47 protein-coding genes (1 of these 47 only partly in view) are annotated in these 50,195 nt (G+C 43.7%); 9 read left to right on the forward strand and 38 right to left on the reverse strand.

The features are described from left to right. The 3 genes in view from EDD57_RS03410 to xseA are tightly spaced (at most 3 nt apart) and all read right to left on the reverse strand, a layout consistent with a single transcriptional unit that may run on beyond the window. Positions 1 to 472: the 5' portion of a polyprenyl synthetase family protein gene (locus EDD57_RS03410; protein WP_165873650.1), read on the reverse strand. 425 nt of this gene lie to the left of the window's left edge; 472 of the gene's 897 nt are visible here — the first part of the coding sequence; the start codon lies at positions 470 to 472; the stop codon falls past the left edge of the window. A gap of 3 nt (positions 473 to 475) precedes the next feature. Then, complete coding sequence (xseB, locus tag EDD57_RS03415; RefSeq protein ID WP_131848084.1) at positions 476 to 733, reverse strand: exodeoxyribonuclease VII small subunit; 258 nt, start codon at positions 731 to 733, stop codon at positions 476 to 478. After that, the gene (gene xseA, locus EDD57_RS03420; RefSeq protein WP_131848085.1) at positions 726 to 2,090 is read right to left on the reverse strand and encodes an exodeoxyribonuclease VII large subunit; all 1,365 of its coding nucleotides are present in this window, start codon (positions 2,088 to 2,090) and stop codon (positions 726 to 728) included. The genes xseB and xseA overlap by 8 nt, the downstream gene beginning before the upstream one ends. 103 nt (positions 2,091 to 2,193) lie before the next feature. Here xseA and EDD57_RS03425 point away from each other — a divergent pair, with 103 nt between their 5' ends. Both EDD57_RS03425 and EDD57_RS14305 read left to right on the forward strand, forming a co-directional pair. Then, entirely contained in the window at positions 2,194 to 2,385 is a 192-nt protein-coding gene (locus tag EDD57_RS03425; protein WP_131848086.1) for a hypothetical protein, read from the forward strand. 233 nt (positions 2,386 to 2,618) lie between these two features. Then, a complete protein-coding gene (locus tag EDD57_RS14305; protein WP_165873651.1) occupies positions 2,619 to 2,771 on the forward strand; it encodes a hypothetical protein in 153 nt (50 codons plus the stop codon). Between the two features lie 14 nt (positions 2,772 to 2,785). Here the strand turns inward: EDD57_RS14305 and folD are convergent, their stop codons facing one another. The 5 genes from folD to accB form a co-directional block, all read right to left on the reverse strand. Continuing rightward, entirely contained in the window at positions 2,786 to 3,646 is an 861-nt protein-coding gene (folD, locus tag EDD57_RS03430) for a bifunctional methylenetetrahydrofolate dehydrogenase/methenyltetrahydrofolate cyclohydrolase FolD (protein WP_131848087.1), read from the reverse strand. Between the two features lie 146 nt (positions 3,647 to 3,792). Further along, a complete protein-coding gene (gene nusB / locus EDD57_RS03435) occupies positions 3,793 to 4,212 on the reverse strand; it encodes a transcription antitermination factor NusB (RefSeq protein WP_131848088.1) in 420 nt (139 codons plus the stop codon). Positions 4,213 to 4,284: 72 nt separating this feature from the next. Then, complete coding sequence (locus EDD57_RS03440) at positions 4,285 to 4,683, reverse strand: Asp23/Gls24 family envelope stress response protein (RefSeq protein ID WP_131848089.1); 399 nt, start codon at positions 4,681 to 4,683, stop codon at positions 4,285 to 4,287. Positions 4,684 to 4,689: 6 nt separating this feature from the next. After that, a complete protein-coding gene (gene accC, locus EDD57_RS03445) occupies positions 4,690 to 6,045 on the reverse strand; it encodes an acetyl-CoA carboxylase biotin carboxylase subunit (RefSeq protein ID WP_131848090.1) in 1,356 nt (451 codons plus the stop codon). Positions 6,046 to 6,067: 22 nt separating this feature from the next. Beyond that, positions 6,068 to 6,589, reverse strand: a complete 522-nt coding sequence (accB, locus tag EDD57_RS03450) for an acetyl-CoA carboxylase biotin carboxyl carrier protein (RefSeq protein ID WP_131848091.1) — start codon at positions 6,587 to 6,589, stop codon at positions 6,068 to 6,070. 258 nt (positions 6,590 to 6,847) lie between these two features. On the opposite strand from accB, the gene pepF reads away from it, so the two are divergent. Next, a complete protein-coding gene (gene pepF / locus EDD57_RS03455; protein WP_131848092.1) occupies positions 6,848 to 8,662 on the forward strand; it encodes an oligoendopeptidase F in 1,815 nt (604 codons plus the stop codon). 663 nt (positions 8,663 to 9,325) lie between these two features. Here the strand turns inward: pepF and recG are convergent. The 6 genes from recG to EDD57_RS03485 form a co-directional block, all read right to left on the reverse strand. Further along, positions 9,326 to 11,374, reverse strand: coding sequence for an ATP-dependent DNA helicase RecG (gene recG, locus EDD57_RS03460; protein WP_131848093.1), 2,049 nt, complete (start codon positions 11,372 to 11,374; stop codon positions 9,326 to 9,328). Then, positions 11,371 to 12,258 carry an L-serine ammonia-lyase, iron-sulfur-dependent, subunit alpha gene (gene sdaAA / locus EDD57_RS03465; protein ID WP_131848126.1) on the reverse strand — a complete coding sequence of 296 codons (888 nt, stop codon included), beginning with the start codon at positions 12,256 to 12,258 and terminating at the stop codon, positions 11,371 to 11,373. Before sdaAA ends, recG begins: the two co-directional genes overlap by 4 nt. Positions 12,259 to 12,345: 87 nt before the next feature. Beyond that, positions 12,346 to 13,005 (reverse strand): L-serine ammonia-lyase, iron-sulfur-dependent subunit beta, encoded by a 660-nt coding sequence (gene sdaAB / locus EDD57_RS03470; RefSeq protein ID WP_131848094.1) that lies wholly within the window; start codon positions 13,003 to 13,005, stop codon positions 12,346 to 12,348. Positions 13,006 to 13,125: 120 nt separating this feature from the next. Continuing rightward, complete coding sequence (locus tag EDD57_RS03475) at positions 13,126 to 13,989, reverse strand: DegV family protein (RefSeq protein WP_131848095.1); 864 nt, start codon at positions 13,987 to 13,989, stop codon at positions 13,126 to 13,128. A gap of 11 nt (positions 13,990 to 14,000) precedes the next feature. Continuing rightward, a complete protein-coding gene (locus EDD57_RS03480; RefSeq protein ID WP_131848096.1) occupies positions 14,001 to 15,707 on the reverse strand; it encodes a DAK2 domain-containing protein in 1,707 nt (568 codons plus the stop codon). Between the two features lie 12 nt (positions 15,708 to 15,719). Continuing rightward, entirely contained in the window at positions 15,720 to 16,085 is a 366-nt protein-coding gene (locus tag EDD57_RS03485) for an Asp23/Gls24 family envelope stress response protein (protein WP_131848097.1), read from the reverse strand. 228 nt (positions 16,086 to 16,313) lie between these two features. On the opposite strand from EDD57_RS03485, the gene rpmB reads away from it, so the two are divergent. Next, the gene (gene rpmB / locus EDD57_RS03490; protein ID WP_072334255.1) at positions 16,314 to 16,502 is read left to right on the forward strand and encodes a 50S ribosomal protein L28; all 189 of its coding nucleotides are present in this window, start codon (positions 16,314 to 16,316) and stop codon (positions 16,500 to 16,502) included. Positions 16,503 to 16,602: 100 nt separating this feature from the next. On the opposite strand, the gene spoVM is transcribed toward rpmB, so the two are convergent. The 11 genes from spoVM to EDD57_RS03545 all read right to left on the reverse strand — a co-directional run bounded on the left by spoVM (position 16,603) and on the right by EDD57_RS03545 (position 28,558). Beyond that, on the reverse strand, positions 16,603 to 16,683 hold the full coding sequence (spoVM, locus tag EDD57_RS03495) for a stage V sporulation protein SpoVM (protein ID WP_131848127.1): 81 nt from the start codon (positions 16,681 to 16,683) through the stop codon (positions 16,603 to 16,605). Between the two features lie 130 nt (positions 16,684 to 16,813). Beyond that, on the reverse strand, positions 16,814 to 17,461 hold the full coding sequence (locus EDD57_RS03500) for a thiamine diphosphokinase (RefSeq protein WP_131848098.1): 648 nt from the start codon (positions 17,459 to 17,461) through the stop codon (positions 16,814 to 16,816). Positions 17,462 to 17,472: 11 nt separating this feature from the next. Beyond that, positions 17,473 to 18,135, reverse strand: coding sequence for a ribulose-phosphate 3-epimerase (gene rpe, locus EDD57_RS03505; RefSeq protein ID WP_131848099.1), 663 nt, complete (start codon positions 18,133 to 18,135; stop codon positions 17,473 to 17,475). A 1-nt stretch (position 18,136) separates the two neighbouring features. Then, positions 18,137 to 19,027: a ribosome small subunit-dependent GTPase A gene (gene rsgA, locus EDD57_RS03510; protein WP_131848100.1), complete on the reverse strand. Its 891-nt coding sequence runs from the start codon at positions 19,025 to 19,027 to the stop codon at positions 18,137 to 18,139. A 139-nt stretch (positions 19,028 to 19,166) separates the two neighbouring features. Next, on the reverse strand, positions 19,167 to 20,510 hold the full coding sequence (gene pknB, locus EDD57_RS03515; RefSeq protein WP_424205289.1) for a Stk1 family PASTA domain-containing Ser/Thr kinase: 1,344 nt from the start codon (positions 20,508 to 20,510) through the stop codon (positions 19,167 to 19,169). Positions 20,511 to 20,771: 261 nt separating this feature from the next. Continuing rightward, positions 20,772 to 22,505, reverse strand: coding sequence for a Stk1 family PASTA domain-containing Ser/Thr kinase (gene pknB, locus EDD57_RS03520; protein ID WP_243649429.1), 1,734 nt, complete (start codon positions 22,503 to 22,505; stop codon positions 20,772 to 20,774). 32 nt (positions 22,506 to 22,537) lie between these two features. Beyond that, complete coding sequence (locus EDD57_RS03525) at positions 22,538 to 23,278, reverse strand: Stp1/IreP family PP2C-type Ser/Thr phosphatase (protein WP_131848102.1); 741 nt, start codon at positions 23,276 to 23,278, stop codon at positions 22,538 to 22,540. Between the two features lie 170 nt (positions 23,279 to 23,448). Then, positions 23,449 to 24,489 (reverse strand): dual-specificity RNA methyltransferase RlmN, encoded by a 1,041-nt coding sequence (gene rlmN, locus EDD57_RS03530; RefSeq protein ID WP_131848129.1) that lies wholly within the window; start codon positions 24,487 to 24,489, stop codon positions 23,449 to 23,451. 137 nt (positions 24,490 to 24,626) lie between these two features. Then, positions 24,627 to 25,757, reverse strand: coding sequence for a Ger(x)C family spore germination protein (locus EDD57_RS03535; RefSeq protein ID WP_131848103.1), 1,131 nt, complete (start codon positions 25,755 to 25,757; stop codon positions 24,627 to 24,629). Continuing rightward, complete coding sequence (locus EDD57_RS03540; protein ID WP_165873652.1) at positions 25,741 to 26,961, reverse strand: GerAB/ArcD/ProY family transporter; 1,221 nt, start codon at positions 26,959 to 26,961, stop codon at positions 25,741 to 25,743. The genes EDD57_RS03535 and EDD57_RS03540 overlap by 17 nt, the downstream gene beginning before the upstream one ends. Next, positions 26,948 to 28,558: a spore germination protein gene (locus EDD57_RS03545; protein ID WP_243649426.1), complete on the reverse strand. Its 1,611-nt coding sequence runs from the start codon at positions 28,556 to 28,558 to the stop codon at positions 26,948 to 26,950. The genes EDD57_RS03540 and EDD57_RS03545 overlap by 14 nt, the downstream gene beginning before the upstream one ends. Positions 28,559 to 28,788: 230 nt before the next feature. Here EDD57_RS03545 and EDD57_RS03550 point away from each other — a divergent pair, with 230 nt between their 5' ends. After that, entirely contained in the window at positions 28,789 to 29,991 is a 1,203-nt protein-coding gene (locus EDD57_RS03550) for a S8 family peptidase (RefSeq protein WP_131848105.1), read from the forward strand. A gap of 133 nt (positions 29,992 to 30,124) precedes the next feature. Next, positions 30,125 to 30,961, forward strand: coding sequence for a cobalamin-binding protein (locus EDD57_RS03555; protein WP_131848106.1), 837 nt, complete (start codon positions 30,125 to 30,127; stop codon positions 30,959 to 30,961). A 159-nt stretch (positions 30,962 to 31,120) separates the two neighbouring features. On the opposite strand, the gene alr is transcribed toward EDD57_RS03555, so the two are convergent. From alr to EDD57_RS03620, 13 genes are all read right to left on the reverse strand, one after another. Further along, positions 31,121 to 32,311 carry an alanine racemase gene (alr, locus tag EDD57_RS03560; RefSeq protein ID WP_131848107.1) on the reverse strand — a complete coding sequence of 397 codons (1,191 nt, stop codon included), beginning with the start codon at positions 32,309 to 32,311 and terminating at the stop codon, positions 31,121 to 31,123. Next, positions 32,308 to 33,720: a UDP-N-acetylmuramoyl-tripeptide--D-alanyl-D-alanine ligase gene (locus EDD57_RS03565; protein ID WP_131848108.1), complete on the reverse strand. Its 1,413-nt coding sequence runs from the start codon at positions 33,718 to 33,720 to the stop codon at positions 32,308 to 32,310. Before EDD57_RS03565 ends, alr begins: the two co-directional genes overlap by 4 nt. Before the next feature lie 2 nt (positions 33,721 to 33,722). Then, positions 33,723 to 34,802 carry a D-alanine--D-alanine ligase family protein gene (locus tag EDD57_RS03570; protein WP_131848109.1) on the reverse strand — a complete coding sequence of 360 codons (1,080 nt, stop codon included), beginning with the start codon at positions 34,800 to 34,802 and terminating at the stop codon, positions 33,723 to 33,725. Positions 34,803 to 35,169: 367 nt separating this feature from the next. Further along, entirely contained in the window at positions 35,170 to 35,721 is a 552-nt protein-coding gene (locus EDD57_RS03575) for a DUF4309 domain-containing protein (RefSeq protein WP_131848110.1), read from the reverse strand. Between the two features lie 155 nt (positions 35,722 to 35,876). Then, the gene (rsmB, locus tag EDD57_RS03580; protein ID WP_131848111.1) at positions 35,877 to 37,256 is read right to left on the reverse strand and encodes a 16S rRNA (cytosine(967)-C(5))-methyltransferase RsmB; all 1,380 of its coding nucleotides are present in this window, start codon (positions 37,254 to 37,256) and stop codon (positions 35,877 to 35,879) included. A gap of 3 nt (positions 37,257 to 37,259) precedes the next feature. Beyond that, complete coding sequence (fmt, locus tag EDD57_RS03585; protein ID WP_131848112.1) at positions 37,260 to 38,213, reverse strand: methionyl-tRNA formyltransferase; 954 nt, start codon at positions 38,211 to 38,213, stop codon at positions 37,260 to 37,262. Positions 38,214 to 38,216: 3 nt separating this feature from the next. Beyond that, entirely contained in the window at positions 38,217 to 38,684 is a 468-nt protein-coding gene (def, locus tag EDD57_RS03590; RefSeq protein ID WP_131848113.1) for a peptide deformylase, read from the reverse strand. A gap of 40 nt (positions 38,685 to 38,724) precedes the next feature. Further along, positions 38,725 to 41,175, reverse strand: coding sequence for a primosomal protein N' (gene priA, locus EDD57_RS03595; RefSeq protein WP_243649427.1), 2,451 nt, complete (start codon positions 41,173 to 41,175; stop codon positions 38,725 to 38,727). Then, positions 41,162 to 42,370, reverse strand: a complete 1,209-nt coding sequence (gene coaBC / locus EDD57_RS03600) for a bifunctional phosphopantothenoylcysteine decarboxylase/phosphopantothenate--cysteine ligase CoaBC (RefSeq protein ID WP_131848114.1) — start codon at positions 42,368 to 42,370, stop codon at positions 41,162 to 41,164. The genes priA and coaBC overlap by 14 nt, the downstream gene beginning before the upstream one ends. A 78-nt stretch (positions 42,371 to 42,448) precedes the next feature. Beyond that, positions 42,449 to 42,655 carry a DNA-directed RNA polymerase subunit omega gene (gene rpoZ / locus EDD57_RS03605; protein WP_131848115.1) on the reverse strand — a complete coding sequence of 69 codons (207 nt, stop codon included), beginning with the start codon at positions 42,653 to 42,655 and terminating at the stop codon, positions 42,449 to 42,451. 21 nt (positions 42,656 to 42,676) lie between these two features. Then, positions 42,677 to 43,279: a guanylate kinase gene (gene gmk / locus EDD57_RS03610; protein ID WP_131848116.1), complete on the reverse strand. Its 603-nt coding sequence runs from the start codon at positions 43,277 to 43,279 to the stop codon at positions 42,677 to 42,679. A gap of 16 nt (positions 43,280 to 43,295) precedes the next feature. Beyond that, positions 43,296 to 43,565 (reverse strand): extracellular matrix/biofilm regulator RemA, encoded by a 270-nt coding sequence (remA, locus tag EDD57_RS03615; protein ID WP_072334172.1) that lies wholly within the window; start codon positions 43,563 to 43,565, stop codon positions 43,296 to 43,298. A gap of 141 nt (positions 43,566 to 43,706) precedes the next feature. Continuing rightward, complete coding sequence (locus EDD57_RS03620; RefSeq protein WP_131848117.1) at positions 43,707 to 44,612, reverse strand: YicC/YloC family endoribonuclease; 906 nt, start codon at positions 44,610 to 44,612, stop codon at positions 43,707 to 43,709. 141 nt (positions 44,613 to 44,753) lie between these two features. On the opposite strand from EDD57_RS03620, the gene fabV reads away from it, so the two are divergent. From fabV to EDD57_RS03635, 3 genes are all read left to right on the forward strand, one after another. Continuing rightward, a complete protein-coding gene (gene fabV, locus EDD57_RS03625) occupies positions 44,754 to 45,893 on the forward strand; it encodes an enoyl-ACP reductase FabV (protein WP_131848118.1) in 1,140 nt (379 codons plus the stop codon). Between the two features lie 123 nt (positions 45,894 to 46,016). Next, the gene (locus EDD57_RS03630; protein WP_131848119.1) at positions 46,017 to 47,624 is read left to right on the forward strand and encodes a putative polysaccharide biosynthesis protein; all 1,608 of its coding nucleotides are present in this window, start codon (positions 46,017 to 46,019) and stop codon (positions 47,622 to 47,624) included. 171 nt (positions 47,625 to 47,795) lie between these two features. After that, positions 47,796 to 49,973 carry a S8 family serine peptidase gene (locus EDD57_RS03635; protein WP_165873654.1) on the forward strand — a complete coding sequence of 726 codons (2,178 nt, stop codon included), beginning with the start codon at positions 47,796 to 47,798 and terminating at the stop codon, positions 49,971 to 49,973. The last annotated feature ends 222 nt before the right edge of the window (positions 49,974 to 50,195 follow it).

Raw genomic sequence — 50,195 nt, forward strand, 5'->3', positions numbered from 1 at the left:
CAACCATTCCCCTTGCACCCGCTAAATCGGCTCCTTCTCGCACGATAGTCATCGCCGTATGCACAGGTAAATGAGCCTGAGTAGCTCCATCTGCCAACAAGCCAAACGCTTCCGTAAGCAAAGCATCTCCTGCTAGGATCGCCATCGCTTCACCATAAACCTTATGATTCGTTAATTTGCCACGACGATAATCATCATCATCCATGCTAGGCAGATCATCATGGATCAGTGAATAGGTGTGAATCATCTCCACTGCGCAGGCAAATGGAAGGATTCGCTCTGCCTCCACTCCAAACGCTTCTGCCGTCGCAAGTGCAAGGACGGGCCTGATCCGTTTCCCCCCTGCTAATAGCGAATAGCGCATGGAATCTAACAACGGTTGCGGAATATCAGTAAGATGGCTTGTATATGTATCTAGCTCTTCATGCACGAGCTGTGCTTTTTGCTGTATGTAATCACGAATGGTCGGCACAGTCTATAGTTCCTCCTCATTTTGGAAAGGTTTCTTTTTCCACTCCCCGTTTTCTTGAACTAGCATCTCCACTTGTTGCTCCGCCCAATCTAACTTTCCTCGACAAAAAAAAGCTAATTGGTTTCCTTCAGCAAACAAACAAATCGCTTGATCAAGAGGCACTTCTCCTTGCTCCAATTGTTTCACAACCGCCTCTAAGCGCTCCATCGCCTCTTCAAATGAAGTGGGCTCAGAAGGTTGTACACTTTGATTATTACTCATCGCCCTGTTCCTCCGTTCCAAATACTTGGCATTTTAAAATTCCGTCCTGCATGCGTACTTTTAATAAATCACCTAGTTTGACTTGAGAAGTAGACGCGATTAAATCTGGTTGATGAAAACGATACACTACCGAATAGCCTCGTTTCAATACTTTTAATGGGCTAAGGGCATCTAATTTTTCTAAACTACGTTCCAAACGATTCCCTTCTCGATCCATCGTAGCATTCATCGCTCGAAGTTGATCCCGGCATAATCGAGATAATTGCTCTTGGTATGAGATAATAGATTGATGGGGACGGAGCCTATATAGTCGTGAAGATAGCTGTTCTACCTTTAGAGCACTTTTCGCTGTCTTAGACTGTGCATAACTACGCAGATCACGTTCTAGATAGTCAAGCCTTTGCGAATACTGCTCCAGACGTTCCCCTGGTTTTTGAAAAATAGGACGTTCGAGTACAGAATGTAATTTACTCCGCTTTCCTTCGATCACCTTAATAGAGGAGTGATAAAGCCTTGTATGGAGAGATTCAAACCGTTGCGCGATCTCTTGAAAATCAGGGACCACCATCTCTGCTGCTGCAGTCGGAGTAGCCGCTCGGAGGTCTGCTACATAATCGCTCAGCGTATTATCTGTCTCATGTCCCACAGCTGAGATAATCGGGATCAATGACTCGGCAATCGCACGAACCACTACTTCCTCGTTAAAAGCCCACAGTTCCTCTAACGAACCGCCACCTCGTCCTACGATTAATACATCGACATCAGCTAATCGATTCATCTCCAGAATCGCCTCTGATATCTCCCGTACGGCATGCATCCCTTGGACCGCCACAGGAAGTAGCACGATTTGAGTAAGCGGATAACGCCGCTTCATCGTCGTAATAATATCCCGAACCACCGCTCCTTGCGCCGAAGTGATAACCCCCACACGACGTGGATACGTTGGGATTTGTCTCTTAGGGCGTGTAAATAACCCTTCCAGCTCTAGGCGTTCTTTTAGCTGAAGATATTTGCTATATAAATCCCCTTGCCCGCTATTCTTCATCTCTAAGACTTTTAGCTGTACTTGTCCGTCTTTTTCGTACACATACAGCTCACCACGAATGGTTACTTGATCTCCATTCTTCGGCTTAAAGAGTAGAAAGCGACTCGACCATTTAAACATGACAGCTTTCATCTTAGCAGATTGATCTTTAATGGAGAAATACATGTGTCCACTGGAAGTGTGATGAATAAAGTTCGTAATCTCACCTTGAATCCAGACCGCTTTACTACGCTCGTCTCGGTCTACTAGTCCTGAGAGGTGAGAAACAAGCTCAGATACACTCCAGATTTCGCGTTCTTTGCGATGGGGCATGTTGGTTCCTCGCTATCTCTATATGTATGGGATGGGGCTTGAGTTAGGGCTTTTGATTGGGCTTTGACAGAACGACCGGAGAAGCTTTGGGGGTTCAGTGCTCTTGAAGCCTTGCGCAGATGTAAAAAGACCGCTACGGCAATTAGCTACGGGCGCGAGCAAAACTCGCATTCGCTCAAACATGTTGCTCGCTTCCTCCCTTCGCCAACCGCCTCCGCTCTGTAAGTGGCGTTCAAAGGCACATTCACCACCAAAGCTTCTTCCGATCGATTTCGTCGATAGTCCGTTTGAGTGACGTGTGTAATGTATGCTTTTTGTACCAACCTAAATCCATAAATGATTGCAACTTCTAACTACAGTCATCTAGTCATAAAACCCAATCACGCCGTCTGTTATTAATCAGATAATGGAGATGGAATAGGGGCAATGTGTCTGACCACTGCGATGTTAGTGAGTCTACTTAGCGTAGTTCTTCGAAGCAAGGGCGTTTTGTGGCAATGTTTGAGCGTTCTTTGCGAGTTTTGCCACTTGCCCGAAGCTTCGATGGACGAAGCGGACTTGCTTTTCCACATCCGTGCAGGCTCACTATTTGAGCTGTGGTCAGACACATGCCCCGGGACATCCTATCTAGATAAATCAACAGAAGCACTCAATCAACAACTCATCTCAATCAGCGAATAAAGCTAGTCCTAAACTTACTCCACACTATCCTCACTCGCACGTTTCGCCGCTTCAATCGTATTATGCATCAACATCGCAATCGTCATCGGCCCTACACCACCCGGCACAGGCGTAATAGCAGATGCCTTATCGAACACCTCATCAAACAACACGTCACCAACCAACTTACCTTCCTCATTCCGATTCATCGCCACATCAATCACAACCGCATCCTCTTTGATATGATCAGCTGTAATCAAGCCCACCCTTCCCACAGCACTCACAATAATATCAGCCTGCCTAGTAAAGGTTGCTAAATCCGGCGTACGAGAATGACACATCGTAACCGTAGCATTGGCACGTTGCAGTAAAATCGAAACCGGCTTCCCTACAATATTACTTCTTCCAATCACCACTACATGCTTTCCATCTATTGTAACATTAGAACGCTCTAAAAGTTGCATAATTCCAAATGGCGTACACGGTAGATAACAATTCAATCCAGTCATCATTTTTCCTACATTAATCGGGGTAAATCCGTCTACATCTTTCTCGGGTGAAATCGCTTCGATTACTTTTAACTCGTCAATATGCTTCGGTAGAGGTAATTGTACCAGAATCCCATGAACCGCCTCATCTTGGTTCAATTCTTCAATTCTATCAAGAAGTTGCGTTTCCGTTATATCTTCGCCCATCCGAAGGACTTCTGACGCAATCCCAACCTCTGTGGCCGCACGAACTTTCCCACGGATATACGACTGGGAAGCTGGATTATTCCCAACAAATATCACCATCAAACCCGGACGAATTCCCTGTTGCTGTAACTGTGAGACTTCCTCTTTTAACTCTTGACGAATATCACTTGCGATTTGTTTTCCATTGATTAATTGTGCCATTTGTCATCACCCTTATAGACCGTAGTTTTTAGATATGTTATGGTTTCACATATTATCATCCAGTTTATTCGTTTCTACGAAAGCTGTAAAGGAAAATCCGAACAATATAAAAAGAGAGCGAAGCAATATTCGCTTCTACTCCCCTATTATTGTATTTCTTCCCGTAACTGATCTAGATCTTTCGCCAATTTACCTAAAATCCCATTGATAAAGCGGCTTGTTTCCATCCCACTAAATGCTTTGGAAAGCTCTACTGCTTCGTTTAGCACCGCACCAGATGGCGTTTCTGGTTGATAGAGTAACTCCAGCGTAGCCACACGTAGCACAGCTCGATCCACGGCAGAAAGACGGCTTAGCTTCCAGCCTTCTTTTACATACCGCTCTAAAATAGGATCAATCTTAGGATGATGCTCCTTCACGCCTTGGACCAGGAACCGATAAAAACCCAAATCTTCCCCTTGAACCTTCTTCTCCAATTCGCGAATCATTTGGAGATCTGCTTCAGGATGCACATCTTGCTGATATAAAGATTGAATCGCTATTTCTCTTGATAATCTCCGACTCATTTAAAATCCTCCAAAAAGAAACCCGAGCCACCTTCTTGGGCCCGGTTTCGATGTAACTTCTTACCTACTATCTTACCTTACTCTTGGGTTAGATTCCCCGTCTTTTGTTTTTTCAGGTTGTGGAAATTTAATTCCTTCGACACGAACCACAATCTGATCTACTTGGATACCCGTCATCGTTTCCACAGCCGATTTGATACTTTCTTGTACTTGTTTTCCTACTTCCGGGATTGGCACCCCGTATTCAACAACAAGCGATACCTCAATCGTTGTGGTCTCATCCAAGTTTACCGTAATACCTTGACGCAGGCTTTTCCGACCAATCAGCTGATTAAAGTTCTCGACGACGCCGCCACTTAGACCAATAACTCCCTTGACCCCAGTCGCAGCTAGCCCAGAAATAACTTGCAACACTTCTGGTGCAATCTCTACTTTGCCTAGATTGCCATTTTGCGTTGGTAGATGTTCCATATTAGCTTAGGTTCCCTCCTCGTATATATTAGTCGTTTCCAAAAACTGAATATGAAAATCACCAGAGCGAAATTTTGGGTGCTGGATCATGAGTTGATGGAAAGGAATCGTAGTATGAACACCATCAATCGCAAATTCATGCAATGCACGATTCATGCGGTCGAGTGCTTCCTCGCGATCCTTTCCCCAGACAATTAACTTCGCTACCATTGAATCATAAAATGGAGGAATACGGTAGCCCTGATAACAAGCGCTATCCACTCGAACTCCCATACCACCTGGAGCTAAGTACGTTTTAATCGTACCCGGCGATGGCATGAAGTTTTTATCAGGCCGCTCAGCATTGATCCGGCATTCGATCGACCAGCCGTTGATAGCGATATCTTCTTGTTTCACTAAGAGTGGTTCTCCTGCGGCTACCCGAATTTGTTCTTTAACTAGGTCAATCCCTGTAATCATCTCTGTAACAGGATGTTCAACCTGGATTCGAGTATTCATCTCCATAAAGTAGAAGTTTCGATCGCGATCAAGGAGAAGCTCGACCGTACCTACTCCTTCATAATCAACAGAGCGCGCTGCAGCGATCGCAGCCTCACCCATTCGCTCACGCAATTCTGGATTAAGGGCTGGAGATGGGGCTTCTTCAATCAGTTTTTGGTATCGACGTTGAATCGAGCAGTCCCGTTCACCTAAATGAATGACATTTCCATGGGAATCAGCTAAGACTTGAATTTCAATATGGCGAGGCTCTACTAGGAATTTCTCTAGATACACGCCTGGGTTACCAAAGTTGGCTTCGGCTTCCTTCTGCGCTAGCGTAACCGCATGGCGCAATTCTTCTGAACTATGTACAATTCGCATTCCTTTTCCGCCACCACCAGCTGTTGCTTTTACGATGACGGGATAGCCGATGGAAGTAGCAATCTCTTCAGCCTCATTGAGATCTTCAATGACACCTTGCGTTCCCGGAACGACTGGAACTCCTGCTTCTTTCATCGTTTCACGAGCCGTTGTCTTATCCCCCATCTTCAGGATGGCTTCTGGCGATGGACCGATAAAGGTAATGCCACATGCCGCACAAAGCTCAGCGAAATCGGCATTTTCCGATAAAAATCCATATCCAGGATGGATCGCATCTACTCCAACTAGAGTTGCCACACTCAGCAAATTAGTCATGTTTAGATAACTTTCACGAGATAGAGCTGGACCGATGCAAAAAGCCTCATCTGCCAAACTCACATGTAATGCCTCTCGATCCGCTTCGGAATAAACGGCTACAGTGGCAACTCCTAGCTCTCGACAAGCTCGGATGATTCTAACAGCAATTTCTCCACGATTTGCAATAAGTACTTTTTTAAACATGCACATTTTCCCTCCTGAACAATCAGGACGTTTTTACCAAGAACAATGGTTGTCCATATTCTACTAACTGGCCATTTTCTACTAACACTTTTACAATTGTGCCTTTTACATCCGCATCAATCTCATTCATCAGCTTCATCGCTTCCACGATACATACGATCGTTTCGTTTTGAACCAGATCTCCTTCTTTTGCATAGGGCTGAGAATCTGGGGAAGGTGCACGATAGAATGTCCCTACCATAGGAGAGACGATTTTATGTAAAGTAGCATCCTCCATATCAGGTGCTGCTGCAACCGGAGTTGCTTCTACTACAGGTGCTGGACTCGCCACCTCTGCCGCAACAGGTGCTGCGACTGGAGTTGGTTGTTCCACATGTTGAATCACTGGTTGTGTCGCAACAGGGATGCTTACTGTCTGTGCAGTAACCCCATTATTTTTTTTCATCTTAATGGTGGTTTCTTCATTTTGGATTTCAAATTCTTCGATTTGAGATTCATCTATCAATCGAATAAGTTCACGAATTTCATGCATTTTAAATGCCATTATATTTGCTCCTTTCTAATCAGGTAACGGTTTAATCATAAAGGTTTTTGCTAGGCTTGACCAGTCCTTATGCGGGAATTACCCATTCAGTCAAAATGATGACACTTCTACAAGAGAATATTATCATGCACTTATTACATAAAAATCCATTGGGAAATTCGGCGTACTTGCAATCCGATTTACCTCATATCATCACATAGGTATAATAAAGATAAGAATGTCCATTTTTATCGTTTTATATCATAAGGAGGATCTAAGATGGAATCGAAAGCAAAAAAATTACCAAAACGATCTGAAATTGCCATCCCAGATACATGGCGATTAGAAGATATATTTGCCACAGATGATGCATGGGAGCAAGAATATAAAGATATTAAAGCGACTCTTCCCGGGTTTGCCCAGTTTCAAGGCAAGCTAGGAAGCTCAGCCGATATCCTTTTTCAAGCATTACATATTCGTGACCAAGTTTCAGAGAGATTAGGCAAAGTATTTGTGTATGCTCGTATGCGTTACGACCAAGACACCACCAACTCCCATTACCAAGCGTACAATGACCGTGCGGCTAGTTTAATGACAGACGCAAGCAATGCCATGTCCTACTACCGCCCAGAAATCTTAGCAATTCCCGAAGAGAAAGTTACCTCGTTTGCCAAAGATCACGAAAAACTTTCTTTATACGGATATGAACTGGAAATACTAAATCGTTTCCGTTCTCACACCTTATCAGAAAAAGAAGAATCTCTACTCGCACAAGCGAGTGAAGTGCTAGGATCCTCTAGCCGCACCTTTAGTTACATAAACAATGCCGACATCAAATTTCCCTCCATTCTAGATGAAAATGGAGAAGAAGTGGAAATTACGCACGGTCGCTACATCCAGCTTCTCGAAAGTAAAGATTCTCGAGTACGTAAAGAAGCGTTCCAAGCCGTCTATGAAACATACGGTAAGTTACGTAACACGCTTGCAAGCACCCTATCTGGACAGGTGAAAAAGCAAAATCTTATTGCTAAAATTCGTCAGTACGGATCTGCACGTCAAAAGGCATTAAACGATAATCAAATTCCGGAAACAGTATACGACCAACTAATCGAGACTGTTCACGAACATCTACCTCTTCTCTATCGCTACTTCGATATCCGAAAAAAAGCGCTTGGCTTAGAGGAATTACATCTCTATGATTTATTCGTTCCCCTCACTTCTGAGCTGGAGATGAAGGTTAGTTACGAAGAAGCAAAAGATCTGCTTCTTAAGGGCCTACATCCACTTGGGGACGAATATCTACAAGTGTTACAAACAGCTTTTGATAACCGTTGGGTCGATGTTTATGAGAACCAAGGAAAGCGTAGTGGGGCTTACTCTTTTGGAACCTATGGAACCAACCCGTACATTCTCATGAACTGGCAGAACTCTGTCGATAACCTGTTTACACTTGCTCATGAGTTTGGCCATTCCATTCATAGTTATTACACTCGAAAGACTCAACCACACGTCTATGGGGACTATTCGATCTTTGTAGCGGAAGTAGCTTCCACCTGTAATGAAAACTTGTTAAACGACTACCTATTGAAAAACACAACAGATCCACAGAAACGTCTCTATCTGATTACGCATCATTTGGATAAGTTCCGTAGCACTATTGTTCGCCAAACGATGTTTGCCGAATTCGAGCTACTTATCCATCAAAAAGATCAAGCGGGTGAGGCATTAACAGCAGATGTGCTTTCTCAGATGTACTACGATCTTAACAAAAAATACTTTGGTGAAGGCGTCGTAGTCGATCCGGAGATTGCATTAGAGTGGGCGCGTATCCCTCACTTCTATTACAATTTCTATGTATATCAGTATTCCACAGGGATCAGTGCAGCTACCGCCCTGTCTAAGCAAATTCTCGAAGAAGGACAGCCAGCAGTTGACCGCTATCTAGACTTCTTGAAAGCAGGAAGCTCACAAAGTCCGATCGACATCCTCAAACATGCAGGCGTCGATATGAACTCTCCAGAGCCGATTCGCGAGGCATTTGTAGTGTTTAAGGAGTACTTGGATGAGTTGGAAATGTTGTTAGGGCAAAAATAAGGGATTTGAGCATGAAAACAGCCTAACCGTACATCGGCTAGGCTGTTTCTTTTTATAATAGTTTACTAATAGTATCAAAGGGACTTTGTATCCCGAAACAAACTAAGAAAATCAACAACACTATGCAACTCATAACGATCTTAAACATTTTATTATCATCCTGCCATATCTTTTCCCCGCGGAATTTACTCACAATAATATCTGTAAGAAAGTAGATATAAGAGAAAAATAGAGTCAAATATATCATAGTGAACGTAGAATCAAAAGATAGCATTGCGTCTACCATGTAGCCAAAGGTACCGTATAAAGCAATTTTTAAAGCCCATTTGAAACCTTTATTCTCCACATCGTGAGACACCCAATCAATATAAATGGAAGAAGCTGTGCCAAAAGAGGCCGAGATAAGAAAGCATGCGAAGAACGTAATGACAGCATAGACTAATAAACTCCCCGGACCCTCCATAGCATCTATACCATCAGAACTCGTAAAATAATATAGAAGTGCACAAACAAAACCAGTAACAGCGGCAATTTTCGTTTTTCTAATAATAATATCGTACATAAAGTTCACCTTATTCTACAGATGACCTCTTAGCGCCACCACAAAGAGGTCGTATTGGGCAAACCCTAACCAAACGATCAGTTAGGATCACTTATTTTCTCTTAATCAAAACTCTTACTATTTAATCCCTCTGCCTGCAAACGGTCATAAATGGGCTTCGTCTCTGGTTTCGAGCCAAACTCGGGATCGTTCACAATCAAAGCCGCATCCGCCCTGGCTACTTCCATGATCTTCAGATCCTCTGCCAAATTAGCCACTTTAAACGCAGGAAGCCCACTTTGCTTCACACCTAGAAAGTCGCCAGGCCCCCTCATCTCTAAATCACGGCGGGAGATCTCAAATCCGTCCGTTGTTTCCGTCATCACTCTCATTCGCTCATTTCCTTGCTCGGAGCGTGGGTCTGCAACCAAAACGCAAGTGGATGCACCGCCGCCCCTCCCTACACGTCCTCGCAACTGATGAAGCTGAGCAAGTCCAAAGCGATCAGCATCATAGATCACCATCACCGTAGCATTGGGAACGTTTACGCCTACCTCGACGACTGTCGTAGAAACCAGCACTTGAATCTCATTTTCCGAAAAGGCCCTCATTACCTCTTCTTTCTCCGCTGGGTTCATTTTTCCATGAAGAAGTCCGACTCGCACAGGAGAAAGCTCCAAAGTTAGTTGTTCATATAAGTCATGCGCGTTTTGCAAATCTAACTTCTCTGATTCTTCAATGAGTGGACAAATCACATATGCTTGATGACCTGTCTGGCACTCTTTTTCGACAAAGGTAACGATGCGGGGAAAGAGATCTATTTTCACCCAATATGTATCAATCGGTTGCCGCCCAGCTGGCATCTCATCGATCGTGGAGATATCCATTTCTCCAAAGACAGAGATCGCTAGCGTACGTGGGATCGGTGTCGCTGTCATGAATAGGACATCGGGATTACTCCCCTTCTCACGAAGCAAGGCACGTTGTTTCACACCAAAACGATGCTGCTCATCCGTAATCACGAGGCCTAATTGCCGATAAACAACTCCCTCTTGAATGAGAGCATGTGTCCCCACGACAATATCAGCTAATCCCATTTGAATCTGACTTAACGTATCTCGTCGCTCTCTCGCTCTCATATTCCCTGTGAGCGAGACAATCGTAAGACCCAGTGGACGCAAAATGGCTCGCAATGATTCGGCATGTTGATCCGCTAAGATCTCCGTTGGCACCATAAGCGCACCTTGGTAACCAGATAAATAGTTCGCATACAAGACAATCGCGGCCACAACGGTTTTCCCAGATCCCACATCCCCTTGCAATAAGCGATTCATCTGAGGGGAAGCTTGTAAGTCATCTAGGATTTCATCTACTACTCGTCTTTGTGCACCTGTCAGAGGAAAGTCTAACTGGGATACAAGCTCCTCTACTTTTTCATGATCAAAGCGATGGGAAATCCCTTCTATCTCCGTTTTTTGAAGCCTCCGTAGATACAATAATTTCGCTTCATAGAGGAGGAGTTCCTCATATGCCATCCGTCTGCGTGCTTGATGACCTTCCTGCTGTCCCTTAGGGAAATGGAGATAGTACATCGCTGTGGCACGAGGAAGTAAACGGTATTCTTCAATCAAAGTAGAAGGTAAAATCTCCCCAATCTCCCCGCCAAATCGCCTATAAGCCTCCTCAATCAATTTCCGAAGCCAATTGATTTGTACATTAGCATTTACAGAGTAGACAGGCTCCAAACGACCCGCCTGCTTCTCTTGCTCAGCCTCACTCACAAACGTCCGCTTCGCTAAAATCTCTAGCTTATGACGATCAAAGCGCCCCGAAACCATAATCGTTTTTCCGGGGATCAGTTTATCCTTTAAAAAATGTTGGTTAAACCAAACCACCTGGACCATGATCCCATCCACATCCAGACGAGCGGATAACCTGGAGCTATTTTTCTTAAACCATCGAAAACTGGGGGTTTGATACACTTTTCCTTGAACGGTTATCTGGGATTCGTGCTCTGCTTCCCCTAGATCGGTCACCCGATAGTCGATATAACGATATGGATAATACTCCAAAACATCCTGAATCGTGGAAATCCCTAGCTCCTCTAGATGCTGTTTACGCTGAGGTCCGACGCCCGACAACACATCAACCGGATACTGAGCCAAACTCATTCGGATGACTCATTTCCAAAAATTTGCCGCTCCAAACTACGACCAGTCGGAGTAGCCGCTAAGCCACCCAACGCTGTCTCACGCAATGATACCGGCATATCTCGGCCAATTTTATACATCGCATCGATCACTTCATCCGTCGGAATCACACTTTCAACTCCCGCTAATGCCAAATCGGCGGCTACCATCGCAATCGCTGCACCCATCGCATTCCGCTTCACACAAGGGGCCTCTACCAATCCGGCTACAGGGTCACAGACCAGTCCGAGCATATTTTTAAGCGCAATGGCCACTGCTTGTGCCGATTGGGAAGGAGTCCCTCCAGCCATTTCGACCACAGCGGCCGCGGCCATCGCAGTCGCAGAGCCCACTTCCGCTTGACATCCGCCAGCCGCACCGGAGATACAAGCATTATTCGCGATACAAAAACCAATCGCACCCGCTACAAACAAAGCTCGTACCATGTCCTCACGACTCGAGTTTAATTTTTTCGATGCAGTCGAAATCGTGCCAGGCAAAATCCCGCAAGCACCCGCGGTTGGCGTTGCTACCACAATCCCCATCGCCGCATTTACTTCTGATACCGCTGTAGCACTCGCAACCGCTTCCAGAACAGTCGATCCCGTTAACAGAACCGGAGCGTTCTCGCGATACATCATAATCTTCCGTGCATCTCCACCTGATAGCCCACTTTTGGACTTCAGATCTTCGGTTGTACCCCGTTCAATGGCTAATTCCATCACTCGAAGGTTTTCTTCCATTTCACGATAAATTTCTTCTATCGGACGATTCATAACATCTGATTCTTGCCGCATCATCACATCCGAGATTTTTAGTTGTTCTGATTCTGCATATTCGACTAGTTCTGCCACTGAGCGAAACAACATGTTTAGCTCCCCTTTCCAACAGTAGAATAACCCAAGTAAAAGACACTTTCAAAGGCCTTCTCACTTGGGTTACAAGTTGTTATTTTATGAAAGAACGGTGACTGAAAGCATGCCATGTTGCTTGCGAATCTCTTCTTGGAGCAATTCATCCACAACCTGGTCTGTCTCGATCGACATCAATGCTTGAGACCCTTTTTCTTTACGAGATACTTGCATATATCCAATATTAATTTCGTGCCTAGCTAAGATAGTCGCTACCGCCGCCACCGCTCCATGTCGATCATGATGGTAGACCAATAAGACAGGAGCATTTCCCGACAAACTCAACTGGAAGCCGTTTAGCTCGGTAATCTCCATCTTTCCACCACCAATCGAGATGCCTACTACTTCTAGACGATGGTCGCCATCTTGAAGAATCAGGCGAGCCGTATTCGGATGATCTGTCAGTTCATCTGATTCGATAAACTCGACAGCCATGCCCTCTTCACTCGCGATGTCTAACGACTCAGCCATACGAGTATCAAACGTATCAAAGTCAAGCAATCCTCCTACTAAGGCGATATCAGTTCCATGACCCCGATACGTTTTTGCGAAAGAGCCATATAAAATGATACTAACGTGCTGAGGCATCTTTCCAAACATGGTACGTGCCGCCCTACCAATCCTCGCAGCGCCTGCTGTGTGCGAGCTAGAAGGACCAATCATAACAGGTCCAATGATATCAAAAACTGTACGATATTTCATATGCAATCGCTACCCATCCATCTAAGATCTACAAAAATCCTCATTCACCAAATCCTAATTATTAACAAATGTATCAGACCAAGAAAAAAGGTACAAGGGGATTTCTTCATAGAGCTTCATTTAGATTTCGATATACGGTGCTACTGAGATCGCAACAGTACCTGGTCCTGCATGGGTTCCAATAACCGGCCCAATCTCCGTCACAATTAGTTCTTTCACTTCAAACTCCTGCTCAATTCGTCGCACCCATTTATCAGCCTCTTCTGGATTACGCGCATGCATAACTCCGATCGACACAGCTCCAGCTTGAGTCTGCTCTTTTATAAGTCCAAACAACCGTTCAAACGCTTTATTTTTACCTCGTACTTTATCAACCGCAAATACAACGCCTTCTTGGTTTACAGACAAAATGGGTTTAATGTTCAAAAGTGAGCCTACAACCGCGGATGCTTTTCCAATTCGTCCACCTTTTTGAAGGTATTCCAATGTATCCACTAAGAAAAAAATAGAAGTGTGCTCTCGATTTGATTCCAAAAGCCCTTTGATTTCCTCTAGAGACTTACCCGCCTTTGCCGCATGAGCAGCTGCAATCACTTGTAAGCCACTTCCTAAAGAAGCAGAACGAGTATCAAATACCTCAATCTCCACATCTGGATTTTCCATCATCGTAGAAGCGAGCACGGCGGTCTGATAAGAGCCACTTAGACCCGATGAAAGAGAAACGAGAAGAATTTTCTTCGCACCTTCATCAATTGCCTTCTGATATGCATTTACATAATCCATCGGCGCCGGTTGAGAAGTAAATGGGATTTCCTTGCTTTCTGCTAATTTTACATAAAACTGGTCCGCAAAGAAGTCAACACCATCATAATACGTCGTTCCTTCAATATGACACGGAATCGAAACGAGGCTGATTCCAAGCTCTTCCCTTAACTCTTTCGGTAAATCTGCTGCGCTATCACAAATTACTTTTACTTGATCCATAAGGCACCTCGCTATTCAACAGAAAATAAGAAGTAATAGAGTGGCTGTCCTCCATCATGAACCTCAATTTCTACATCTGGGTAAGCATCGCCCAAACGTTTTGTCAGCTCATCTGCTTGATCTGAAGATACATCTTGACCGTAGATAACAGTAACAACATCTGCTCCATCAACCGCCATCTCACCTAATAACGTAAAAGCAGTATCCATCAAATCTTGCCCCACTACCTCAATCTTACCTTCTGTGATTCCTAGATAATCACCTTGTTTAATCTGATGCTCATCAATCTGAGTATCACGTACGGCATAAGTAAGCTCACCTGATCGTATGGCCTTATAAGCAGAAGTCATATTGGTTTTGTTTGCCTCAGGTGTAGCATCCTTATCAAATGCTAACAATGACGCTAATCCCTGCGGAATCGTCTTAGTAGCTAGTACCGTTACCGGCACGTCCACTACCTCGCCCACTTGTTCTGCAGTCCAAATAATGTTCTTGTTGTTCGGTAAAATGATAATATGCTCTGCATGAATTTGCCCAATCGCTTTCACGATATCTTCCGTACTTGGATTCATCGTTTGACCGCCCTCGATCACCACATCGACTCCCAAACTACGCATAATATCCGCTACTCCAGAGCCTGCCACAATCGATACAATCCCGTATGGCTTTTTCTCTACTTCTATGGCTGGTTTTTCTACTTTTGAACCATGAGAATGGGAAGATGTATGCCCTTCCGTTGCCGTTGCATATTGTTCACGCATATTTTCAATCTTGATCTTAATGAGATCACCATATTTTTGAGCATAACTAAGAGCGTCACCTGGATGCTCGGCATGAATATGCACCTTTACAAGCTCTTCATCTGAGATCACTAAGAGTGAATCCCCAAATTGAGATAGCTCTTCGCGAAAATCCCCTTCCGAGAAAGCATCTACTGGACGACGGGTCGTTTTTAAATCCACCATAAACTCTGTACAGTAGCCATTTTCAATCGTAGCTGGATCAATTTTCGCTTGTGCATTATCATGATGAGCCATTTCAGCTAAACTTTCTAAACTAGGAAGATCCTCTTTGGTTGCTGGTTGGTCCGCGACCACTTCACCTGTTAAAACAGAGAGCATCCCCTTATATACTAGCAACAATCCTTCTCCACCTGCATCCACAACACCTGCTTGTTTTAATACAGGAAGCATCTCCGGTGTACGGTCTAGGGTGACTTTTGCTTCATTTACAACGGCTTCTAATACTTCAATCGGATCGTTCGTACTCCGAGAGCGCTTCACACCAGCCTCTGCCGCTTCCCGCGCAACCGTGAGGATCGTTCCCTCAACTGGTTTGAGAACCGCCTTATAAGCCGTTTCCACTCCTCGTTGAAATGCTTCTGCTAACTGGCGAGGGCTCATCGTTTCATTTCCGGCTAATGCTTTTGAAAAACCACGGAAAAGCTGAGACAAAATAACGCCCGAATTTCCTCTTGCCCCCATCAGTAATCCTTTTGCAAGCGCTTCCGCTAGTTTCCCGATGTTTGCTTCATCCGCAAACTTCTCCATCTCTTTCACACCAGATGTAATCGTCAAACTCATATTGGTTCCAGTATCGCCGTCTGGAACAGGGAAAACGTTGAGGGCGTTTACCATCTCAACGTTGCGATTAAGATTGTTCGCGCCCGCACGCATCATTTGTAAAAATAAACTTGCAACAATTTCGCGTTGTGCCAACTGGGCTCCTCCTTACTCTTCATTCACCAATCGAACACCTTGAACAAAGACATTTACATAGTTTACTTTAATTCCTACTAATTGGTCTAAAGTATATTTCACTTTTGCTTGCACATTGTGTGCTACCACGGAAATTTTCGTGCCGTAACCCACAATAATATGCATATCGACAATCAGTTCGCTTCCTTCTTGACGAACCACGATGCCTTTACTGAGATTTTCACGACCGAGCAATTCCGCAATTCCATCTTTAATTTGTTTACGGGAAGCCATTCCGACGAGACCATAGCAATCCATCGCAGAAATCCCTGCTATGGTAGCAATAACATCATTGGAAACTTCGATTTGACCTAGGTTGGTCGAAACATCAATACTCATGACTACTCCTCCTTGAAGAAGGTTTCTCAGGCGTTTTTACTAGGACAATTTTACAACAACCCTCTTGATAAAGAAAGAGAAAAAGCCTTATCTGCTATTATACTCGTATCTCGCAAATTCAATAATGGAAACTGCCTTGCAGAGAATAAGCATGTGTGTTAGAATTGCATGGTGATTTATACCGACCGATCGTACGTGATTGTGATGGTTTAGGTAGGAGGTGCAAAAATGGCTCGTCGTTGTTTTATTACTGGTAAACAAGGCTCTACTGGAAACAAAGTTAGCCACTCTAACCGTAAAAGTCGTAAAAAATGGGGCGCGAACGTTCAAAAAGTGCGCATCTTGGTAGATGGTAAACCAAAACGCGTTTATGTAAGCACCAGAGCTTTAAAATCTGGTAAAGTAACCCGCGTTTAGTTATCGTGGGTTTTTTAACGCCCAATCCATATTGAAAAAAGCACTCGATTATACGGGTGCTTTTTTTGTATCTTTATAATTCCCTATCAGATTATTTCTATCAGCTTTTTTTAAATACCCCGATCAATGCCTTGACCATCCCACCGAGGAATTTCGGAAGCTTGATGGTATAGAACTTCACCCCGATTCCCTCCTTGTTCTATTAGCGTTTGGATCCGCACGATGACGAGCCCCATCGTGTCATCACTTATTTATATTCTATCCTCGCTATTATGTACCTAGAACAAAGAAAGAAAATTCCCTTAAGAAAGTTAAAAATCCGCACTTTGAATGCAAAAGCATTTGCCTGAATGGATCGTAATCTCGCCTGATTCCTGAGTGATTTCGTTGCTTACTCCTAGGCTTAGGCCACGAGTCAAAGTGGCATCGTTTAGAGGGTAGCGAAAGCCCTTTAATGTGACCCCGACAACTTGAGAACTACAAGGCAGCAGAGAAATGTACCTAGTATCTCCCTTCGTTACACAAATCGTCGTGGGACCAATCAGTAAGCAAATCTGATTTTTTCCAGCAACGAGCGTGCAAGGAATCGATGTCGTAGTAGCCAGCCACTCTAACAAATATAAGTTTGCTAGAGCATGGTCAAATCGCGCTCCACCTAATGCTCCTAACAATAAAATCTCATTAGGCTGTAGCTTAATAGCTTCTTCTAGTGCAAAATGCGTATCTGTGACATCCTTTTCACTAGGCAGTGTACGGTACGAAATTTGTAAGTCTTCGAGCTTAGAGAGGTATTCCTCTCCTGCTGTATCAAAATCCCCTACAGCTAGATGAGGATTCATACCCAAATCAAGTAACGGCTCAATCCCTGCATCAGCTGTGATGAGGAAGTCATCTGGACGGATGTGATGCAGGTCTTCTTGGGTTACTTCTCCTCCCGCGATCACGACAACTCGTTTCATGGATTTAGCTCCTATCTAGAGACCGATAAAGCCGCATCACGAATCTCGGTGATGGCACGAGCACGATCTTTTGCACCAAAGACGGCTGAGCCTGCCACAAGCACATTTGCTCCTGCTTCCGCTACTAGTGGAGCCGTCTCTTTATTTACACCGCCATCTATTTCGATATCTAAGTTTATTCCTAGTTGATTGGCGATATCCCGCACTTGACGGATTTTAGGGAGTACGGAGTGAATAAATTTCTGCCCTCCAAAGCCGGGATTAACTGTCATCAGTAGCACAAGGTCTAGATCAGGAAGAATGGATTCGATTGTGGACGCAGGCGTGGCTGGATTTAATACCACCCCAGCCTTAGCTCCGCACTCTTTGATGTGATAAATCGTACGATGAAGATGAGGACAAGCTTCCTGATGAATGGTAATCAAATCTGCTCCCGCACGCGCAAAGGAAGGGATATACTGGTCTGGATTTTCAATCATGAGATGACAATCGAGTGGTAACTTCGTGTGCGGACGAATGGCTTCTACTACAAGTGGCCCTAGGGTAATATTGGGGACAAAGTGGCCATCCATCGCATCTACATGGATCCAATCTGCTCCTGCTTGGTCAATCAATCGTATGTCTCGTTCTAAATTAGCAAAGTCTGCTGACAGAATCGATGGTGCAATCTTCATGTTAGTACCTCCGAAGTTGAAGTTCTTTGATCTCTTCTAAGAATGTTACATAGTGATCATAACGTTTTGGATCAATTTCGCCGGTCTGGGAAGCTTCCCTTACCTTACAGCTTGGTTCATTTACGTGCAGGCATCCGCGGAAACGGCATCCTTCTGCCTTCTCACGAAACTCAGGGAAACAATGCCCTAAGTCCGCAGGCTCCATGCCATCAAAGGTGAGTTGGCTAAATCCAGGTGAGTCTGCTACCAGTCCCCCTGTTTCTAGCGGGATAATCTCCACGGAACGGGTAGTGTGTCGTCCTCTTCCAATCTTCTGACTTACTGCTCCTGTTTCTAATTGATGATTGGGTAGAATCCGGTTGAGCAGGGACGACTTACCTACACCAGATTGTCCCGCAAACACGGAAATCTGGTCTTTTAAATATGGCATGATTTGCTCAATCCCATCTGTGGTTTCGATACTGGTAGCCACGATGGAATAGCCTGTGGGAGCGTAACTGGCGCGAATTGCTTCCAGCTCAGCGGGGTCTTCTAATAAATCTAGTTTGGTTAGCACAACGACGATTTCGAGCCCAGCATGCTCTGCATGGACTAAAAAGCGATCCAGAGGCATTTGTTGGAACGCAGGCTCTCGCAGTGAGCACACAACCACTGCCTGTGTTACATTGGCAATTGCAGGGCGTACTAGCTCTGTCTGACGTGGTTCGATTGCAGTTACGTATCCTTTGCCTGCGTCTGTTTCGTCAAACTGTACATAATCCCCTACTAATGGCTTACATTTTTTCTTCTCAAACTTAAAAACCCCACGCGCCTTACATTCGTAGGTTTCCCCTTGATCGGTCCGAACATAATAAAATCCGCTAATTGCTTTGATAATTTGACCTGATGGCATACATACCTCCTGTAGGCTATGATAGTCTTCTATATGTATAATCTTATGTAGACCAAAAAATGGCTTTGTCTAACGAGATCATATCGAATCTCGATAGAACAAAGCAACTTTTTTGTAACCATTGGATTTTCTGCCCACTTTAAAGAGGCTTGCCTGCAAAGCCATTTGCCTTTTGCTCTGCTACTTGAACTTGCGTATTTCCGCCTGAATCTCCATTAGCACTACCATTGCTATGGCCACCCAAAAAACCAATAACCATATTAAATAACCATAGTGCAATGACAAAGATGAGTACGACAGTAACAAGTCCAAAGATCGCTTTTTTCCACAATGGTAGTTTTTGTTGGACATCGTCTAACCAAACAACCGTTTTCTGAAGAACCGTCTGCTCACCAACTGGAATGTTGCGCAGTGCTTCAATTCGACTCTTTGTCAATCCAAATCGACCCGTATGTTCGCCCGCAGGACGATCAAATTTACGCTCTTTCTCCTGTAAGTCATCGCCACTACGAAAACGATTCCCGCTCCTTATCGGTTCTGCGCCTGCCGCCGATTCCTTTTTAGAAAGATGAGTGTCTTCCATCAGTGGAACGGTTGAATAAAAATCTTTGGTACGCAACTCATCCTTATTGCTTCTCCAAGTAAGCTCATTGCGATGCCCAATCTGCAAGGCATAGCGAATATCTTGCATCATCGCTTTTACAGACGTATATCTCATCAATGGATCTTTTTCTAAAGCACGAAGTAAGATTTTAACAATATTATCTGGAATCTCTGGATTCATCTCCTGTGGATCTGGCACAGGCTCTTGCAAATGTTGCAACGCAATCCCGATCGCCGAATCACCATCAAAAGGCAGCTTACCCGTCAGCATCTCATAAAACACAACACCAAGGGAGTAGATATCTGATTTCTCCGTGATCACTCCGCCCCTCGCTTGCTCAGGTGAGAAATAATACACCGATCCCATAACAAAACCTGTTTGGGTAATCGTCGAAGAACTGGCAGCCCTGGCGATCCCAAAATCGGTTACTCTTGCCCGACCACCGGCACCTAGCAAGATATTATGTGGCTTAATATCTCGGTGAACGATTCCATTATCATGTGCACTGGATAAGCCATCGCCGATCTGAATGACGATCTCTGCTACTTCTTCCACAGGGAGTAGACCTTGTTCTTGAATATACTGTTTAAGTGTTGGACCTTCTATTAATTCCATGACAATAAATTGCGTGTAATCGTCTTCCCCTACATCGTATACATTTACAATATTGGGATGAGACAAACTAGCTGCCGCTCGGGCTTCGCGACTAAAACGACGAATAAACTCTTGATCATTACTAAGTGATTCACTAAGCACCTTCACTGCTACATTACGATGAAGAGACATGTCTTTTGCTTTATATACGACTGCCATCCCACCGCCACCGATCCTACTTAGGATCTCGTAACGACCACCTAGCCTCTTCCCTTCCATCCCCATAATTACTTTGCTCCTCTTCAACCCATTTACGATATCTCTGTATTCTCTTAGTAGGATTACGGAAATATTATCTTCTCTATTATTTTCCAGTTTATAAAATAATCAATAGTCACTATTAAAAAGGTATAAAATATCTAATTAACGGAAATACACATTTGTTACACACTATATTATTAAGAGGTTGCTTTTGTCTGTAATGAGACGGAAGCAACCTCTTGTGAATGAAAAATCATCTGTCCTTTACTCTTTTACTGATCAACATCATTGAGAAGGCGGATCCACTGAACATTTCTTTTGAGCATTTATCCATACTCGTACTTTACGATCTGCTGGAATTGGCTGTCCTGGAGCAGGATCAGTTGCCATAATTTGACCCCGAGAAGTTCTTAAAGATGTATCATTCCCGCAGTGGCTGTTGTCACTTATCACTTCAATATTGTACTTACTTTCTATACTTTTAAAATTGCTTTGAAAAACGCCTATAATCTCTTCCGGAACGGTACCTGCACTACTATCTGCTCCAGCTTTAGGCCCAAGACTCAAAGTAACCGTTACAGTGCTACCCTTTTGCTCAACATCAATCACTGTATCTTTCGACTCATCACTTTGCTGAAAGATTTTCTTATCATCAATCTTTATATTGTTGTCTTTTGCCCATTTCTTCAGTTCATTAAAAGGCTTCCCTTTAAAATCAGCAGCCTTCTTTTGCTCTTTCTCTTGAGCCTGAGAACTCCCACCAGACTCTGGTTTCGCGCCACCTTTACTATCTTGGCCGAGGAATCCGATAGCGGTGTTAAATAGCCATAGAGCGAGGGTGAAGATGAGTACGACGCTAATGAGCCCGAAGATTGCTTTTTTCCACCATGGTAGCTTTTGTTGCATATCGTCAAGCCAGACGGCTGTTTTTTGAAGAACCGTCTGCTCGCCAACGGGAATGTTACGAAGTCCTTCAATCCGGCTTTTCGTAAGACCAAACTTCCCGGTGATGGAACGATCGAATTTCCGTTCGTCTTCCTGTAGCTCACTACCTCCTCGGAACTTATTATGGCTCTTTGGCACCGCATCTGCTTCAGAATTATCTTTTGAAAGGTTTGTATCACCCATGAGTGGGACGGTTGAATAAAAATCTTTGGTACGTGATTCCTTAGTGCTACCCCAAGTAAACTCATTGCGATGCCCGATCTGCAAGGCATAGCGAATATCTTGCATCATCGCTCTTACAGACGTGTATCTCATCTCCGGATCTTTTTCCATCGAACGGAGTAAGATTTTGACGATATTATCGGGAATGTCTGCATTCAGCTCTTTCGGATCGGGTACAGGCTCTTGCAGATGTTGCAAGGCAATCCCAATCGCCGAATCACCATCAAAAGGAAGCTTTCCTGTCAGCATCTCATAAAACACAACACCGAGGGAGTAGATATCTGATTTCTCCGTGATCACTCCGCCACGTGCCTGTTCTGGTGAGAAATAGTGAACCGATCCCATGACAGATCCTGTTTGGGTAATCGTCGAAGAGCTTGCGGCCCTTGCAATCCCGAAGTCGGTTACTTTTGCTCGGCCATTTCCACCTAGTAAGATGTTATGTGGCTTAATATCCCGGTGAACGATACCATTATCATGGGCATTGGATAAGCCATCACAAATCTGAATCGCGATCTCCGCTGCTTCTTCTACAGAAAGAGGGCCCTGTTCTTGGATATGTTGCTTAAGTGTAGGACCTTCGATTAATTCCATGACGATAAATTGCGTATAGTCGTCTTGCCCTACATCATAAACATTTACAATATTCGGATGAGACAAACTAGCTGCTGCTTGAGCTTCACGACTAAAACGACGAATAAACTCTGAATCATTACTGAGCGATTCACTGAGCACTTTCACTGCTACATTACGATGAAGAGACATGTCTTTAGCTTTATATACGACTGCCATCCCACCGCCACCGATCCTGTTTAGGATCTCGTAACGACCACTCAGCCTCTTCCCTTCCATCCGCATAATAACTTTGCTCCTCCTCAGCCTATTTAAAATATCTCTGTATTCTTTAGTAGGATTACGGAAATATTATCTTTGCCACCTGCTTGTATGGCTAGCTGAATTAGTTCATCAGCTTTTTCTTCAATCGTGATATCACTTGATAACACTAATCCAATCTCGCGTTCGGCTACCATATCAGTTAAGCCATCCGAACATAGAAGCAACATGTCATCCGGATTCCATGGAGTGTGAATTAAATCCACCTCTACATCCTCAGCGGTGCCAATCGCTCTCACAACCATATTGCGTTGAGGGTGATTCTTGGCTTCCTCTGTCGTGATTTGCCCGTATTTATGCAACAGATTCACATAGGTATGATCTTCGGTTAACTGATAAAGACCACCCTTATGCAACATGTATGCCCGGCTATCCCCTACATGACCCAGTACAACCTCACTTGAATCCATGATACCCGCTATTACCGTAGTGCCCATTCCTTGATATTGCTCGTTATTTTGCGATAAATAAAACACTTCTGCATTTGCTTTTCCAACCGCATTCAGTATGGAATTGGTCCGCTCTTCTGTGGAGACTTGAGAACTTCCATTTTGTAAGGTGGATTCAATCACCTTGACTGTTGTCTGACTGGCAATTTCACCAGCTTGATGTCCCCCCATACCATCTGCCACAATTGCAAGTACTGATCCATCTTCACGGCGGACAAGAACAGCACTATCCTCGTTTAAGTCACGCACGAGACCGACATTTGTGCGGTGTGCAATCTCCATTGCGGCTTACCCCTTTCCCATCGGCATTCCTAAATACTAAAGACCCATATGTGAAGAAATACCTTTCATTTCTATCATTTTGAAAATGGAAGAAGAAGATAGGAGCTATATCTCCTTCTTCGTTCAGGGTACTCTAACTCTATATTATATTGTAAACGATTTGGGTTAAGTTAGACTAACTTATTATGCTTCGCACGTAGTTGTCCGCATGCAGCATCTATATCGTGCCCTTGTTCACGGCGAATCGTCGTATTGATTTTATATGAATCCAATACTTTTTTAAACTCGAAAATCTGATTACGGGAGGTTCTTGTAAAGTCTCGCTCTGGTACATAGTTAACAGGAATGAGGTTTACCAAACAGTTCATTCCCTGTAACAGTTTCCCTAGTTCATGAGCATGCTCCAGTTGATCGTTTTTCCCACCAATGAGTGCATATTCAAACGTGAGCCTGCGACCTGTCGTCCGTAGGTAGTACCAACAAGCATCTAAAAGCTCAGCCAACGGATGCCTACGGTTAATCGGCATTAAGCTAGAGCGTAAGTCTTGATTCGGTGCATGTAGGGAGATGGCCAATCCAACTTGCCAGCCTTCATCTGCAAAACGATAAATATTAGGAACCACGCCACTGGTCGAAACCGTAATATGACGTTGTCCGATGTTAAGCCCTTTTGGCGAGTTGATAATCTTAACAAACTGAATCGTCGGCTCATAATTCTCAAACGGCTCACCCGATCCCATAATCACAACCGATTTTACTCGCTCTTCGGATTCGTCTAGCGCTTTTTGAGCCGTCATCACTTGCGCCACGATCTCACCCGCTGTTAGATTCCGTTTCAAACCGCCCAGAGTAGAAGCACAAAATGTACAACCAATCCGGCACCCTACTTGAGTCGTTACACAAACACTTACCCCGTAATTATGACGCATAACCACAGTTTCAATCGCGTGATCATCCACTAATCCAAATAAAAACTTAATCGTTCCATCTTGTGACTCTTGAGAGGTGATAATTTTTAATGGCTGTAGCTCAAATGCATCAGCTAAGTTGTCACGGAGTTTTTTAGAAAGGTTGCTCATTTCTTCAAAAGAATTAACTCGTTTTTCATATAACCAGTCCATTACTTGTCCAGCACGGAACTCTGGCTCACCATGCTCTTTCATCCAATCTTTCCAATCAGGTAAATCTAAATCATATGCAAATGGTTTCATAAACTTTTTCACCAGATCTTCCTCAATTTGTTCTTCATCATCCTTTACAAAACTTTCCCTATTATATCAATCCATAACGGGAAAGAAAAGGAAATAACCCCCTTTTTCAGCTCTTCTTGTTTCGAATTTTTGACAAGTTAGTCTGAGCTAATCCCATACCGATGAATTGTTACATGATACTTGGTTGTAATGGGGATGTTCGGATAATCCTCTTGCCAATTGATGCTTTTGTAAAATTTCGGTTGATACGCTCTCACATACTCTCCTAGATTAAAAACATCTGCCTTTAACTCTTTTTGAGAATGATTAACTAAATCTTTCATCTGCTTTTGATAGATCGTTGATACTTGATCACTAACATCTTGTAACACTTCCGTTTTTGATAAATCATCTGTGGATGTTTTCTCTTGAATAAGTCCAGTCACACCTATATTAATGACAACGGAGCCATCTGGATTCACCTTAATCTTTCGTTTACTACTATAAGGATGAAATGCGATCATGCCATCCTTACGCGGTACGATTACCACATGTCCTTTTTGATTGGTTCTAACTTGAAGGACGCCGGCAACATCTTCTCTTCCCTGTATGGCTCCAACCATTTTTTCTCCTTTAAATACAGCGATCCCATCCCACTTATACCCGCCTTCCGTGGGCTCCATATAGTTCATAATAGGAAATTGACACCCCGGAAGCCCCATATCAATTAGAAGTTGCCCAAGTGTAATATCGGCAAAAATGCCATTTCTCGTTCCAGAACGCAACATTCCTCGTATGTAATTGACTGGAATCTCTTCAGATGGCACTTTTACATTAAGCGCATCTTTTGCTTTTCCCTTCACTACAATTGGATACAATTGGCGTCGAACTTCGGAAGTACGTTTAATCGCATCCATAAAGCGTTCGATCCCCTTCTTAGCTTGTTCTTCAGAGATCATAATCACCTGCATATTCCCAAAGAATAATGGATCATTAGAAGAGACAACAATTTGATGCATAGCTTCCGAATACGTCTTTCCAACTCCGGACAGTAGTTCAAACGGCCCACTCGGCCCTTTCCCTCCTTCCGCTTGACCACCGCCCCCTCCTCCCACTACTTGATTTGGAATTGGGATTTGAACACTAATCTCTGCTATATCATCATCCTCTGTACTATCAATAGCAATAGCCGATACATATAACCGATCCTCTATCTCTCTCCTATCCCAACAACCAGCCAAAAGAGGGAAAATCAACGTGAGAATTATGATCTTAGGAAGATGTCGCATGATGATTTTCTTCTCCCTTCTGGTCTTTTTTCTTAGACGGGATTTTCTTACGACGAATGATCGCCAGTAAAAATAAAACGATTGGTACCACGATTGAAAAAACAAAGCCAATATAGCTGTATTCTTGAAACTTGGTGAAGAAATCACTTATATTTTCTGAAACCATCGCTCCACCATAGAAAAAAGGAAGCAACGCCCAAGCCACATACTTGGTTTGTTCTTCTTTTACTCGAAATGCTTCACAGATGGTACGAACTAAGACAAACTGTAAATTCGTAATTGCAATAAAAGCGATCACGACCCAAATTCCTAACACAAATGCCTCAATTCGCTCGATGACTAACAATTCAGGCCTCACCTCTTTATAAAAATCGAGGGCCGACCATAAATTTTTAGATAACGCATCTACTCCAAAAACAAGATATTGGGCAATGATGGTACTGGACAGTAAAACCGTAGTAGTCAGAATGGCCTTAGCACTCACCTTAGCAGAATGCTCCACCTTTTGGCTGTAACCCATTACTAAAAACAATACTTCAAATCCAGAAAACCCTAGGCCATTTGATAATATCCCTTTTCCCAATCCCCTCCAATCACTTTGGAGGAGAGGAAATAGATGAACCCATTCCCCTTTTTTAAACACAACATATAACTGTAATAAAAAGGGAAGTAAGATAATCGGAAATAAAAATTCATTTAGCATCCCAATCACTGCCGGACGAGAGTAAGAAGCGAAGGTAGACGCCAACAATAATGTCAGAATCGTAACTTCAATCGGTGTTTTAGGCAACAATGTAGTATTTGTCGCTTCACTAAATAGCCGCACTTGAAACGAAATCTGGTTCATCCAGTACAAAGCAAAACAAATAATAATCAAACTAGCAATTCCCTTACCGATCCACTTCATCCGCTTTGTTTCAAAAATTTCCGGGATGAATTGTACAAAAGTTTGACCTGTAAATCGTTGACATAGCTTACTGACCATATAAACGAAACCTGTAACTAGCAGTCCTGAGATCACACTCAACCAGACTCCATCTGCTCCTGCCTCCGCTGCTACAAAGCGAGGAAAGTTCAGTAAAGGCGCTCCAATAATAGAAAGTATAATCAAAACATAGATCTGATAAGAAGAAAGACTGCCTCGATGATCGACTTTTTTAGAGGAAGCTGACTGAGGAGATTGTGATGAATTATTTGGTGTCATTGGACGCATCCCTCCCTGTCTTCACAGCCTCTTCTGAGCTCAGGTTTTTCTGCCTATATCGATCCTGTGGCTTCAAGAAACTAGGACGAGCATTCATATACTTCCACGGAACCCGTATGATAGCGTCCCTCACTGCCTCCCAACGAAGCGGAGCAAATGGAGTCATATAAGGCACACCAAACGAGCGAATTTGAACCATATGAAGAATCATCAACATCAGAGAAATCATGATCCCAAACAGCCCTAGGATCGAAGCAGCAATCATGAGTGGAAATCGTAGCAAACGAATACTAATCGCTGCATTATAACTAGGATTGGCATACGAACTAATCGTCGTCATCCCAACCACAATCACGATCGCAGGCGATACCAGTCCCGCTTGTACGGCCGAAGTACCGATTACCAAACCCCCTACGATTCCGATCGTGGGTCCAATCGGTCCCGGCAAGCGAATACTTGCCTCCCTGAGCACCTCAATACTTCCTTCCATCAACAGTGCCTCGACAATAGATGGAAAAGGAACAGATGCCCTTCCCGCAGCCATCGCGATGGATAATTGGTCTGGAATCAACTCAGGATGAAACGAGACAAAGGCGATATAAAAAGCAGGCAACAACAAGGCAATCGCAAAACTAAATAGACGAATCAGCCTTAAGAAACTAGAGATAAGATAACGCTCATAATAATCCTCAGGACTATTGTAAAATTGGGTAAAAACAGCAGGAGCAATCAAAGCATGGGGAGATCCATCTACCAAAATAGCCACTCTTCCTTCTAGTAGATGTGCCACTACCGAATCAGGACGCTCTGTGTTTTGGATTTGCGGAAACGGTGTCCATGTTTGATCCTGCAAAAATTCCTCTAGGTACCCTGTTTCTAAAATCCCATCAATCTTGATATCTTTTAACCGGTTTCGAGCCGTCTCCACGATCTGCTCGTTCGTTAATCCTTCTACATAAAGAAGGGAGACAGCCGTTTGGGTCCGCTCTCCAATCACAAAAGATTGAATCCGAAGATCTGGATCTTTAAATCGATGCCGAATCATAGCCAAGCTAAAAGTAGAAGTTTCACTTAAGCCCTCACGAGGTCCACGCACTACAGACTCCGCACGTGGCTCCCCGACACTCCTCGTGGTCCAACCCTTCGTACCGATCACGAGAGCTCGAGTCGTCCCTTCCAATAAGAAGATCGTATCACCGTTTAAAATCCCGTTGATCACGTCCTTCATCTTCGTGATTTCCTTGACCTCTCCCGCCTCGATCAACTTCTGGACAATATTCTTCCATATATCCGTTTGATCCTGAATTTCCTCTTGCATCAAAGGCCGCAAAATATAGTTATGAGTGATATCCTTATTCACCATCTCATCGATATAAATAACCGCACCCGTCGAATGTTCTGGTGTTTTCATCGCAAATGTCCGAGTAATAATATCGGTTGAGTTTCCAAATACATTCTTTAGAAAATCCAGATTCTCATCCAGATTCTTAGAAACACCTTTATTTTCAGAGCGTTCTTCCACTTTCTTTTTACTCTGTTGCTCTAATATTTTCTTCCGTTTCTGATCACGTAGAAAGCGCAACTTTCTCATTTTCATATACATTCACCACCACAAGATTATGATGTGCGTGATGCATAGAAAGAATACGTGATGTTTGCGTAATTCACTGACATAGTTATCAACCTAATTCTCATTTATGGTATTTATGTTATTTCGTTCATTTTTCTTAATGGAAATGTTATTGTTATAAAAATACATAACAAAGGAGGAATAGTCCGATTTTTTATGGCATGATTTTTATCCTAGAAAGTAAAAGGGGAAATAAAATGAAACATATAAAGCATTGGTACTCTTTGTTAATGGTTGTAGTTCTTGCTTCCTCCTTATCATTCTCAGGCTCATTTACCGCACAAGCGGCGCCTGATAAAATCAGTACCACTGAAAATGGAAGAATCATTGTCAAATTTAAAAAAGAAGTCTCTTCAGAACAAAAAAATAGTCTTTATCAACAGAAAAATGCAAAAGTGATCTCCCACAATTCACAAATCGGCTTTGACGTCATTCAGGTTCAAGGGAAATCTGTACAAGAAGCACTGCAAGAATATCGTAAAATGCCGAATGTAGAGTATGCAGAGACAAGTAAGGTCTCTCAAGCAGTATGGACTCCCAATGATCATTACTACTCTTCAAATCAAAGCGCACCCTTGCAAAAAATGCAGATTCCAGAGGCATGGGATATTACCCGTGGAAGCAGTGATACCGTGGTAGCGGTTGTTGATTCAGGCGTTCAAAGCAGTCACCCTGACCTAAAGGGAAAAATCATCGCAGGTTATGATTTTGTACAAAACGATAATGATCCAAGTAATGACGAACTGGGACACGGTACACATATAGCAGGAACCATCGCTGCACAAACCAATAACAGTATTGGAGTTGCTGCAGTAGCTCCAAACGTGAAAGTACTGTCCGTTCGTGTGCTAGATCGAAATGGATATTCGTACAGTGAGGTCATCGCAAACGGGATTACGTATGCCGTTGATCATGGTGCGAAAGTCATCAATGTAAGTATCGCTATGTCAACCCCTGCTCAAGTATTAGAAGATGCGGTCAACTATGCCTGGAGCAAAGGAGTCGTATTAGTAGCAGGGGCAGGAAATTCTTCTACTTCAGAGCCTTATTACCCAGCTGCCTATCCTAACGCGATCTCCGTCGCCGCAACAGATTCAAGCGATGTAAAGTGGAGCCGCTCCAACTATGGCACCACAGTAGATGTAGCCGCTCCAGGGGTAGGAATCATGTCGACCATTCCAACCCACTGGAACCCCGAAGACCCTTATACAACAAAAGAGGGAACCTCGATGGCTACTGCTAACGTATCTGGGGTAGCTGCACTGCTAGCCTCCCAAGGCCTCTCCCACACACAAATTCGCTCTGCACTCGAAGAAAGCGCAGATAAAATCGCAGGAACGGGCGAATATTGGAAGTTCGGAAGAGTAAATGCTTACAAGGCACTGACTAGCGTTCATTAAATAAAAAAGCTTGAGAACCCGTAATGGATTCTCAAGCTTTTTTATTTAGTCGTAACAGGAAAAGGTAGACACGATGACGCGCTATTTAGATAATAAAACATACAGCCACAGGAAAAAGAAAGGTGGAGAGACCATGCGAATTGTATCAATCTGTCCTAGTAATACAGAAATTATCCACTACTTAGGGGCAAAAGATCTGCTAGTCGGAGTGGATGACTTTTCAGATTTCCCCCCTGATTATGCTGATCTACCACGTTTAGGCCCCGATTTATCGATTCGAATCGATTTAGTCGAAGAATTACAACCGGATCTCGTCATCGCTTCCTTAAGCGTTCCTGGAATGGAGAAGAATATTCAACAGCTTGAGGAAAAAGGAATTCCCCATATTACGCTCAATCCAAAATCTTGGAATGATATTCTGGAAGATGTCTTGCTTGTAGGATCTTATATCGATCGATTACCAGAAGCTCAAAAGTTAGTGGCTCACTTGAACCAAACCATAGAGACAATCCGTTCACATATGCCCTCGCCCCAATCCATTCCTCGGATTTACTGGGAATGGTGGCCCAAGCCAATCTTTACACCCGGACAAGGAAATTGGTTAACCCAAGTATGCACACTAGTAGGATCCTATAATATATTTGCCGATTATCCTCAAGAAAGCGTCCAGACAAATTGGCTTGAGGTGGTAAAACGTAATCCAGACCTCGTTATGGTTGTATGGACTGGGATTGAGAAGCATCGAATCAAGAAGGATATGTTTACAACTAGGCCCGATTGGCAAAACACCCCTTTAGCTGACCCTAACCTCATCCATATATGCGAAGAAGGCTGGTTTTGTCGACCCTCTCCCCGTCTGTTAGTCGGAATCAAGCATTTGGCTCACGTATTAGCTCCCTCTCACTTCGAGCCCGCTACTGAAGACCTGTGGCAAGATCCACGGATTCAAAGAACTCCATATCCGAAGTGAGGTGATCATTTGTGAAGCATAACTTACTTGCCTTTTCATCAATTCGTATGGGCGATGACGACGATAACGCATAGACTGATCTTTTCCACTATAAAACTTCGCCCGATCGGGCTCACACATAAAAACAACTGAGACGGATAAAATCGCCTCAGTTGTTTTTTATCGTAATGCATAAGACTGTTTCGTATTACCATTACCTTCACTTACAATCTCCACGACTTCACCGCGATAATAATAGATTTTCGGAACTCGGTACGTAATCATGGAAGGGATTTCTTGAGGAACGCTCCCGATATGCTCTGCTAAATCATATAAGGTAATCTCTTCCTCCCCCTGTCTTCCAATCAATGTTACCTTCGTACCAAGTGGGTATTTACTAGGAAGCCGTACCATAATCTGATCCATACATATTTTACTAATAATCGGCATCTTCTTACCATCTATCAATACATCCATTCCTTGGAAACAGCGAAACCAGCCATCCGCATATCCAATGGGGATCGTGGCAATCCATTCTTCACCTTTTGCTTGGTACGCATTATCATATCCCACAAAGTCCCCTGCTTGGAGCTTCTTGATATGGGCAATTTTCGAGTGCAGAGATAAAGCGGGTTGTAGGGAAAATGGGATGTTTTCTTTCACATGTTGGGATGGATAAATCCCAAACATAGCCACACCAATCCTGACTACATCGAGTGCGTTTTCTGGGAAGCACAGGGAGGATGCGCTATTGGCACAGTGATAGTAATCAACCGATATCCCTGCTTCCTTTACCCACTCCATCATTTCTTGAAAACGAGCATACTGCTTATGGTAGTAAGTCGGATCACTGCTGTTAGCAGTTGCAAAGTGGGTATATACGCCTTCTACGATCACATCTCTATGACTTAGTAGAGAGACAATCTCGAGCCATTCCGACTTTTCACGAATTCCGATCCGCCCGAGTCCTGTATCCATTTTCAGATGAATCTTAAGGGGAGTTGTACTTTTCTTATACTGTCTCATCTCTTTTAACCACGATTCTTGGAAAACGGTAAGTGTCAGATCATGGTCGATAGCCAGATCTACATTAGATGGTAGTATAGGTGTTAGCACTAAGATAGGCCCTTTAATTCCTTGATTACGTAATACAATCGCTTCACTAAGCAGAGCTACTGCTAACGAATCTGCTCCTGATTTTAGGGCTAATTTCGCTATTTGAGTATCTCCATGCCCATATGCGTTCGCCTTTACGGCTGCCATGAAATGAGTAGCAGGAGGTAAATGACCCCGAATTTGACGGATATTTTCCTCTATACAATCCAGATGAATTTCGACCCATGCGTCACGATGTATCATAGAAGTGTTCATGAGACCTCCACTGCCTCTCTTGTGGAAGCACTGCTATCTTTCAACTCTTCTACTACTATATCTAATTTATTTTCTCTGGATCCTTTAATCAAAATAATGGAATCCGTTTCGGCAATTACTTTTAATTGATCGATTAATTCTCCTTGCTCCGCTGACTGATAGGAAGTTACTCTTCCCTCTGGAAAACGGCCTTTTGCTACCTTCGCAATATGTTCAGCAAGCTTACCCACTGTAAAGACATAATCGATGTGCTTTGGATCTAATTGTTCTCCTACTTTCTCATGTAGGGAGACTTCATCACTACCTAATCCATTCATATCGCCTAGAACGACTATTTTTTTTTTGTAATCTAAGGTTGAAAGTGTTTCTAACGAAACACAAAGGCTTGATGGGTTTGATTTATAGGAATCATTCAAGATGGTATATTTGGGTGTTTTAATTAGCTCATTACGTCCTCCCGTAATTTTAGCTTGTAAGAAGCCGTTTCGAATCTGTTCGTTCGAAATTCCATAATAGTGACAGACAGCGATGGCAGATAGAGCATTCAATACTTGATATTTTCCTAACATCGGTAAATAGAATATAGGTCGCTGTACGGGTAGGGAAAACGAGATTCCTTCTCTTTCAATCGAGATAAAAAATGGATAGTACGAATTACTAGATTTCAGCCCTACCGTAACCGCCCGATCACCTAGATTTTGTATTTGAACGGCTTCTTGTAATAAAGGCTCGTCCCCATCGTAAATGAAGGTGCCATTATGTCTTAACCCCGAGAGAATTTCTAGCTTAGCTTGAGCGATCCGCTCTCTCGTTTTTAATTGATCCAGATGCGCTTCTCCGATATTCGTGATAATCGCCACATCCGGCAAAGCAATAGAAGATAATAGCTCAATTTCTCCCAAGCCAGACATCCCCATCTCGATCACAGCCATCTCCGTTTCAGGTTCCAACTGTAAGATAGTCAAGGGCACTCCCAAGTGGTTATTTAAATTACCGAATGTTTTTTGTGTCTTAAATTGCGTTTCTAGTAAACTTGCTAATATGTCTTTCGTAGAGGTTTTACCGTTACTTCCTGTAATCCCAATCACTTTGGTTTGTAGTTGCTTCCGATACTCCCTCGCTAACGTTTGTATGGCGACAAGCGTATCTTTTACATAGATAACGGGGATTTCAGTGGGTGGACATGGCTCTCCTTCCATCCACAGTGTAGCGGTAGCACCCAGATCTATGGCTTTTTGCACAAATTCATGGCCATTAAAATGTTCTCCTTTAATGGGAATGAATAGGTTTTTAGACTGCACGGTTCGCGAATCAATGGAAACTCCTTGAATCTCTACATGTTGATCTAGATTCGAAAAAAATGCTCCATCCAACATCTCTACTATTTGATGTATCGTTCGTTTGATCATGTCTACTCACCCCTTGTATATTGGATTTGTCTTGAATTCTGATGACGTTCGATAGCAAGATCAATAAATGTTTCGATGATCTCTGGATACGTCATGCCATTTGTTGCTTCCCACAGTGCAGGGAACATACTGTGGCCTGTGAATCCTGGGAATGTATTTACTTCATTTACATACAGGTCATTTTCTTCGGTAACAAAGAAATCTACACGCATCAATCCAGAACCATTTAATACTTGAAACGCTTGTTGGGAGATTTCTTGCATTTTTTTGTGAAGTGAATCCGGAATATGGGCTGGTATAACCGGAATCAAATTTCCATCTACGTACTTAGCGTTATAGTCCATAAACGATTTCTCTAAAATATACTCTCCGGCAACGGAGCATTCGGGATTTTCATTACCGATTACGGCTACTTGCATCTCGCGTCCGATTACTTCTTTGTCTACCACTACTTTTTGATCAAAGGTAAAAGCATCCTTTAATGCTTCTATTAGCTCATCTCGATTCTGACAACGGTGAACTCCCACACTCGATCCTAGTTTTGCTGGCTTGACGAAGCATGGATAGCCAATTTTATTTTCAATTTGTTCAAAAATTTGGCTATCACGTCGCCTCCACTCCTGAATCGTAAAGAATACATATTCCGCCTGTGGAATTCCTACTTTAGAAAAGATTTCTTTTGTCATCGCCTTATCAATGCCGATGGCAGAAGGCATAATTCCATTCCCGATATAAGGAACATCGATTAATTCTAATAGCCCTTGTATCGTTCCATCTTCACCATAAGTACCATGCAGAGCAGGGATGACTACATGTTCTCTTCCCGGTGAAAAACACTCCTGTAAAACGGTTGCTAATGAGAGTGTAGGAGTCATATCAACGTCTACTTCCCCTTCTCTTAGCTCTTTCAATTCTTCTGTTACCTTTCCTGTATTACACCAAATTCCCTCATTATTTATATAGATTGAATAAACATCGTACTTCTCTTTATCTAACGCATTTATAATCGCTAATGCCGTCCGCTTTGATATTTCATGTTCAACAGACTTTCCACCATACAGGACATATACTTGTGTATTCATAACTTCCTCCGTTTTTATATACATTTACTTACATATAAACAATAGAATTTATGTTAAATAAAACTTGCAATCTATTTGATAACCAATTGAATGATTTATACTCTATATGAAAAGGAGAATTCCTTCTAACGATTTACCTTAATAGAACCTTACAGTTTTGTAAGTCAAAAAGGCTACTTGGGATCACGGAATCTGTATTATCAACGACTATAACCAATAGGGATCAAGATAAGATAAAAATGAAATGAAGATAAAATAAAAAAATAAACACTATATCACCTAGGTCCTTACGTTATCCCAAAGAATGAACAAGAAGACTCAAAGGCACCTTACCCTTTGAGTCTTCTTGTTCATTCTTTGGATGATATTATGGAGTGTTATCTTTCTTCACCATTACCGAAAGAAGCTCTAATTCACCATGTGGCTTGGTCATGTTTGTCCAATGAAACTCGATTACATTTTCGCCAACATAGTATAATTCGTGGAGATTTCCAGCTCCTATATCAGAATCAAATGGTTTACCCAATGATTTCTCCACTTTTTGATGCGTGAGGGCTAGGAGCCGTGAATCTCTTGATGAAACGGATGAGACCGATTGTTTTGTTAGGCCAAATGTGACGTTTCGTTTGGAATAATCAAGGGTGAATCTGTCTTGATACGCAGGTTTCCCCCATTTTTTCAGGATCTCTTTTTTCTGAGAATCAAGCCCAAATTTCCCGCTACCTAGTACTTTCCCTTCAGCAGCCAATTGCATGGTTTGTTTGAGAATGTCTTGACTTTGATTAGATGAATCTACTTGCGCCTCCGTGATCGGTGCAGCAGATGCTGGCGCAGTAAAATTCAGGCTACACACAGCAAATACTCCGATTGATGCCATAACAGCGCTTCCCCATAGTACCTTTCTACGTTTCGCCTTCATATTTTTCCCTCTTTTCTCTATATTTTAACTACTATCTAAAATGATACAGATTATTTTGTACAAAGGGAATGATCATATACATGTAGATGTGACAAAAATACAAAAAATTCCTTTTATCATTTACAGTCCAAAAGAAAAACACCCAAAGGCTATCGTTACCTTTGAGCGTTTTTCGTCATCCGCGCAATAAAAAATCCATCACTATAAAAATGATGTGGCAGGAGTTGCACCCAGCCATCTCCTGTAATCGCATGTTCTTTTACCACCTCAGGCAACAACTCGAAAATCGTAGGGTCGAGTTCGAACTCGGGGTGACGCTTTAGAAATTGCTCAATTTGCTCCCGATTCTCTTGGGGCTCCCATGTGCAGGTGCTATAGACAAGGGTTCCTCCGGGTTTGACAAGGGTCGCCATACGATCGAGTAATTCGCTCTGAATCTTAGTAAGCTCGCGAATCTGCCCTGCTTCTTTACTCCACTTAATGTCAGGCTTGCGATGAATTACACCTAAGCCGGAGCAAGGAGCATCTAGTAAAACCGCATCGTATAGTTCTTCTCCCGTATCCACCTGGATTTCTCTCGCATCGCTTACTCTTGTCTTAATGTGCTGAAGATCCAGACGACGCGCATGCTGACAAATAAGATCCATTTTATGATTATGGATATCGTAAGCGACGACGACTCCTTCATCGTTCATCAACTCTGCAAGGTGCGTTGTCTTACCACCAGGAGCGGCGCATGCATCTAGTACTCGCATACCTGGCTTGGGATCAACTGCTCGTGCTACTAACATCGAGCTTTCGTCTTGGACGGTGTAAGCACCTTCTTGATAGTAGAAGTGAGATGCCGCGTTGCCGCTTCCGTTTAAGATGACACCATCTGGAGCTAGTTTGGATGGAGAAGCTGTACCTGTCTCCTCCTCATTCCATGTCTCGATAAAAGCATCTCGGTCCCATCTCATCGGATTGATCCGCACGCTTACTTTTGGTGGCTGGTTTTGTGCTTGCAAGGCTTGCAGTGCTTCTTCATCTCCGTATACTTTGTGAAGTCGCTTCACCATCCAGAGCGGGTGGGAATAAACAATCGCTTCTTCTTCGTAGGAAGTGGGGGTAAACGTAGGTAAGAGCTTCTCTTTATTACGAACAAAGTTGCGCAAGACTCCATTTACAAGTCCAGAGATCCCTTTATGTCCCCTCACTTTGGCGATTTCTACGGTTTCATGGACCGCAGCTCTCTCCGGAATTTTATCAAGGTAGATCATCTGGTATAAGCCCAAACGTAGTAATTGCTTCACCCATAGTTCTACTGACTTACTACCTCGTGAGATAAGCTGATCAATGACCCAGTCTAAGGAGTTTTGCCGCTGAATTACACCGTAAACCAATTCCGTAACGAGCCGTTTATCGCGAATCTCTAATTCACTTCGTTCTAGAGATTGATTTAATAGTAGATTGCTAAATGCTTCTTTTGATTCATATTGAATTAATATATCCAAAGCAACATCTCGCGCAGATTGTCGCTGGTTATTCTTTTTCATAGATTATTCTCCTAATCGATCTCCTACATGAATCTGACGACCGTTTATCAGTTGCTCTGCCGTCAGACGTTTCTTACCAGATGGTTGCACATCCGTTAGCTTGAGGCACCCGTCTCCTGTTGCTACCACGATGCCATCTTTTTGTAAGGCAACTATGGTTCCCGGTGCTTGATCTGTCTTTTCATCCGCTAAAGGATCCGCCCACCATACTTTCATAGGTTGTCCATTCCATAGCGTAAATGCAACGGGCCAAGGGTGCATACCGCGCACTTGGTTATATAACTGCACAGCTGTACGATTCCAGTCTAGTATTTCTTGTTCTCGTTTAATATTAGGGGCAAAGGTAACTTGCCTCGCATCCTGGGGCACTGCTTGGATCTCGCCGCGTAAAAAGGCTGGCAAGATTTTTTTCAACAGGTCAGCTCCCACGATCGAAAGCTTCTCAAACATAGTGCCCACATGGTCTTCCTGCATAATCGGAATCGAGCCTTGTGCGATCATATCTCCCGCATCTAACGCTTCTACCATATACATAATGGTAACTCCCGTCATCTTCTCCCCATCGATAATCGATTGATGAATCGGAGCCCCTCCACGATATTTAGGAAGCAGAGAAGCATGTACGTTAATACAACCGTGTACGGGTACATCTAGCAACGCCTTGGGCAAGATTTGTCCGAAGGCAGCAGTGATGATGAGATCAGGGTTCAAATCAACAATGGGTTGCATTTCTTCGGGAATCCGTACTTTTTCTGGTTGATATACAGGCAACCCTAGTTCTTGTGCCGCTACTTTGACCGGAGGAGGAGTTAATTCACGCTTCCGACCTTTCGGGCGATCTGGCTGGGTCACGACTTGAATGATCTGATACCCTTCTTCTACTAGCATATGTAAAACGGGCACAGCAAAATCCGGTGTGCCCATGAAAACAATACGTGTATCTTTTGCGATATTCATAAACTATTCCTCCTCAGTTGGGCGGAATACTCGCTCAGCCACATCAGGGAATAAAATTCCGTTTAGATGATCGACTTCATGTTGAAACGCACGAGACAAAAACCCGTTTGCTTCAATTTCAATCGGGTTTCCATTTCGATCTTGACCTACTATCTTAATATAGTCAGCACGACGCACTTCCCCTAGTAGATTCGGGATACTGAGACATCCTTCTGGCGGATTGAACTGCTCGCCACGCTTCTCAACGATCTCTGGGTTTACCACTTCATATAATTGTTCATCTACGTCGACCACAATGACTCGCTTAGAAATCGCGATTTGCGGCGCAGCTAGCCCCACTCCGTTGGCATCATACATCGTTTCTGCCATATCATCTAACAATTTATGTAAACGAGCATGGAACTTTGTCACCGGTTTTGCTTTTTCTTTTAATATCGGTTCTCCAATTTGCACAATATTTCTGATGGACATCCCATTCTCTCCTCTTCAAAAAACATACCATTACCCTTTATCATACGCCATCGCGCTGTACCTGAATACGTAGATCTGCATCGTCCTGCACCTGGGTTGCTTGCCGAACGCGTTCTTTTACGTATGCGTTCAGATCTGGGTTAGCTTCATATTTTATCATGATTTGCAAACGATAACGATCTTTTATCTTAGGAATCATCGCCGGAACAGGGCCTAACACTTGATAATCATATTGAAAGGTTCCTTGATTTAAGCTACGTGCTATCTCTTGTCCATATTGCAATACGCGGACACGGTCTGGATGACTGATCACCATCGTGTAGAGACGTCGGAAGGGTGGATAGAGGTGTAGCTTTCGCATCTGACATTCCTGACGATAAAAATCCTCAATCCAATGTTCTGCCGCCGCCTGAATACTATAGTGATCAGTGGAATAGGTCTGGATGATCACTTTTCCTAAATACTCATGGCGTCCAGCACGTCCGCTTACTTGCGTGAGCAATTGATAGGTTCGTTCTGCCGCCCGGAAATCAGGCAGATGTAGCATCGAATCTGCGGCTATGACACCTACTAATGTAACTTTAGGAAAATCAAGACCCTTGGCGATCATCTGTGTCCCCAGAAGAACGTCCGCCCGTCCAGCACCAAAGTCATGTAATAAACGTTCATGAGATCCCTTACGCGAAGTCGTGTCCACATCCATCCGTATCACGCGAATCCCGGGAAACGCTTTGCCGAGCTCCGCCTCTACCTTTTGCGTACCCGTGCCAAAGTGACGAATATGTTCACTCTCACATTGTGGGCAACACTTGGGAAGTTGACTCGCATAACCACAATAATGGCAACGTACCGTACGATTGGTCTCGTGGTACGTTAAAGAGATCTCACAATGGGGACAAGCTAGTGTTTCCCCGCAATCTCGGCACATCACAAAGGTAGAGTATCCACGACGGTTTAGAAACAAGACCGCTTGCTCCCCGCGATTGATACACTCCATCAGTTCCGTTTTTAACGACCGACTAAACATCGAGCGATTTCCTTGCGCTAACTCTTCTCGCAAGTCGACCACCTCTACTTCTGGCAGTGGTCGACCGTGCACTCTTTTATGTAGATTTACGAGACGGTACTCTCCCGTACGAGCGGCATAATAGCTTTCTACTTGTGGGGTAGCGGAGCCTAAAACCAGAGCCGTTTGATGTTCCTGAATTCGCCACTGAGCAATCTCTCTCGCATGGTAACGTGGATTCTCTTCTTGTTTGTAAGAGGATTCGTGCTCTTCATCGATGATGATAATGCCTAGGCGTTCAAAAGGAGCAAAAATCGCCGAACGAGCCCCTACAACTATTTTGACTTCCCCACGACGGATCTTCAGCCACTCATCAAAACGCTCTCCACTAGACAGACGGCTATGGAGGACAGCTACTTGTGAGCCAAATCTCCCTTTAAATCGATCGACCATCTGCGGTGTGAGGGAAATCTCGGGTACGAGTACGATCGCTTCCTTTCCCTTCACTAACACTTCCGCGATCGCTTGAAGGTAAATTTCGGTCTTACCGCTTCCTGTAACACCGTGAAGCAAGATCGTCTCAGCTTCACCCTGCTCAATCGGCTTCATGATAGCCTCAAACGCAGCGGCCTGCTCATCTGTAAACGAGAGTGCTGTCGTTTGTTCAAACGTCCGATGCGCATAGGGGTCACGATACTCTTCCCGCTCTTCCCACGAAATGATACCTTTCTCTACTAAGCTTTTCACCGTAGTGCGAGCTGTCGCCGTAGCAGAAAGCAAGTCTGGAAGGGGTACTTCTACACCTTTTTCTAGCAGATACGAAAACACTTCCCGTTGCTTCATCGCTCGTTTTGGTAGATCGCGTAACATCATCTCTCCATCAGAAGGCGATGTAAGCCAGACCCATGTCGTGGTTTGTTTAGTAATCTTATCTCCCACCACTTCATGAATCCGAATAAATCCTTGCTCCGATAATCGTTTTAAGATGCCACGATGGATGCCCTGAATCTGGCATGCCTCATCCCAAGAAATAACTCCATTTCCTTCTGAAATCGCTTGGCTTAGAGAACCAAACATTTCTTCGAGCGATGCAGAGACTTCCCTCTGATCATAATCCGTCGCAAGCGTGATTTTCTTTTGGTAGGTTCCCTTTAAAACAGAGGGAACCATTGCCTGTAGAGCGGTAATCGTCGTACAAAGATATTCATCCGCCATCCGTCGTCCAATCCCGACCAGCTCAGGTGTAAGAGGTGGTTGCAGATCTAGCACTTCTTGAATCGCTTTTACTCGGGGAGGAAGCTCTCCCTCTCTCACATCGACTACATACCCAATTAACGTCCGTGGGCCAAAAGGCACCTGCACCCGGCTCCCGATCTGAACTTCTTCTCGCCATTCATCCGGAATGAGGTAACTATAAGGACGATCGACCGCTTTAGCCGGCACTTCCACATATATATCCGCCATCCAGCCATTACGTCCTGGCATGTAATCGCTCTCCAATCACTTGCACAATATGACGTGCCACCTCTTGTTTGGAAAGCTGAGGCAACTCGATTTTATCTCCATCCCGGTCATAGATGGTCACAATATTTGTATCCGTACCAAATCCAGCACCCGGCTTCGTCACATCATTGGCAATGATGAGATCCATGTTTTTCCGCTCTAATTTACCTTTGGCATACTGCTCTACCTGTTCCGTTTCAGCGGCAAATCCGATTAGCATCTGATCGGGTCTTTTCACGCGTCCCACTTCTGCGGCAATATCCGGATTCTTTTTCAACTCTAGGATGAGTTCTTCCGAGTTTTTCTTGATCTTCTCATCAAATACGACTTTAGAGCGGTAATCGGCTACTGCCGCGGATTTGATAATAATATCGGATGTAGCAAGCTCATTCATCACAGCATCCATCATCTCTGTCGCCTGTTTTACCTCGATTACCTTTACTCCTTTTGGAGGCGGTATCGTAACAGGGCCACTTACCAGAACCACTTCCGCTCCTGCCTTTTTTGCCTGCTCCGCAATCGCATAGCCCATTTTGCCAGAGCTATGGTTAGACATGTAGCGAACCGGGTCAATCGGTTCAACTGTTGGACCTGCGGTAATTAATAGCTTTTTCCCCGCTAAAGGCTTCGAAGCTTCATAGGCAAAATATTGTTCAATCCAATTCACAATCACTTCTGGCTCTACCATTCTCCCTTGTCCAACGTAACCACATGCTAATTGACCGGAAGCTGGTTCGATAAACTGCATCCCTAATTCCCGCAGAGTTTGGATGTTTTTCTGAACGATCACATTTGCATACATATGAACATTCATCGCAGGTGCAATGACGATTGGCGCGGTTGTAGCGAGCAGAGTAGTAGATAACATATCATCACCTAATCCATGTGCTACCTTTCCGATGATATTCGCCGTGGCGGGTGCGATTACGATCAGATCCGCGTGATCTGCTAGATCAATATGAGAGACTACTTCTGGATCACGCTCGTCAAACGTATCCGTATAAACTTGGTGATGAGTAAGCGTTTGCAATGTAAGAGGGGTGATGAATTGCGTCGCCGACTTCGTCATGATTACACGGACATCTGCCCCGCGTTGATAGAGTTGACTTGCAATCGTAGCCGCCTTGTAAGCAGCGATTCCCCCGGTAATCCCAAGCAGTATTCGTTTCCCCTTCATAACGCCCATCCCTCTTCATATCATCTAAAAAAATAACAACCAACTGTGGTTGTTATTTTTTTAGATGCATCATATTCGTTACGCGTTTTTCGTTTTTCCTGGTGTGACAATCAAATCAACCGCGATTTCTTCGAGAGCAGCACCTACGTACTTTTTAGAGCGTGGCTTTAATTGGAGCTCACTTGTTCCTTCTAATAAACCGCGAGCACGCTTCGAAGCGAGTACAACTAAAGCGTATTTACTATCTGCTTTTTCCATTAACTCGTCAATCGATGGATATAACATATTTTAACCCCCTATCTTTCCTTATTCTGACATGACTAAGCGATCTGCCCGGCAGTGTTCTGCTAGCAAAACTGCTTCTACACGATCACATGCTTTTTGTACTTCATCATTTATCACCACATAATCATATCGGTGAATATGTTGATACTCGTCTTTTGCTGCACCAAGGCGATTTTCGAGAGAACTCGTCGTCTCGGAACCCCGATGTAAAATACGAGTACGTAAATCATCCATAGAAGGAGGAACAAGGAAAATAAACACTCCATCCGGAAATGCTTCTTTCACTTGATAGGCACCTTGTACTTCGATCTCAAGCACAATATCTTTCCCAGATGCTAGCGTGTCCTCCACATACTTGCGTGGGGTTCCATAGTAGTTTCCTACATACTCCGCCCATTCGATGAGTTCATCATTTTGAATCATTTGTTCAAATTCTGCTCTCGTCTTAAAAAAATAATTAACCCCATCTCGTTCCCCTGCACGAGGCTGACGAGTAGTAGCAGATACAGAGTATGCAAGATTAGGCAATCGTTTCCGAAGAGCTGTACATACTGTTCCTTTTCCTACTCCAGATGGACCAGAGACTACGATCAAAAGACCTGATTGATGATATTCTGCTTTCATCTTGTCAACCTTTCTACTAATCCGCGACTTCTTCCGATGCCTGCTCTTTACTTGCTAAGCGGTGGGCCACTGTCTCTGGCTGAACCGCAGACAAGACCACATGATCACTATCTGTAATAATGACTGCTCTTGTACGACGACCATATGTAGCATCGATTAATACTCCGCGTTCCCGAGCTTCTTGGATAATTCGTTTAATGGGGGCAGAATCTGGACTAACAATCGATATAATTCGGTTTGCTGAAACAATGTTACCAAAGCCGATATTAATGAGTTTGATTCCCAACTCTGGTACCTCCTCGCCCTAATGTAACAATCCTAGATGATGTTGAATTGGCTCATTCGTTCTTCTCGAATTCATCCTGCTTAAGCTATTGTAGACCGTTTTCCATCAAGAATCAACGAGTTAGCTATGTTTCATATTGAATTACTCCAGATTTTGCACCTGTTCTTTCATTTTTTCCAAGATACTCTTACAATCTACCACCCAAAATGCAATTTGTGCATGATTTGATTTAGAACCAATCGTATTCATCTCTCGATTCATCTCCTGAATCAAGAAATCAAGCCTTCTCCCAATCGGTTCATCCCGTTCAAACGAACTCCGAAACTGCTCACTATGGCTGACAAGTCTCGTAATCTCTTCCGTAATATCCGTACGTTCTGCGAAGATGGCCACCTCTGTCAGCAAACGTTCCTCTAAATCTTCCATATTCGCACCTAACTCGAGTAAGCGATTTTGCAACCGTTCACGGTAGTGTTCAGTAGCTTGCGGGGCCACCTCTGATATCTTCCCTACCGTCTCTTCGAGAGATGTTAACATCGTGAGCAGGTCCCGCTCTAAAGCCTGTCCCTCTAGCATCCGCATCTCTTGCAATTTAGTTAAGGCTTGCTGAATCGACTCCCGGATCCATTCTCCATACTCACCCCAATCCCGCTTCGTCTCCTCCATCTTCCACAGTTCTTGCTTCTTCCATACATCTTGAATCGTCAAAGAGCCCGTTACAATCCCCTCATCACATAACGTTTGACTAATCGCCAAGTAGGATTTTAGTAGCTCTTCATCCAACACAACCTGCTTTCCTGACTCCCCTTCTTCCTTTATATAGATCGCTAACTCCACACGCCCCCGGCGAACCGACTCACGCACCTGCTTGCGAATCCACTCCTCCTGCTCCGCAAATCCTTGAGGCAAACGAAGAATCAAATCCAAAAAACGATGATTTACCGTACGAATCTCCGTGATAATCTGCATCTCAGACGCACTTACTTCTCCACGTCCAAAGCCAGTCATACTTGCTGTATAGGTTTGATTTGATTGTATAGGTTCCATATCTCTATTGTGACAAAAAAAATAGCCTCTGTGCAACGGGGGATCTATTTTGCGTCTATATAATCCACTCAACGCGATTTTTGTTTTCCAATATGTTATGATAACCCAAGATATTTTGGACTGACAGAAAGGATTGCTTCTATGGAATTAAAACCTAGATTTCGTGGCTTTATTTGTACAAATGCTCATCCGGAGGGATGCAAGCAACAAGTCAAAGAACAGATTAATTTTATTCAAAAACAACCTACTTTAACCAATGGACCTAAGAATGTGCTTGTGATTGGGGCTTCGAAGGGTTTTGGGTTGTCGGCGCGGATTGTGTCTGCTTTTGGAGCAGGGGCAAGTACGATTGGCGTTTTCTCGGGTGGACAAGGAACTCCTAAACGAGGTGCATCAGCTGGTTGGTATAACTCGATGGCGTTTGAAGAGTTCGCTCATGAAGCAGGGCTCTATGCCAAGCATGTAAATGGAGATGCTTTTTCTAATGAAATAAAGGAAGAAACGATTCAGCTGATTAAGCAGGATTTAGGCAAGATTGACTTAGTCATCTATAGCCTCGCTACTGCAAAGCGGACCGATCCGCAAACGGGAGAGGCCTATTACTCTGTCTTAAAACCAATTGGAGCACCGTATCAAAATAAGACGGTACATTTCCACACAGGAGAAGTAACTCAGGTGGAGCTACTGCCAGCAACCGAGGAAGAAATTGCGGATACGGTAAAAGTGATGGGCGGAGAAGATTGGAGTGCTTGGATGCTTGCGCTAAAAGAGGCCGATGTTCTAAGCGAAGGTGTGAAAACAATCGCTTTCTCCTATATCGGTCCGGAGATGACCCATCCGATTTATCGCAATGGAACGATCGGACGTGCGAAGGATCATCTGGAAGCAACGGCTCATGAATTAAGTAAGGAGCTTGCATCTGTAAATGGACAAGCAATCGTAACGGTATGTAAAGGACTGGTTACCCAATCAAGTACCGCCATTCCTGTTATCCCACTCTACATATCTGCTTTGTACAAAGTAATGAAGGAAAAAGGGATTCATGAAGGTTGCATCGAGCAAATGAGCCGTCTCTATCACGATTTTCTCTACTCCAATCAGCCACTTCAGCTCGATGAGGAAGGACGAATCCGTATCGATGATTGGGAGATGCGCGCGCACGTCCAGCAGGAGGTTTCCGAGATTTTAGAGAAGGTGAATTCGGAAAATGTATACGAGCTCACAGACCTAAAAGGATTCCGAGAAGACTTCTTCCATCTATTTGGCTTTGAGGCTGATTGAGGAAGATTGACGGACAACAACCTTCTTTTCTTTTCAAATTTGACATCTTCGTACATATCCAGAATATACTTAACCTGCTAAAATAAACATCATGTACTTTTCGCACAAAGGAAGTATGAATCTATGTCAAATAAGTTAGTCAAAGGAACACTGATCCTAAGTGTATTAACTCTTTTTACAAAAATTATCGGGAGCCTGTTTTGGGCTCCGTTTCAAAATATCGCAGGTGACCATACAGTAGGAATTTACCGAATCTCTTTCCCGTTCTACTCTATTCTTTTAATGATCGCCACGGCTGGGATTCCGATCACGGTTTCAAAGTTTGTGGCAGAGCACCTCTCTCACGATGATTATCCGGGTGCACGACGAATTTTGCGAGTTGCCTCTATCATCTTAAGCCTGACGGGGATTCTTTCATTTTGCATCTTATTTTTTGGAGCAGAGTATATCTCGAAGGTGATACTCGAAAACTCGGCCGCAACCCCTTCTATGAAAGTATTGGCATGTGCGATTCTGTTTGTCCCGATCATGGGTGCATACCGTGGATTTTTTCAAGGACAACAGCAAATGGTGCCAACTGGAATCTCCCAACTGATCGAGCAGATTGTGCGGGTGGGAGTGCTCATTGGGCTAACGTACTGGATGGTTCAAAAAGGCATGAGCCAAGAGCTCGTAGCAGCTGGGGCAACGGCTGGGGCCTTATTTGGCGCGATTGCGGGTTTAATCGTCATGCTCTGGTACAATCGCCGAGACAAAAAAGAACAACTTTATAAAAAATGGAATCCTCCCTTACGTCGTCCTGAATCATTTGGAAGATTATCGAAGAAAATTATCGCCTATGCGATCCCGATCTCGTTAGCAACACTTGTGCTTCCTTTAATCGGACTCATTGATTCCTTTACCGTACCTCAGTTACTAAGGAACTCAGGATTATCGGTTGAAAAAGCCACGGAATTATTCGGCATCTACGGCCGGGGAGAGCCATTTGTTAATGTGATCTCGGTTTTCTCTAGCTCGCTTACTCTCGCCCTGATTCCGGCGATTGCGGCGCATATGTCTCGTGAAGAATACGAAGCGGTGGAGCATAAGATTTCGCAATCTTGGCTGATGACACTTGTGATTAGCTTACCGGCAAGTCTTGCATTAGCCATGTTAGTGGAGCCACTTAACATAGCCATGTACAAAAATAATAACGGAGGAGACACGTTAGCAATCCTTGCGTTCTCTGCCATCTTCAGTACATTAGCGGTTACTTGCTCGGGGATTTTGCAAGGATTAGGATTTAATAAACTCCCTGTCCGTCATCTATTAATCGGCGCTGTTGTGAAAGTCATAGGAAACTTCTTGTTTATCCCTACTATGGGAATTCGAGGTTCCGCACTGGCCATGGTACTCGCTTATGTAGTCGTTTGTTCGCTCAATCTATGGCAAGTAGTACGAATCACAGGCATTCGTTTCCGCTTTGGTGCTTATGTCTTAAAACCATTACTTAGCACTGGAATTATGTTAGCTATCCTCTATCTCTTCTATAAATCCATGCTCTTCCTAGTTACAGAACCAAGTCGTCTCTTTTATATCTTTATCAGCTTGGCTATGGTATTGATTGGATCGTTTGTCTATTTATTTGCCTTGATCATCACTCGAACTCTTACAGAGAAAGAGCTTCAGATGATCCCGATGGGGAGAAAAATCATTGCGCTCTTCACTCGTCTACGAATTTTACCACGATAATAGAACGGAAAAATGCTAGAAAGGACAGAAATCGTTCTTGCTAGCATTTTTTATTTGTAAATAAAATTTATAATTTACTAATAAAAAAGAAGGATTTGAATGTTAGTTATAGTATTATATATCTATGACTTGAATCATGGGTCAATATTCACACCTTTGGGAGGGCAATTCATGAAGAGAAAATGGCGTATTCCTGCGTCTATGCTTCTAAGTGGAGCATTAGTATTATCCAGTGTATCAAGTGTATTGGCAAACGATCCAAACACGGATGCCAAAATTTCTACCCCAGCTACCTCAGGCTACTACTTTGTAGAGCTAGCAGATGAGCCAGTAGCTACATACGACGGAGGCGTTAAAGGCTTTGCTGCCACGCAACCAGCTCCTGACAAGGTGTTAAACACAAAATCTTCCGATGTAAAGAATTATCAGTCTTATCTAACGAAGAAGCGCGATTCTGTAAAGAAATACATCAAGGAGAAGACCAATTCGAAAGTCGTTTCCGAGTTCAGTACCACTTTCAATGGCTTCTCGGTAAAAGCTTCTAGCACAGATGTTAAAACGCTTGAAAATGCACCAGGCGTTAAGCGCGTTGTGCAAAGTAAGCAATACCGCCCGACCATGAATAAGTCGCTCGAACTGATAAATACTCTTCCTGCATGGAAGTCTGGATATAAAGGTGAAGGCGTAAAAGTAGCCGTAATCGATTCTGGAATCGATCAGAACCATCCATTCTTTAAAGATTCATCTCTTAAAATGCCAGAAGGATTCCCAAAAGTACAAGCTGACTTAAGCGGAATTGGCTCGATGGATGAATGGTTAAAATATACGAGCAATAAAGTAATCGTAGCAAAGGTATACCATCCAGAAGCGGTAAACTACCAAGCAGATGGAAAAGGGATTCGTACACCAGAAGCAATTGGTTCTCATGGATCTCACGTTGCAGGTACGATTGCCGGAGTTGAAGGATATAAGGATCCATCTGGTGTAGCTAAAACTCCATTAAGCGGCGTTGCACCAAAAGCATATTTAGGAAACTATAATGTATTCCCTTGCGACGACTGTAACGCAGACAGCACCTTTATCGCAAAAGCAGTAGAAGATGCTGTAAATGATGGCATGGATGTAGCAAACCTAAGCTTAGGTGGCCCTGCTACTACTGGCTTTGACCTACTTGTAGAAGTAGTGAACGCTGCTTCTCGTGCTGGCATGACAACCGTTATCTCCGCTGGTAATAACGGTCCTGGTGCACAAACCATCGGCTCCCCTGGGATTGCATCGGATGTTATTACAGTAGCGGCTGTGAGCAATAGCCATTTCTTCGGAAAAGCAATCCAAGCAACTGTACAAGGTCAAACTAAAACACTTCCAGTCGGATCTGCTTCTCCAGGTGGAATCGTTGAAAAAGAAGTGACAGCTTCCCTTCTACCTGTAAAAGATGCTTCTAATAATCTCGATCTTGCTTGTGACCCACTCACAACAGACTTAACTGGGAAGATTGCCGTTGTGAAACGTGGTACATGCTCCTTTACCCAAAAAGCAACTAATGCGCAAGCAAAAGGAGCTGTTGGGGTACTAATCGTAAACAACCAATCAGGTGCTCCTACCTCCCCGTCCGTTGAAACAAGCGTAACGGTACCAGTTGCGATGGTTTCTGATATGGATGGAGCATGGCTCACAAGTGGAGAAGGATCTGTGAAGTTCACTCCAGGTGCTGACACCGAATTCTTCACTCCAGATTCACTACAAATCGCAGGATTCTCTTCTCGTGGTCCAACGATTAACTACACCTTGAAGCCGGATGTAGCAGCAGTTGGCGTAAACGTTTACTCCAGTGTTGTGGGTGGCGGATTAGCAGCTTACAATGGTACTTCCATGTCTGCGCCTCACGTTACGGGTGCATCTGCTCTCTTGACTCAAGCTCATCCTGACTGGACTCCACAAGACATCAAGTCAGCATTTATGGGCACAGCTATTAATCCAAAGAGCGCGGCTCTTCCAGTCGAAGTGGGTGCTGGTGTAATCAACGTAGGAAAAGCGCTAAATCCAGTCTTGATGGCAAATCCAGCAAGCTTAAGCTTTGGAAAACTATCCAAGACAGGCGATCAAGTGAAACTCCAAGTTACGTTGAAAAACCCAACCTCCAAGCGTCAAGTGTACCAAATCAAAGGAAATTCTCTAGTGAAATCGGATAAAACCTTACTTACCCTTGCCAAAGGAAAATCCACTACATTTAATGTAACGGTAAATCCGAAGAAGAAAGACGATGGCGACTATCAAGGTTATATCACGATCGTGAATGAGAAAAACGAACCAATCCGCATCCCATTCTATTACTATGTAGGTGCATAAATCACAACATGATGATAGCAAAAAGCCTGCTTCTTCACGTGAACTGCACCCCAATTGTTGGACACGAAATTAAAACCCAACAGTTGGAGGTGCTTTTTCTATGGCTAAATATTCATTAGAAACAAAATTGAAAGCTGTAGAAGCCTATCTCGACGGCGTCGAGTCGTATCAAACCGTTGCTCAACGGTATCAAGTAGGAGAAATGGATGTAGTGAAATGGGT

This window comes from Baia soyae (assembly GCF_004341445.1).
Taxonomy (GTDB): Bacteria; Bacillota; Bacilli; order Thermoactinomycetales; family Thermoactinomycetaceae; genus Baia; species Baia soyae.

Bases quoted from the DNA above. Each gene is read 5' to 3' on its own strand.
- rsgA (WP_131848100.1), bottom strand. From the start codon at position 19,027: ATGCCATCAGGTCAAATTATCAAAGCAATTAGCGGATTTTATTATGTT.
- coaBC (WP_131848114.1), bottom strand. From the start codon at position 42,370: ATGAAGGGGAAACGAATACTGCTTGGGATTACCGGGGGAATCGCTGCT.
- xseA (WP_131848085.1), bottom strand. From the start codon at position 2,090: ATGCCCCATCGCAAAGAACGCGAAATCTGGAGTGTATCTGAGCTTGTT.
- EDD57_RS03635 (WP_165873654.1), top strand. From the start codon at position 47,796: ATGAAGAGAAAATGGCGTATTCCTGCGTCTATGCTTCTAAGTGGAGCA.
- folD (WP_131848087.1), bottom strand. From the start codon at position 3,646: ATGGCACAATTAATCAATGGAAAACAAATCGCAAGTGATATTCGTCAA.
- rpmB (WP_072334255.1), top strand. From the start codon at position 16,314: ATGGCTCGTCGTTGTTTTATTACTGGTAAACAAGGCTCTACTGGAAAC.
- accC (WP_131848090.1), bottom strand. From the start codon at position 6,045: ATGTTTAAAAAAGTACTTATTGCAAATCGTGGAGAAATTGCTGTTAGA.
- EDD57_RS03535 (WP_131848103.1), bottom strand. From the start codon at position 25,757: ATGCGACATCTTCCTAAGATCATAATTCTCACGTTGATTTTCCCTCTT.
- EDD57_RS03630 (WP_131848119.1), top strand. From the start codon at position 46,017: ATGTCAAATAAGTTAGTCAAAGGAACACTGATCCTAAGTGTATTAACT.
- accB (WP_131848091.1), bottom strand. From the start codon at position 6,589: ATGGCATTTAAAATGCATGAAATTCGTGAACTTATTCGATTGATAGAT.
- pepF (WP_131848092.1), top strand. From the start codon at position 6,848: ATGGAATCGAAAGCAAAAAAATTACCAAAACGATCTGAAATTGCCATC.
- rpe (WP_131848099.1), bottom strand. From the start codon at position 18,135: ATGAAGATTGCACCATCGATTCTGTCAGCAGACTTTGCTAATTTAGAA.
- pknB (WP_243649429.1), bottom strand. From the start codon at position 22,505: ATGGAAGGGAAGAGGCTGAGTGGTCGTTACGAGATCCTAAACAGGATC.
- nusB (WP_131848088.1), bottom strand. From the start codon at position 4,212: ATGAGTCGGAGATTATCAAGAGAAATAGCGATTCAATCTTTATATCAG.
- EDD57_RS03555 (WP_131848106.1), top strand. From the start codon at position 30,125: ATGCGAATTGTATCAATCTGTCCTAGTAATACAGAAATTATCCACTAC.
- EDD57_RS03475 (WP_131848095.1), bottom strand. From the start codon at position 13,989: ATGGATCAAGTAAAAGTAATTTGTGATAGCGCAGCAGATTTACCGAAA.
- EDD57_RS03485 (WP_131848097.1), bottom strand. From the start codon at position 16,085: ATGAGTATTGATGTTTCGACCAACCTAGGTCAAATCGAAGTTTCCAAT.
- alr (WP_131848107.1), bottom strand. From the start codon at position 32,311: ATGAACACTTCTATGATACATCGTGACGCATGGGTCGAAATTCATCTG.
- fmt (WP_131848112.1), bottom strand. From the start codon at position 38,213: ATGAATATCGCAAAAGATACACGTATTGTTTTCATGGGCACACCGGAT.
- rsmB (WP_131848111.1), bottom strand. From the start codon at position 37,256: ATGAAAAAGAATAACCAGCGACAATCTGCGCGAGATGTTGCTTTGGAT.
- fabV (WP_131848118.1), top strand. From the start codon at position 44,754: ATGGAATTAAAACCTAGATTTCGTGGCTTTATTTGTACAAATGCTCAT.
- rlmN (WP_131848129.1), bottom strand. From the start codon at position 24,489: ATGAAACCATTTGCATATGATTTAGATTTACCTGATTGGAAAGATTGG.
- rpoZ (WP_131848115.1), bottom strand. From the start codon at position 42,655: ATGTTATATCCATCGATTGACGAGTTAATGGAAAAAGCAGATAGTAAA.
- gmk (WP_131848116.1), bottom strand. From the start codon at position 43,279: ATGAAAGCAGAATATCATCAATCAGGTCTTTTGATCGTAGTCTCTGGT.
- EDD57_RS03550 (WP_131848105.1), top strand. From the start codon at position 28,789: ATGAAACATATAAAGCATTGGTACTCTTTGTTAATGGTTGTAGTTCTT.
- def (WP_131848113.1), bottom strand. From the start codon at position 38,684: ATGTCCATCAGAAATATTGTGCAAATTGGAGAACCGATATTAAAAGAA.
- EDD57_RS03440 (WP_131848089.1), bottom strand. From the start codon at position 4,683: ATGGAACATCTACCAACGCAAAATGGCAATCTAGGCAAAGTAGAGATT.
- sdaAB (WP_131848094.1), bottom strand. From the start codon at position 13,005: ATGAAATATCGTACAGTTTTTGATATCATTGGACCTGTTATGATTGGT.
- EDD57_RS03620 (WP_131848117.1), bottom strand. From the start codon at position 44,612: ATGGAACCTATACAATCAAATCAAACCTATACAGCAAGTATGACTGGC.
- EDD57_RS03525 (WP_131848102.1), bottom strand. From the start codon at position 23,278: ATGGAGATTGCACACCGCACAAATGTCGGTCTCGTGCGTGACTTAAAC.
- EDD57_RS03575 (WP_131848110.1), bottom strand. From the start codon at position 35,721: ATGAAGGCGAAACGTAGAAAGGTACTATGGGGAAGCGCTGTTATGGCA.
- EDD57_RS03545 (WP_243649426.1), bottom strand. From the start codon at position 28,558: ATGAAAATGAGAAAGTTGCGCTTTCTACGTGATCAGAAACGGAAGAAA.
- EDD57_RS03570 (WP_131848109.1), bottom strand. From the start codon at position 34,802: ATGAATACACAAGTATATGTCCTGTATGGTGGAAAGTCTGTTGAACAT.
- recG (WP_131848093.1), bottom strand. From the start codon at position 11,374: ATGAGTTTGGCTCAGTATCCGGTTGATGTGTTGTCGGGCGTCGGACCT.
- EDD57_RS03565 (WP_131848108.1), bottom strand. From the start codon at position 33,720: ATGATCAAACGAACGATACATCAAATAGTAGAGATGTTGGATGGAGCA.
- pknB (WP_424205289.1), bottom strand. From the start codon at position 20,510: ATGGGGATGGAAGGGAAGAGGCTAGGTGGTCGTTACGAGATCCTAAGT.
- EDD57_RS03540 (WP_165873652.1), bottom strand. From the start codon at position 26,961: ATGACACCAAATAATTCATCACAATCTCCTCAGTCAGCTTCCTCTAAA.
- EDD57_RS03500 (WP_131848098.1), bottom strand. From the start codon at position 17,461: ATGAAACGAGTTGTCGTGATCGCGGGAGGAGAAGTAACCCAAGAAGAC.
- priA (WP_243649427.1), bottom strand. From the start codon at position 41,175: ATGCCAGGACGTAATGGCTGGATGGCGGATATATATGTGGAAGTGCCG.
- xseB (WP_131848084.1), bottom strand. From the start codon at position 733: ATGAGTAATAATCAAAGTGTACAACCTTCTGAGCCCACTTCATTTGAA.